We start from the raw sequence: 55,041 nt of genomic DNA on the forward strand, positions 1-55,041 counted from the left end.
AGATGTGGAACGAGACCCACAAGATGATCGATCCCGAGATCGCCCTCACCGTCACCTGCGTGCGGGTGCCGGTCATGGTCGGCCATTCGGAGTCGGTGAACATCGAGTTCCACGAGCCCCTCGACGAGGACGAGGCCCGCGACCTGTTGCGCAACAGCCCGGGTCTGATCGTCATCGATCAGCGGAACGACAAGGGCTACATCACGCCCAAGGAGGCCCAGGGCGAGTTCCCGGTCTTCGTCAGCCGCATCCGCCGGGACCCCACCGTCGAGAACGGCCTCAACATGTGGGTCGTGGCCGACAACCTTCGGAAGGGCGCCGCCCTCAACGCCGTGCAGATCGCCCAGCTCCTCGATGAGCGGGGCCTGATCGGCGCCCGCTGACGGGTGGTCGGGGAGGGCTCGCCTTCGACTGAAAGCGCCTCCCGGGCCGCCTTGGGCGCGGGGGTTCTGTGTTATCTCTTCTGGGGCTTTTCACCCCTTTTCTTCCAGGCCATGGGCCGGCTGGGCGCAGACTCCTGGGAGATCCTCGCCCACCGGGCGGTCTGGGGAACCCTGGCCGCCTGGGTCTTCGTCGTCCTCGCCCGCCAGGGCGCCCAGGTGGCGGCGGTCCTGCGCTCTCCCCGGCTTCTGGGGATGCTCGCCCTGTCGGCCCTCCTGATCGGCGGCAACTGGGCCCTCTATGTCTGGGGCGTCAACGCCGGTCGGGTCCTGGAGAGCAGCCTCGGCTACTATCTCACCCCCCTCCTGAACATGGCCGCCGGGGCGCTGATCTTCCGCGAGCGCTTCGACGCCCTGGGGCTCGGCGCCATCGTCCTGGCCGGGATCGGTGTGGCCCTTCAGGGTGTGGCCCTGGGGCACTTTCCCTGGATGGCGGTGGTCCTGGCCCTGAGCTTCGGCGCCTACGGCATCGTGCGCAAGCAGGTCCAGGCCGACGCCCAGACCGGCCTCTTCGTCGAGTGTCTCTTTCTGGCGGTCCCCGGCGGGCTCTGGATGGCGTACCTGGCCCTGACCGGGCAGGGTCATGTGGATGATTCCCCCGCGGCGGCGGCCTGGCTGCTGGCGGCGGGGCCGATCACCGCCATTCCCCTGGTCCTCTTCGCCTGGGCGGCCCGGCGCATGCCCCTGTCGGCCATGGGCTTCCTGCAGTTCATCGGCCCGACCCTCGGCTTCGGCATCGGCCTGGCCCAGGGCGAACCTTTCACCGCCCTCAGGGGCGTATCCTTCGCCTTCATCTGGGCCGGGGCGGCGACCTACATCTTTGGCCTCTGGCGGCGGACCCGAACCCTCGGCGCCTGACGGGCGCTTGCGTATTCCGCCCCCGCGTCTATCGATGTCCCGCAATGAACGGTCGTCCTCGGGACTTCGGCGACGTCTGTGCATTTCCGGAGGAATTCCATGGCCCGCACCCAGTTCGGCGCCTTCCTGGCGCCCCACCATCCCATCGGCGAGCATCCCCGGCTCCAGTTCCGGAACGACATCAAGTTCGCCGTGCGGCTCGAGGAGCTGGGCTTCGACGAGTTCTGGGTGGGCGAGCACCATTCCACCGGCTGGGAGATGATCGCCTCCCCCGAGCTCTTCCTCGCCGCCGTCGGCGAGCATACCGGCCGGATCCGGCTGGGGACGGGGGTGATCTCCCTGCCCTACCACCACCCCTTCAACGTCGCCCAGCGCATGGTGCAGCTGGACTACATGACCGGCGGGCGGGTGATCCTCGGCACCGGCCCCGGCGCCCTGCCCTCCGACGCCCACACCCTGGGCATCGATCCCATGACCCAGCGCGACCGGCAGGACGAGGCCATCGGCGTGATCAAGCGCCTGCTGGCCGGCGAGCGGGTCACCCACGAGAGCGAGTGGTTCACCCTGCGCGATGCGCGCCTCCAGCTCCTGCCCCTGCAGGAGGAGATGGAGATGGTGGCGGCCTCCTCCGTCAGCCCCTCGGGCATGACCCTGGCCGGCAAGCATGGCATGGGCGTCCTGTCCATCGGCTCCAACTCCGAGGCGGGCCTCGCCGCCCTGCCCACCCAGTGGGGCTTCGCCGAGGAGGCCGCCGCCAAGTCGGGCAAGGTCATCGACCGCAAGAACTGGCGGGTCCTGATGTCATGGCACATCGCCGAGACCCGCGAGGAGGCCCGGGCCCAGGCGGCCAAGGGCCTGATGCACTGGCACAACGAGTACCAGGTCGGCACCCTGATGCGGCCCGGCGCGGCGCCGTTTATCTCGCCGGAACAAGCGCTTGAGCAGACCGTCGATGTCGAGGGCGCGGCCGCCGTCATCGGCACGCCGGATGACCTGGTGGCCGCCATCCGCAAGCTCCAGGCCAGCTCCGGCGGCTTCGGCGTGGTGCTCGGCTTCGTCCACGACTGGGCCAACCGCGAGAACACCCTGCGCAGCTGGGACCTGGTCGGCCGCTACGTCATCCCCGAGATCAACGGCTTCCTCGACGGCTATCGCGACTCCCGAGCCTTCGTGATCGAGAACCGCGAATGGTTCGACCGGGCCGGCCAGGCGGTGATGAGCAAGATCATGTCGCACGAGGGCGCCGCCGCGGCGCTGAAGGCGGGGATGGAAGCCGGCGTGGCCATGCGCTCGCCCAACGCCCCCGACCTGAACAAGGCGGCCAAGGGCCTGAAGTAGGGGGTCTCAGGGTCGCTTCAGGGTTCCCTCCGGGCGACTGGGGCCAGGAAACGCCCCGGCGCCGTCAGTAGCGGTAGTGCTCGGGCTTGAAGGGCCCGGCCACCGGCACGTTGATGTAGGCGGCCTGGTCATCGGTCAGCCGGGTCAGCTTGGCCCCCAGCTTCTCCAGGTGCAGGAGGGCCACCTTCTCATCGAGGTGCTTGGGCAGGGTGTAGACCTTCTTCTCGTAGGCCTTCCCATTGGTCCACAGCTCGATCTGGGCCAGGGTCTGGTTGGTGAAGGAGGCGCTCATCACGAAGCTGGGGTGGCCCGTGGCGTTGCCCAGGTTCACCAGCCGGCCCTCGGACAGGACGATGATCTTCTTGCCGTCCGGGAACTCCACATGGTGGACCTGGTCCTTGATCTTGTCCCAGCGGTAGTTGCGCAGGCCCGCGATCTGGATCTCGGAATCGAAGTGGCCGATGTTGGCGACGATGGCGTTGTTCTTCATCCGCCGCATGTGGTCGACGGTCAGGACGTCCTTGTTGCCCGTGGCGGTGACGAAGATGTCGGCCTTGTCCGCCACGTCCTCCATGGTCTGGACTTCATAGCCCTCCATGGCCGCCTGCAGGGCGCAGATCGGGTCGATCTCGGTGACGATGACCCGGGCGCCGCCGTTGCGCAGGCTGGCCGCAGAGCCCTTGCCCACGTCGCCATAGCCGAGGACCACGGCGACCTTGCCCGAGAGCATGACGTCCGTGCCCCGGCGGATGGCGTCCACCAGGCTCTCGCGGCAGCCGTAGAGGTTGTCGAACTTGGACTTGGTGACGCTGTCGTTGACGTTGATGGCCGGGAAGGGCAGCTCGCCCCGCTCGGCCATCTGGTAGAGGCGGTGGACCCCCGTGGTGGTCTCCTCGGAGACGCCGCCGATGGCGTTGCGGATGGCCGTGTAGAAGCCGGGCTTCTCCTTCAGGTACCGCTTCATCACGGTGTAGAGGGCTTCTTCCTCCTCGTTCTGCGGGTTGGCGAGGACCGAGGGGTCCTTCTCGGCCTTGGGGCCCAGCACGCAGAGCAGGGTGGCGTCGCCGCCATCGTCGAGGATCAGGTTGGGATAGCCGCCGTCGGCCCACTCGAAGATGCGGTGGGCGTAGTCCCAGTACTCCAGCAGGGTCTCGCCCTTCGTGGCGAAGACCGGCGTGCCGGCGTCGGCGATGGCCGCCGCGGCGTGGTCCTGGGTGGAGAAGATGTTGCACGAGGCCCAGCGCACCTCGGCCCCCAGGGCCTCCAGGGTCTGGATCAGGACCGCCGTCTGGATGGTCATGTGCAGGGAGCCGGCGATGCGGGCGCCCTTCAGGGGCTGGGAGGGGCCGAACTCGGCGCGCACGGCCATCAGGCCGGGCATCTCGGTCTCGGCGATCGCGATTTCCTTGCGGCCGAACTCAGCCAGGGAAATGTCCTTCACCACATAGTCGGTCATGTCGGGATTCCTTTCGCGCGCGGCGTCGCAGCTCGGGGAAACCTATAGACCTCAGGCCAGAGTCCTGCAACTGGACATAAAGATTGCTTTATGTGAGGGGTCCGGTCGAAGTCTCCAGAAGCTGGCGGACCGCCCGTCCCGCCCGGGCGCGGGCGCCCCGGCGGCGGCCCTGCGACGTCAGGCGTTCGGCCTCGCGCCTTGCGGGCCGGGTCAGGTCCAGGCCCGCAAGGCGCGCCCGGGCGGCTTCGGCGTCATTGTCGGCCCCGAGGGCGTCCTGGGCCTTGCGGAGGGCGGGGACGAGGTCGCTCCGCAGGCCTCCCCACTGCGGAAGGTCCAGGCTCTCCAGGGCGTAGCGCAGGGCCTTGATGCGCAGCCGAAGGTCGTGACGGCCAGCGGAGTCGAGATCGTCGAACCGCCGTCCCAGGCGGCGGATCCGCCGCCAGCGCCGCGCCAGGTCCCCGGCCAGGGCGGCGGCCGGCGCGGCGGCGCCCTCGGCCTCCCGCCAGGCCCCCGCCTCGCCCAGGGCGAGGACGTCCAGAAGCACCCTCCGGGCGGGGGCGGCCTCCAGCCTCCGGACCAGAACGGCAGCGGCCGCCTGACGCGCGGCCCCGAGCTCTGCGAAGAGGACCCCGGCCGGATCGGCGGCGGCGCGCAGGACGTCCAGCTCCCGGGTGGCGGCGCAGGCGCGGGCCAGGTCGCGCAGTCCCCGCCGGACCGCCGTCGTCTCCGAAGGCCGAAGCCGCCGGCGGAAGACGGCCAGCAGACTCCGGAGGCGCCGGAGCGCCACCCTCAGGCCATGAACCGCCTCGGGGGCGGGATCCGCCCCGGCCGCCTGAATCCGGGCGCATGCGTCCGACAGGGCCGATAGCAGGGCGCGCCGGAGCGCCTCGCCGGAGGCGAGGCCGGCGGGCGGAGGGACCGAGACTTCGCCGCCGGCCAGCCGGTAACCGCGGTCGGACTTGGACCGGAGGGAGAGGGTCAGGGGAAGGTCGGCGGCGAGGTCGACGGCGAGGGCGAAGAGGTCGCGCACATCGCCGGAGATCAGCTCAAGCTCGGCCTCGCAGACGATGTCCCGCGCCCCGTCCGCGAGAATCTCGCCCTGGTCGAGCGCCAGTTCGATCCGCGACCCGCCCCGGAGCACCTCGCAGGCGCGCCGTCGCACCTGGACGGTGAAGCGGGGGATGAGGCTTCCGGTCTCCCCGTCCGAAAGCAGGGCCCGCAGATCGTCGCCGTCCAGGTTCAGCCGGCCCGGCGAGGTCTCCACCTCCGCTTCGCGGCGGGCCAGCCCCGTCCCGCTCTTCAGGGTCTGGACGGTGCGCCCCGAGTCGTCGGTCCGAAGCCTCAGGGCGGCCCCCCGGGCGGCGAGGGCGTCCCCGGGGGTGTCGTAATAGACCGACACCAGGCGGCGGTCCCGGCCGGGCCCGGTGAAGACGCGGGCGGCAAGGGCCTCCAGGGTCCCGGCCGTACAGGCGAACTTGATCTCCACCTCGGGCGTCATGACCCCTCCGGGGCTATTCGTCTTCTCCGAAACGCGCAGCGACCAGGGCGACCAGGGCGGCGATCGCCGCCTCGGCGTCAGCGCCCCTGGCGCTGATGTCGATGCAGCAGCCGGGCCCGGCCGCCAGCATCATGAGGCCCATGATGGATCTTGCGTCCACCTCGGCGCCGTCCTTGGCGACACGGATGTCGGCCTTGAAGGCCGAGGCGGTCTTGACGAACTTGGCGGAGGCGCGGGCGTGGAGGCCGCGCTTGTTGATGATCTCGACCCTCGCCTCGGCCGTCACTTGTCCCCCGCCAGGACGTAGGAGGCGACGGAGATGTATTTCCGCCCGGCCTCCTGGGCCTGGGCCACGCAGTCGGCCAGACACAGCCGCGACCGCACGCTGGCCAGCTTGATCAGCATGGGCAGGTTGAGCCCGGCGATCACCTCGGCCCGGGTCTCTTCCATCACGGAGATGGCGAGGTTGGAGGGCGTGCCGCCGAACATGTCCGTCAGGAGGATGACGCCCTGGCCCGCCTCCACCCTGCGGCAGGCGGCGAGAATGTCGCGCCGGCGCTGCTCCATGTCGTCCTCGGGCCCGATGCAGATGGCCGAAATCCCCGACTGGGGCCCGACCACATGTTCCATGGCCAGGAGAAACTCCTCGGCGAGACGGCCGTGGGTCACGATGACGAGGCCGATCATGAGAAGGCTTTCAAGGGGCTGTCTCACCCGTTGCAGGCGCCCGCGGCGCCGGAAGGCGATCTTGATACGACTCTTCCGGCCCGGCTCCAAGACGGCAAAGCGCTTCCTGCAGCCGGTGTGGCGCCGAGGCGTCTGTCAGGCGCAGGCGAAGGCGGGGAACCGCGACGCCGGCCAGGATCAGGACCTCCGGCTCGGGCATCCTCTCCGGCGTTCCCGCCTCCATGACGAGGTCGATCCGGCAGAAGTCGAGGGCCGGCGTGCGCAAGACGCCCTGGCCCCGGATCTCCAGCAGCTCGCGAAGGGGGTCGGCCGCCCGCCCGAAGAGATGTCCGCCGCTGGACCAGACCAGGGTCCTGTCGTCGGCGACCAGCCGGAACCCCATGCCAAGGGCGCGGAGGGCGAGGTCGCTCTTGCCTGACCCCGAGGGCCCGAGAACGAGAGCCCCGCGCCAGCGTCCCCCCGCCCGCAGCGCCAGCAGCCCCGCGTGAAGGACCGGGCTCAAGACCGGGACCTCAGGGGAAGACGCACGACGAAACGCGCGCCCAGCCTCTCGCCGTCGGGGCCGATCCGGTTTTCGGCCCAAAGAACCCCGCCCTGTGTCTCGACGATCTGGCGGGCGATGGACAGGCCGAGGCCGGAGTTCCCGCCGAACGCCGCGCCGGGGGGGCGGGAGGTGTAGAACCGCTGGAAGATGGTCTCCAGGTTCTCCGGCGGTATGCCCGGGCCGTCGTCATCCACCCGCACCTCGGCCCAGCCGCCCTCGCGGACCAGGGACAGGCGGACGGTCGCCTCCGGCGGGCTGAAGGACCGGGCGTTGTCGACCAGGTTGCGGAACACCTGGCCGGCGGGCCCCTCGCGCCCCAGGACGGGCGTGTCCCCTTCCGCACCCTCGAGCGTCACCTGCGGCTCACCCTCCCGGCGGGATGCGGCGTAGGTCTGGACGATGTCCTCGAGAAGCCGACCAAGGTCGAAGGGCCTCGGCGTCTCCCGGGACAGCTCTGCATCGAGCCGGGAGGCGTTGGAGATGTCGGTCACCAGCCTGTCCATCCGCTGGATGTCCTGGCGGATGATCCCGTTCAGACGCGCCCGGGCCTCCGGATCGGACACCAGGTCGAGGGTCTCCACCGCCGAGCGCAGGGAGGTCAGGGGGTTGCGGATCTCATGGGCGACATCGGCGGCGAAACGCTCGATGGCGCCCATCCTCTCGGACTGGGCGTCGGTCATGGCCTCCAGGGCCCGGGTCAGGTCGCCCAGCTCGTCCTTTCGCCGGGAGAGGTCGGGAAGGGAGATGGAGCGGACCCGGGACAGGCGGACCCGGTCGGCGGCGCGCGCCAGCCGCCGTACGGGCAGGGCGATGAGGCTCGCCAGAAGGGTCGAGGACAGGAGCGCCACCCCGACCGACAGAAGGATGAACGGGGCGAGGGCCGCCCTCTGCCGGGCGATGATGCTGTCGACATCATCGGCCTCGACGGTCAGGACGCCCAGGACGGCCTGGACATGCCGGACGGGAAAGGAGACCGAGACCACGCGCCCCTCCGGGTCGGCGCGCCGGACGCCCGAGACGCGTCGTCCCTCGAGGGCCTGGCGGACCTCGGACCGCAGGGCCTCCTGCCCCGGAGTGGCGGCGGACCGCTCTTCCGTCGTCTCCCGCGCGGCGCCCCTGGGACGGACCGGCGGCAGGGGTTTCTGTTCCACCCGGTCCGCGATCCAGTCGCTGTCCGCGATGAGCTGCCCCTCGGCGTCGAAGAGCCGCGCCCTCTGGACGCCGGGGTTGGCCAGAAGCCGCAGGATCTCGCTGGCCTGGGCGACGTCGAGGGCGGGAACGGGCTCGCCCACCGTGGCCGCCTGGTCGATCAGGGTGGCGATCAGCTCGCCCTGGGTGGTGAGGCTGTCGATCCTAGCCTCCACCAGCCCCCGTCGCAGTTCATTGAGGACCAGCGAGCCGACGATCAGGATCGCCAGGCCCAGCAGGTTGAGAGCCAGAATCAGCCGGACAAGCCGCGACGAGGGGGGCCCGCGCCAAAGGCGACGGGGCGGCTCAGGACTCGCGGTACCGGTATCCGACGCCATAGAGGGTTTCGATCGCGTCGAAATCGGGGTCGACCTCCCGGAACTTGCGCCGCATGCGCTTGATGTGACTGTCGATGGTGCGGTCATCGACATAGACCTGATCGTCGTAGGCCGCGTCCATCAGGTTGTCCCGGCTTTTCACGAAGCCCGGCCGCTGCGCCAGGGCCTGGATCAGCAGAAACTCCGTCACCGTCAGCTTCACCGGAAGCCCGTTCCAGAGACAGTCGTGGCGGCCGGGGTCCAGGGTCAGCCGGCCGCGCCGGAGGGCCCGCGAGGCGACCTCCGAGGCGTCCTCCTCCTCGGGGGCCCCGGCGCCGGCCCGGCGCAGCACCGCCTTGACCCTCTCGATCAGGAGCCTCTGGCTGAAAGGCTTGTGCATGTAGTCGTCGGCGCCGAGGTTGAAGCCGAGCAGCTCGTCGATCTCGTCGTCCTTGGAGGTCAGGATGATGACCGGAACATCCGAGGTGCGGCGCAGCCGGCGAAGCACCTCCATGCCATCCATCCGCGGCATCTTGACGTCGAGAATGACCAGGTCCGGCGGATCGTTCTCAAGGGCCGCGAGCCCCGACGCTCCGTCGTGATAGGCCTTTACGGCGTGCCCCTGGCTCTCAAGCGCAAGGCTCACCGAAGTCACGATGTTTTCGTCGTCATCCACCAGGGTGATCCGGGCCATGGCTCGCGTCTGTTCTGTTTCGTCGCCGACTCGACCCTAGTGCCTGATCGGTCCGGATGGAACCATCTCGACGCCCCGCGGGGGCGCCTTTCGCCCGGGCGGGCGGGCCCTCAGCCCGCCGCGCCGCCGGGTCCGGCCGGGGCCTCCCAGGGCGCCGCCGCCGGCTCCATCGCGCCGAAGACCGACCGGAAGGCCGTCCGCAGGGCGTCGTCGGCGTCGTCCATCGTGCAGGTGAGCCCGAGGTCCGCGAGGCTTGTCACCCCGAAATCGGCCTGGCCGCAGGGGATGATGCCGGAGAAGTGGCCGAGGTCCGGCTCCACATTGAGCGAGACGCCGTGATAGGAGACCCACCGCCGGACCTTCACCCCGATGGCGGCGATCTTGTCCTCGCGCGGGGGTGCGCCGGGTTCGCGGCGCTCGATCCAGACCCCGACCCGCCCCTGACGGATCGCGCCATCCACCGCGAATTGCGCGAGGGCCTCCAGAATCCAGGCCTCTAGGGCCGATACAAAGGCGCGCACGTCCCTGCCGCGGGCCGACAGGTCCAGCATGACATAGGCCACCCTCTGGCCGGGGCCGTGATAGGTGTACTGGCCACCCCTCCCGCTCGGGAAGACCGGGAAGCGCCCGGCGTCCAGAAGGTCGGAGTCCCGGGCGGACACGCCCGCCGTGTAGAGCGGCGGATGCTCGAGCAGCCAGACCAGCTCGCCCGCCTCGCCGCTGGCGATGGCCGCCACCCGGGCCTCCATGGCGGCCACCGCCTGAGGATAGGGGACCTGTCCCGGGGACACCGCCCAGCCACAAGCCGCCCCGTCCCGCCGCCCGAGGCGCGGGGCCGGAATCGCTGGGCTTAACCTCTGGTCAATCATGTTGGGTTCAGTGTGGGGGTCGCCGAAGCCGGGCGCAAGCCGGCGCCGGTGCGGCTCAGGGCCTGTTCCCCGCGGCCGCCGCCAGCTTTCTCCAGAGGTCGATCCTTGGGCCAGATCAACGCCGTCAACATCGAGCTTTCGGTGGTCATTGGCCGGTCGCACATGCCCATGGCGCAACTGCTGCGCATGGGTCGCGGCGCGGTGATTCCCCTGGACGCCGCCGTCAACGACGAGGTGTGGATCCTCGCCAACAACCACCCGGTGGCCCGCGGCGAAATCCAGATCAACGACGACAGGATCGCCGTGACGGTCACGCGGGCGGCCGACGTCTACGACTTCATGGCCGGTTCCGGCTTCTGATCGTGCTTCACAAAGCCGTCGGGCTTTGCTAGGCCCCCCGCTCACCACGAGCGGTCGTGGCGGAATTGGTAGACGCGCAGCGTTGAGGTCGCTGTGGGGCAACCCGTGGAAGTTCGAGTCTTCTCGACCGCACCAGTGAGCCAGAGAGTCCGGGGACAGGGTCCGATCAGTCACGCATAGCGCCGGGAGGGCAGGTCCGCATGAGCCGCGACGCTGAACATCCCCTGCGTGACGACCTTGTGGCGACCGAAGCCGCCGAGGACCTCGAGGACCTCGCCCTCGGCGATGACTACGCCCTCAATCCGGACTTCGTCGCCCTGGTGGTGGACGCCGCCGACCGTGGCGACGCCGAGCGCCTGCGCGAGCTTCTGGCCGCCCTGCATCCCGCCGATGTCGCCGACCTGATGGGCTTCCTGTCGGCCGCCGACCGGGAGGAGGTGATGGCCCACCTCGACCCCGAGGCCCTGGCCGAGATCCTGGCGGAGATCGAGCCGGAGATCCGCGAGGACCTGCTGGAGCGCATGCCCTCGGCCACCCTGGTCCGGGCCCTGGGCGAGATGGACTCCGACGACGCCGTCGACCTGATGGAGGACCTGGAGGCGGACAAGCGCGCCCAGGTGCTGGCGGCCCTGCCGGACATCGACCGCGCGGCCATCGAGACCTCCCTGGCCTATGAGGACGAAACCGCCGGCCGCCTGATGCAGCGCGAGGTCGCCTCCGCGCCCCAGTTCTGGACCGTCGGCCAGGCCCTCGACCACTTCCTGAAGGCCGGCGACGAGATGCCGGAGCTGTTCTTCGACGTCTATGTCGTCGACCCCTCGCACCGGCCGCTGGGCGGGGTGCCGGTCAGCCGCCTGCTCCGCCATGATCGCGACACCCCCCTGGCGCGGATCATGGAGCCCCTGACCGAGATCCCGGTGGGCATGGACCAGGAAGAGGCGGCCTACATCTTCAACAAGTACCACCTGATCTCCGCCCCGGTGGTGGAGCCCGGCGGGCGGCTGGTGGGCCAGCTGACGGTGGACGACATCGTCGGCGTCATCCGCGAGGAGGGCGAGGAGGACATCCTGGCCCTGGCCGGCGTGTCCGATTTCGGCCGCGACGCCAGCCTGGCGGGCGCTGTGCGCTCGCGCCTGCCCTGGCTGGTGCTCAACCTCGGGACGGCGGCCGTGGCCTCCAGCGTGATCGGCGCCTTCCAGGGGGTCATCGCCCAGGTCATCACCCTGGCCATCCTCATGCCCATCGTCTCGTCCCTCGGGGGCAATGCCGGCACCCAGACCCTGGCGGTGGCGGTGCGCGCCCTGTCGAGCCGCGAGCTGAACGCCGCCAACTCCGCCCGGATCATCCTGCGGGAGGTGATGGCCGGCCTCCTCAACGGATCGGTGCTGGCCGTCCTGATGGCGGTGGCCGTCCTGGCCCTCTTCCAGGACCCGAGGCTCGCGGTGACGGTGGGTCTGGCGATCGTGGCCAACTTCTTCGTCGCCGCCCTGGCGGGGATCCTCGCGCCGATCATCCTGGACCGGCTGGGCCGGGACCCGGCGGTCTCGTCCTCCGTGCTGGTGACCTTCGCCACCGATTTCATGGGGTTCCTGGCGCTTCTGGGCATTGCCAGTCTGATCCTGCTCTGACGGCCCGCCTCGCCCCCTGCGGGCCTGCGTGGTAATCCACGGACCATGAGCCAGCCGACCTTCGACTTCGCCCTGGGCGAGACCGCGGACGCCCTGCGCGCCTCGGTCGCCCGCTTCGCCGCCGAGCGCATCGCCCCGCGCGCCGCGTCCATCGACCGCGACAACGCCTTCCCCCGGGACCTCTGGCCGGAGATGGGCGCGCTCGGCCTCCTGGGAATCACGGTGGAGGCAGAGGACGGCGGGGCGGGCCTGGGCTATCTGGAGCACGTGGTGGCCATGGAGGAGATCTCCCGGGCCTCGGCCTCGGTGGGCCTGTCCTACGGCGCCCATTCCAACCTCTGCGTGAACCAGATCCGCCGCTGGGGGACGCCGGCCCAGAAGGCTCGCCACCTGCCCCGCCTGATCTCGGGCGAGCACGTCGGCGCCCTGGCCATGAGCGAGGCGGGGTCGGGTTCGGACGTCGTCTCCATGCGCCTGCGGGCCGAGCGGCGGGGCGACCGCTATGTGCTCAACGGGACCAAGTTCTGGATCACCAACGGCCCCCATGCCGACGTCCTGGTGGTCTATGCCCGCACCGAGCCGGACGCCGGCCCCCGGGGCATCACCGCCTTCCTGGTGGAGCGCGGCATGGCCGGGTTCTCCACCAGCCCCAAGCTCGACAAGATGGGCATGCGCGGCTCGGACACCGCCGAGCTGGTCTTCCAGGACTGCGAGGTCCCCGAGGAAAACGTCATGGGACCACTGAATGGCGGCGTCGGCGTGCTGATGAGCGGCCTGGACTATGAGCGGGCGGTGCTGGCCGCCGGGCCCCTGGGCATCATGCAGGCCTGCCTCGACCTCGTCCTGCCCTATGTCCGCGAGCGGAAACAGTTCGGACAGCCCATCGGCGCCTTCCAGCTCATGCAGGCCAAGGTGGCGGACATGTACGTCGCCCTGAACTCGGCCCGGGCCTATGTCTACGCCGTGGCGCGGGCCTGCGACGCGGGCCTGGCCACCCGCCATGACGCCGCCGGCGCCATCCTCCTGGCCTCGGAGAACGCCGTAAAGGTATCGCTGGAGGCCATCCAGGCCCTGGGCGGCGCCGGTTACACCCGGGACTTCCCCGCCGAGCGCCTCTTGCGCGACGCCAAGCTCTACGACATCGGCGCCGGCACCAACGAGATCCGGCGCTACCTGATCGGCCGCGAGCTGATCGGCGCCTGAGGCGATTGCCGCCGAGGGTCTATGGCTCGACGACGGATAGGGTCATGCCGTCCCAACCCTTCTCGCCCACCGTCTGCAGGACGGTGGAGAACAGGCGCGGCTCTCGCCCGAGGGTCTCGGTGAACGTCCGGACTCCGCGGACCCGGTCGTCGTCGGAGTTCACCTCCAAGACCGCGCCGCCGCGAACCACATTGTCGCCAATGATGAGGCCGCCGGGCCGGGTCAGCTTCAGCGCCCAGTCCAGGTAGGCCGGATTGTTCGGCTTGTCGGCGTCGATGAACACCAGGTCGAAGGCGGGGCCGCCTTCCCGGACCAGGCGGGCGAGGGTGTCGAGTGCGGGGCCGACGCAGATCTCCACCCGGTCGCCAAGCCCGGCCTGGTCCAGGTTCCGCCGCGCAAGTGCGGCGTAGTCCGGCGAGGCCTCCAGCGAAATCACCCGGCCTTCGGGCGGCAGGGCCTCAGCCATCCAGCTGGCCGAGACGCCGCCGAGGGTTCCGATCTCCAGAATTCGGCGTGCGCCTATGGCCTTGACCAGGAGGGAGAGAAATCGGCCCTGCAGGGGCGACACATCGTGGGGGGGAAGGCCTGCCGCGGTGTTCGCCTCCCGAATCCGGGCTCTCAGGGGATCTGCTCCAACGAGCGCCTTGACGAAGTAGGCGTCCACCGACACCCAATCCTGGCCTTCAGCCGTCATTTCCGGTCCTCCGCATCATCTCGGGGGCGCTGCCCACTCCGGGGCGCCTGAACGAAACGGGCGGCCTGGTTTCCCGAGCCGCCCTGCACCGATCGTGGAAGTCAAAGCTTCGCACAAAGGCGATGGGAGATTGCTACCGCGCAAGCGCGGAGGTCATCAATCCAGCAGCGACTTCCGAGTGATAACGGTGAGACACTGGATCACCTCCTTTCAATGGTTGGCCAAGGCGGCCAGCCTGCGCCTGCTTCGCCGGTCCTGACAAGACGGGCCGGGTCACGTCAGGGTGATCGCGGGGAGGTCGGGCGCCGCCTCAGGTCCTCCAGCGGGCCCTCGATCCGGTCCAGGGCGGCGACGGCGGCGGCATGGCCGGCGGCCACGGCGGGGTCGTAGGCGCTCCAGTCGCGAATCTCCACCCCGGTCAGTTCGGGCAGGATCAGGACGTCGGCCCCCTCCCGCGCGGCGGCCATGTCCCGGCCCGAGGAGACCGTGGCGGCGCGGATCAACAGGGAGACGATGGGCGGGCCCTTGCGCCACTGGCCCGACAGGACCCAGCGCAGCAGGGACCGCGGCCGGACGATGTCGGCGGCGGTGATGGACAGGCCCCGGCTGACATCGACCCCGATGATGGGACCGGAGAGGCCGCCGCGCATCACATCCACGGGCAGGTTCTTGAGCACCGCCCCGTCCACCAGGACGTTCTGGCCCTGCAGGGCGGGCGGCAGCAGGCCGGGGAGGGAAATGGAGGCGCGCAGGGCGGCGCGGACGCTCCCCCGGCGATGCACCTGGTGGGCCCCCGTGGTCAGGTTGGAGGAGACGCAGAAGCAGGGGCGCCAGAGGTCGGCGAACTGGACGTCCCCGAAGTGCTCCTCCAGCCGCCGGGCGACCTTCTCGCCCCGGGTCATGGCCAGCATGGGAAAGGCGATGTCGTCGAGGGGGCTGGAGGTGACGAAGGCCCTGCGGATTCGCTGGTCCAGCTCGTCCAGGTCCCAGCCGAGGGCCAGGCCCGCGGCGATCACCGCCCCCATGGAGGCGCCCCCCACATGGTCGATGGGCACGCCGCGCTCGGACAGGGCGCGGATCACGCCGATGTGGGCGTAGGCCCGGGCCCCGCCGCCGGAGAGGACAAGGCCTACCGCCCGGCCCGTCAGGCGACGCACCAGGCGCGCCAGGTCGCCGGGGTCGCCCCGGCGCAGGTGGGTCAGGCTCACTGCCCCCGTCGCCGTCATCCAGGCTTCGCCGCCGCGGGGCCGGCGCACGCCCGCCGGCTGGACCAGGATCAGCTCTGCGCCGGTTCCCAGGGCGGGCGGCGTGTGGGCGGCGGCGCCCGGCGGCGGCGGGTAGTCGCCGCGCCCGACCCGGAACAGCCCGTCCACCTGCCGCGCGATCTTGGCGGCCCAGGCCCCCTCGCCCTGGCCGGCGACATAGAGGGCGTAGTCGACGCCATGCTCCAGGTTGGAGAACCAGGAGGTCTCCTCGTCCTGGGCCTCCGATCCGGCGACGGCGGCGGAGAAGCCTGCGGCGCGGATGCCCCCGGCGAGGGACTCCACCAGCCCGCGGAGGTCTTCGACCGGCCCCTGGGCGATGAAGCCGAAGACGGTGGGCTCGACCAGCTCGGCGGTCCGCCCGGCGTTACGGGCCCGGCCGACCATCAGCCGGGCGAGGTCGGTCATGATGTCGGGGTCGGTCTCGCAGGCGGCGAAGAAGGCCTCGCGGTCGAGGGACAGGACCTCGGAGTCCCTCAGGGCGGTGAGCCGCCCGGTGTGGACGGCGCCCGCGATCACGCTCATCTCGCCGGCGGGCTCTCCGGGGCGGACCACGCCCAGGAACCGGGGTCCGTCGCTCCCGTCGATGCGGAAGGCGCCCAGGCGTCCGGCCCGGAGCAGGTGCAGGTCTGCGGCGGGGTCGCCGGGCTCGAACAGGTGCTGGCCGGCGGGCAGGCACCACCAGCGCGCCGTCCCGTCCAGGCGGGCGGTCTCGAAGAGCCGGGCGAGGGCTGTCAGGGGCGGGGTCTGCACAGGGGGCATGATACCCCCGGTTCGGCGACAAACGGAAACCCGGCGTCGGGGCGCCCCGGGTCTTCACGGACTAGTCGCCGGGCCGGCCCCCGGCTATGCCTTGTTCATGCCCGTCCTGAAGTCCGCCCTCGATCCGGCCTCGGCGGCCTTCCGCGCCAATGCGGAGGCCAACCGCGCGCTTGCGGCGCAGCTCTACGAGCGGACCGCCCGTGCGGCCCTCGGCGGATCGGAGGACAGCCGGCGACGGCACGAGGCCCGCGGCAAGCTGCTGCCCCGGGACCGGGTGGAGGGCCTGCTCGATCCCGGCGCGCCCTTCCTGGAGATCGGGGCCCTGGCGGCCTTCGGCCTCTACGAGGACGAGGCGCCGGCGGCCGGCCTGATCGCCGGGATCGGCCGGGTCAGCGGCCGTGAGGTCATGATCCTGGCCAACGACGCCACGGTGAAGGGCGGAGCCTATTTCCCCATCACGGTGAAGAAGCATCTGCGGGCCCAGGAGATCGCCGAGCAGAACCACCTGCCCTGCGTCTACCTGGTGGACTCCGGCGGCGCTAACCTGCCCCACCAGGCCGAGGTCTTTCCCGACCGCGACCATTTCGGCCGCATCTTCTTCAACCAGGCGCGGATGAGCGCCAGGGGCACCGCCCAGATCGCCTGCGTCATGGGCTCGTGCACGGCGGGGGGCGCCTATGTCCCGGCCATGTCCGACGAGACGGTGATCGTCCGGGGTGCGGGGCCCGAGAGCCAGGGCACCATCTTCCTGGGCGGCCCGCCCCTAGTGAAGGCGGCCACGGGCGAGGTCATCTCGGCCTCGGACCTCGGCGGCGCCGACGTACACGGACGACGATCGGGCGTGGTGGACCATGTGGCCGAGGACGACCTGCACGCCCTGGCCATCGTCCGCCGCATCGTGGCGGGCCTCAACACCCGGAAGCCCGAGGGACCCGTCCTGGCCGATCCCCGGCCGCCCCTCTTCGACCCCGAGGAGCTCTACGGGGTGATCCCGCAGGATGTGCGCGCCCCCTATGACGTGCGCGAGGTGATCGCCCGGATCGTCGACGGCTCGGCCTTCGATGAGTTCAAGGCCCTCTACGGCCAGACCCTGGTCTGCGGCTTCGCCCGGATCTGGGGCTATCCGGTGGCCATTCTGGCCAACAACGGCATCCTCTTCTCGGAGAGCGCGCTGAAGGGCGCCCACTTCATCGAGCTGGCCTGCCAGAGGGGCATCCCCCTTCTGTTCCTGCAGAACATCTCCGGCTTCATGGTCGGCGGCCGCTACGAGGCCGGCGGCATCGCCCGGGACGGGGCCAAGCTGGTCACCGCCGTGGCCTGCGCCGAGGTCCCCAAGCTGACGGTGCTGATCGGCGGCTCCTTCGGGGCCGGCAATTACGGCATGTGCGGCCGGGCCTATTCGCCGCGCTTCCTGTGGAGCTGGCCCAACAGCCGCATCTCGGTCATGGGCGGCGAGCAGGCGGCCAGCGTCCTGGCGACGATCCGCCGGGACGGGATCGAGGCCCGGGGCGGCGAGTGGCCCGCCGACGAGGAAGAGGCCTTCAAGGCGCCGGTCCGGGAGCGCTATGAGGCCGAGGGCGATCCCTACTTCGCCACCGCCCGGCTCTGGGACGACGGGATCATCGACCCGGCCCAGACCCGCGACGTCCTGGGCCTGTCCCTGTCCGCCGCCCTGAACGCCCCCGTCGCGCCGACGCGCTTCGGCGTCTTCCGAATGTGACCGATCCCCGAACCCGGAGCCCCTCCATGTCCAACCCCATCGCCGATCCCCTGGTTGAAGGCCTCGACAGCGACGCCACCTCCGACCTCGTGCGACTGGACACCACTCAGGAGGGGGTGGCCGTGGTCACCCTGAACCGGCCGGACGCCCGCAACAGCTTCAACGCTGAGCTGATCGGCGCCCTCCATGAGACCTTCGAGACCCTCCAGGCCGCCGAGGGCGTGCGGGTGGTCTTCCTGCGCGGCGCGGGCAAGGTCTTCTCGGCCGGGGCCGACCTGAACTGGATGCGCGACGCTGCGCACTGGACCGAGGCCGAGAACCGCGACGACGCCATGGGCCTGGCGCGGATGCTCAAGGCCCTCTGGGACCTTCCCGCCCTGACCGTGGCCCTGGTCCAGGGCGGCGCCTGGGGCGGGGGGTGCGGCCTGGCCGCGGCCTGCGACATCGCCGTGGCCGAGCGGGGGGCGAAGTTCGGCTTTTCCGAGGCCCGGCTGGGCCTGATCGCCGCCACCATCAGCCCCTACATCGTCTCCGCCATCGGCCCGCGGGCGTCCCGCGGCCTGTTCGCCTCGGCCCGGATCTTCGACGCCGACGAGGCCCTGCGCCTGGGCCTGGTGAGCGAGCTGGTGGAGGACGCCGCCGCCCTGGCCACGGCCGCCGATCGCATCGCCGGTGAGGCCATGGCCTGCGCCCCGGGCGCCATCGCCGCCTCCAAGGCCCTGGTGGACGCCGTCGCCTGGCGGGAGATCGACCACGCCCTCATGGAGGACACCGCCCGCCGCATCGCCCAGGCCCGGGTCAGCGACGAGGGCCGCGAGGGCGTGGCCGCCTTCCTCGACAGGCGCCGGCCCGGCTGGGCCGGATAGCGTTCAACCGACCTCCAGCGTCCCGACGAGGGATGCGCGGTGCGGACCGACCCTCCCGGGCCAGCAGGAGTTCGCGATAGCCGGTCGGCTCGCCCTTCGGGATCGGCTCGGCATAGGCGTTGATCTTCAGGACCGATCCGTTGGCGTCGTGGCGATGCTGATCCTGGCCGCGGCGGATTCGCAGCAGATGATCGAAGGGCGTTCCCGCCTCGCCCCGCCAGAAGGCCAGGACGTCTTGGAGAGTATTGGTCGACATGCCGATGTCGACTCGGGGCTTGGCCAGGTCCATGGGCGCCTCCCTGGGTTTGCCCCCCTCCGGGCTTGCCCGCGATCCTGGCCCGTGACAAGTCGGAACCTCAGGGAGACAACGAACAGGAGCCAGGCCCATGAAGGCGGCGGTCTATTACGAGAACGGCGGACCCGAGGTCCTGCGCTACGAGGACGTCCCCGACCCGACCTGCCATCCCAAGGGCGTGATCATCCGCGTCGAGGCCATCGCCATCGAGGGCGGCGACACCCTGAACCGCTTCGGCGGCCCCCTGGTCACGAAGCCGCACATCGTCGGCTACCAGGCTGCGGGCGAGATCATCGAGGTGGGCGCCGAGGTCACCCACCTGAAGGTCGGCCAGAGGGTCGCCACCGTGAACAATTTCGGCAGCCACGCCGCCCTGCGCAGCGTGCCGGCGCGTAACTGCTGGCCGGTGCCCGACGGCTACGACATCGCCAAGGCCTCGGCCATCCCGGTGACCTTCGGCACCGCCCACGACTGCCTGTTCGAGTACGGCCGGATGAAGGCGGGCGAGATCGTCCTGGTCCAGGCCGGGGCCTCGGGCGTCGGCGTCGCCGCCATCCAGCTGGCCCGCCGGGCTGGCGCGAAGATGATCCTGGCCACCGCCAGCTCCGACTCGCGCCTGGAGCGCCTGAAGTCCCTCGGCATGGACGCTGGCATCAACTACCGCGAGCATGAGGTGCCCCGGGAGGTCCGCCGCCTGACCGACAACCATGGCGCCGACGTGGTGGTGGACTCCGTCGGCGGCTCGACCCTGCAGGGCTCCATCAACAGCCTGGCCTACCGCGGCCGGGTCTCGATGGTGGGCGCCGCGGGCCGCGAGCCCATGGTGGTGGATGTCGGCTCCATGATGGGCGGCAACCGCAGCCTCTCCGGCGTCTTCCTGGGGGCCGAGATCATGACCGACCGGGTCCACGACATGATCCAGGGCCTGATCGACGACGCCGCCCGGGGCGAGCTGGAGGTGGTGATCGACCGGACCTTCCCCCTGTCGGAGGCCGCCGCCGCCCATGCCTATATCGAGAGCCGCGCCGCCGTCGGCCGGGTCGTCCTGGTTCCCTGAGGCGCGGTCGGCCATGCCCTTTGCGACGAACGGCGAGGTGCGGATCTGCTGGGAGAGCTTCGGCGATCCCGCCGCCCCCGCCATCCTGCTGGTCAACGGCCTCGGCTCGCAGATGACCCGATGGCCGGAGGCCTTCTGCGAGGTCCTCACCGGCCGGGGATACCGGGCCCTGAGGTTCGACAACCGCGACACGGGCCTGTCGACCTGGTTCGGCGAGAACGACGCCTACACCCTGGAGGACATGGCGGCCGACGCCATGGCGGTGCTGGACGCCGCCGGAGTGGAGACCGCCCATGTGGCGGGGGTGTCCATGGGCGGGATGATCAGCCAGGTCATCGCCGCGGACCACGGGCGCCGCACCCTGTCCCTGACCTCCATCATGTCGACCTCCTCGGCGCCCGGCCTGCCCCAGGCGACCCCTCGGGCCATGGCCGTGCTGACCCAGCCGACGCCAGACTTCAGGACCGACCCCGAGGCCCATGTCGCCGCGGCGGTGCAGAACGCCCTGGTGATCGGCAGCCCCGCCTATCCCTGGCCCGAAGGCGCCCTGGCGGAGCGGGCCCGGGCCGAGGCCTCCCGGGCCTGGAACCCGACCGGGTCAGGGCGCCAGATGCGTGCCGTCGGCGCCACCGGCGACCGCTCGGCGCGCCTGGCCCGGATCACCGCCCCCACCGTCGTCCTGCATGGAGCGGACGATCCCCTCCTGCCCGCCGAGGGCGGCCGGGACACCGCCGCCAAGATTCCCGGGGCGGAGCTCCGGATCATCGAGGGCATGGGCCACGACCTGCCCCCCGCCCTGTTCGGCCTCGTCGCCGACGCCATCCTCGCCGCCGCCACGCGCGCCGGCTGACCCTTTCAAGGAGCCTCACCATGGGACGTCTTTCCGGAAAATCCGTCGTCATCACCGGCGCCGGCTCAGGCATCGGCCGGGCGGCCTCCCTGCTCTTCGCCGGCGAGGGGGCGAAGCTGGTCATCGCCGACAAGTTCGACACGGTGGAGGAGACCGCCCGCCAGGTGCGCGAGGCCGGCGGGACGGCCCTGGCCCTGACCGGCGACGCCGGCGAGGAAGACTTCGTCTCGGCCCTGGTCGACCGCGCCGTGGCGGAATACGGCGCCCTGGACGCCATCTGGGCCAACGCCGGCATCTCCGGCGGCGCCACGCCGCGGGAGGAGCAGGACGCCGCCCACTGGGCCGAGGTCCTGCGGGTCAACCTGATCGGCCCCTTCCTCGCCATCAAGCACGCCAGCCGGGTCATGGTTCCGCGCGGCCGGGGCTCCATCGTCATGACCGCTTCGGTGGCCGGCATCCGCTCCGGCGCCGGCGGCCTGCCGTACTCGGCCTCCAAGGCCGGGGTGATCAACCTGGCCCAGACGGCGGCCAACGACCTGTACGGGACGGGCGTGCGGGTCAACGCTATCTGCCCCGGCCTGATCGAGACCGGCATGACCAAGCCCATCTTCGACGGCGCCCGGGCGCGGGGGAACGAGGCCAAGATCGGCCAGCTCAACCCCCTGACCCGCTACGGCGTGCCCTCCGAGATCGCCCACGCCGGCCTCTTCCTGGCCTCGGACGACGCCTCCTACGTGAACGGCCAGGCCATTGCGGTGGACGGCGGCCTGTCCTCGTCGCACCCGGTGGTGCGGCGGCGGTAGGCGGTCCACGGCCCCTCAGCAGACCCCCTCACCCGGCTTCGCCGACAGCTCCCCCGCAGGGGAACAATTCGCTCCGTAATTCCTCCCCCTTCCAGGGGGAGGTGGACCGCGAAAGCGGGACGGAGGGGGGCTGCCGAGGGGCCGCAGCGCCCCCTCACCGGGCTTCGCCCGGAGCTCCCCCGCAGGGGAGCAATGGCTCCGTAATTCCTCCCCCTTCCAAGGGGGAGGTGGACCGCGAAAGCGGGACGGAGGGGGGCAACGGCGCCTTGGCAGACGCCCTTCGGCCTGCGCCCTGTCTGGTCAGCGGGCGCGCGGGCGGCTAGAAACCGCTCGGCAACGCCTATTGCGCTCAGGAACCCATGGCCGGACATTCCAAGTTCAAGAACATCATGCACCGCAAGGGCCGCGCCGACGCCCAGCGGTCAAAGCTGTTCTCCAAGCTCTCGCGCGAGATCACCGTCGCCGCCAAGTCGGGCATGCCCGACCCGGCCATGAATCCGCGCCTGCGCCTGGCCGTGGCCAACGCCCGGGCCGAGTCCATGCCCAAGGACAATATCGAGCGGGCCATCAAGAAGGCCTCGGGCGCCGACGCCGCCTCCTATGAGGAGATCCGCTATGAGGGCTTCGGACCCGGCGGGACCGGCGTGATTGTCGAGGTGCTGACCGACAACCGCAACCGGGCGGCGGCCAATGTCCGCTCGCTCTTCTCCAAGCACGGCGGCAACCTGGGCGAGACCGGCTCGGTCTCCTTCATGTTCGACCGGGTGGGACGCATCGTCTATCCGGCCTCAGCCGGGGGCGAGGACGCCATGATGGAAGCCGCCATCGAGGCCGGCGCCGACGACGTGGAATCCGATGAGGAGGAGCACGTGGTGTTTTCCGCCTTTGAATCCCTCAACGAGGTGGCGGCGGCCCTGGAGGCGGCCCTGGGCGCGGCCAAGTCCACGGGCCTGGCCTGGCGGCCCAAGAGCCTGACCCCCGTGGAGGGCGACGCCGTCGCCACCCTGCTCAAGCTGATCGACTCCCTGGAGGACGACGACGACGTCCAGACCGTCTGGGGCAACTACGACATCTCCGACGCCGACCTCGAGGCCTTCGGAGGCTGACCCCGCAGGAGGGGCCGTCATGGCCAGAACCGTCCAGTCCGCGACCGGGAATCCCGTCGGCCTGATCCTCCTGGCCTGCCTGGGCTCGGCCTATTTCATGACGGTCAGCGACTTCCCGCCCCTGACCTTCATCTTCGTCATGCTGGGCTGGATCCTGGCCGTGGCCGTCCACGAGTTCGGCCACGCCTGGGTCGCCTGGCTGGGCGGCGACCACACGATCGAGGACAAGGGCTACCTGACCTTCGACCCGCGCAAGTACGCGGACCTGCAGACCACCCTGATCTGGCCCCTGATCGCCCTGGCCCTGGGCGGCATCGGCTTTCCGGGCGGCGCCGTCTGGCTGCGAGAGGACCTGATGCGCGGTCCTCTCTGGCGCTCGGCGGCCTCCCTGGCGGGCCCGGCGGGGTCCTTCCTTGTCCTCGTCGTGCTGGCGGTCCCCCTGACCCTCTGGTCGCCGGAACCGGGTCAGGAGACCCTGGCCGCGGCCCTCGCCTTCCTGGCCTTCCTTCAGGCGACGGCGGTGGTCCTGAACCTCCTGCCCGTGCCCGGCTTCGACGGCTTCGGCGTGCTGCGGCCCTTCCTGCCTGTCCGGGTGCGCATCGCCGCAGCGAAGGTCGAGCCCGTCGCGCCCCTGATCGTGCTCGCCGCCCTCCTGCTGCTGCCGGGCGCCTCGACCCTCTTGTTCGGCCTGGCGGTCGGACTGGCGCGGGCGGTGGGCCTGCCGACCGACCTGGTCTTCCAGGGCCTGTCCGACTTCCGCTTCTGGACGCAGCTGGGCGGATGAGGCCCGATCCGGCCATCGATGTCCTGGCCGAGAGGCTGGTCGCAGCCCGCCCCGACGGCCGGACCCTGGTCACCGGCCTGACCGGCGCCGTCTCGGCGGGCAAGAGCACCCTGGCCCAGCGCCTCGCCGACCGCCTGACGGCCCGGGGCCTGTCCGTCGAGGTGATCTCCACCGACGGCTTCCTCAAGCCCAACGCCGTCCTCGGCGCCGAGGGCGCCCTGGACCTCAAGGGCTGGCCGCACACCTTCGACACCCCGGCCCTGCTCTCCACCTTGGCGCAGGTCCCGTCAGGTCCGGTGGAGATTCCGGTCCACAGCCATGTGACCTATGACATCGACCCGGCCCTGGCCCGCCGCATCGACCGGCCCGACATCCTGATCGCCGAGGGGCTGAACCTGCATTTCCGGGCCGAGACCCAGGCCGGGGCCGATCCCCTTGACCTCCTGGTCTACCTGGACGCCGACGAGGCCGACCTGGAAGCCTGGTACGTGGCCCGGTTCCTGGGTTTCTGGGAGGCGGCCGAGCACGACCCGGCCTCCTTCTACGCCCGCTTCCGGGGAATGGACCGTGAGGCCGTCACGGGCCTCGCCCGCCGGGTCTGGGAGGGGGTCAACCTGCCCAACCTGCGCCAGCACATCCTCCGCGCCCGGCCAACGGCGGACCTGGTGGTGCGCAAGGGGGCGGACCACGCGATCATGGGGATCGGACGGCCCAGCGTCTGAGTTACAGTCGTCCTCGACGCCCCCTTCCCGCCGCCCGCGAACCGGCCTAGGAACACATCACGAACAGTCGCCGGTGGAACCGCATGAGCCCCGCACCCCTCCGAATCCTGGGCCTTGACCCCGGCTTGCGAAAGACGGGCTGGGGCGTGATCCGGGTCGAGGGCAACCGGCTCTCCCACCTCGGGCACGGGGTGATCGCGCCGGACGAGAAGGCGCCCTTCTCCGAGCGGCTCCTGGCCCTGTTCGACGGGATCAGCGCGGTGGTCGCCGACTGGACGCCCGATGAGGCGGCCATCGAGGAGACCTTCATGAACAACAACGCCGCCTCAGCCCTGAAGCTCGGTCACGCACGGGCGGCGGCGCTCCTGGCGCCGGCCAAGGCCGGCCTGCCGGTGGCGGAGTACGCGGCCCGGTTGGTCAAGAAGTCGGTGGTCGGCACCGGCGCGGCGGACAAGGACCAGGTGGCCTTCATGATCGCCCGCATCCTGCCCGGCTCGGCCGGCGCCTCGGCCGACGCCGCCGACGCCCTGGCCGTGGCCATCGCCCACGCCCACGCCCGCACCCGGGGGCGGTTGGCGGCATGATCGGTAGGCTGGCGGGCAGGGTCCTGGAGACCACGGAGGAAGAGGCCCTGATCGACGTGGGCGGGGTCGGCTGGGTCGTGCGCTGCGGCGCCCGGACCCTGTCGCGCCTGCCCGCCGCGGGCGAGGCCGTGGTCCTGCGGGTCGAGACCCAGTGGTCGGAAAGCGCCGGCCCCCGCCTCTACGGCTTCCTCGACGCCGACGAGCGCGCCGCCTTCGTCCTGCTCCAGTCCGTCCAGGGGGTCGGACCCAAGGCCGCCCTGGCCGTGCTGGACGTCCTGACCCCCGCCGCCCTCGCCGAGGCCGTGGCCCGCGACGACAAGGCCCAGGTGGGGCGGGCCAGCGGCGTGGGCCCCAAGCTGGCCCAGCGCATCCTGGTGGAGCTGAAGGGCAAGCCCATCGGCGCCGCCAGCTTCAGCGCTTCCGGCGTCGCCGCCGCCCCTTCGTCCGGCCCCGCCCCGGTCTCCGCCGCCGGCGAGGCCGTCGTGGCCCTCATGGGCCTGGGTGTCGCCGAGATGCAGGCCCGCCGCCTGGTGGAGCAGGCCGCCGCCGCCCTCGGTCCTGACGCCGCCGTCTCCGACCTCGTCCGGGCCGGCCTGAAGGAGATGGGCCGGTGACCCGGCTGGTTTCCGGCGAACCCGGGCCGCCCGAGCCCGGCGACCGGGCCCTGCGCCCCCAGACCCTGTCCGAGTTCGTCGGCCAGGCGGCGGCCAAGTCGAACCTGTCCATCTTCATCGACGCCGCCCGGGGCCGGGGCGAGGCCATGGACCATGTCCTGCTGTTCGGTCCGCCGGGTCTGGGCAAGACCACCCTGGCGCAGATCATCGCCCGGGAGCTGGGGGTGAACTTTCGCGCCACCTCCGGGCCGGTGCTGGCCAAGGCGGGCGACCTGGCGGCCATCCTCACGAATCTCGAGCCCCGGGACGTCCTGTTCATCGACGAGATCCACCGCCTGGCCGCGCCGGTGGAGGAGATCCTCTACCCGGCCATGGAGGATCACGTCCTCGACCTGATGATCGGCGAGGGGCCCGCGGCCCGCTCGATCCGCATCGACCTCGCCCCCTTCACCCTGGTGGCGGCCACCACCCGGGCCGGCATGCTGGCCACCCCCCTGCGGGACCGCTTCGGCATCCCGATCCGGCTGGAGTTCTATTCGGCGGAAGAGCTGCGGAAGGTGCTGGCCCATGCGGCGGGGCGGCTGGGCCTGAACCTCACCGAGGACGGCGCCGGCGAGATCGCCGCCCGCGCCCGGGGTACGCCGCGCGTCGCCGGTCGCCTCCTGCGCCGGGTGCGCGACTTCGCCGAGGCCGAGGGCGCCGCCGCCATCGACAGGCCCGCCGCCGCCCGGGCCCTGGCCCGGCTGGAGGTGGACCCCGCCGGCCTGGACAGCCTGGACCGCCGCTATCTCCAGGCCCTGATCTCCAACTACGCCGGCGGGCCGGCGGGGCTGGAGACCCTGGCCTACGCCATCGCCGAGGCCCGCGACGCGGTCGAGGACGTCATCGAGCCCTACCTGCTCCAGCAGGGCTTCATCCAGCGGACCCCCCGGGGCCGGGTGGCCTGCGCCCGGGCCTATGAGCACCTGGGCCTGACGCCGCCGCCTTCGCCACCCGTCGCCGGCCAGGGGGGACTTTTTGACGGAGACGAGGATGCCGTCTGACCCCCGCGATGCGCCGTCCAGCGGCCGGTTCGAGGGCCGCGAGCACATCCTGCCCGTGCGCATCTACTACGAGGACACCGACTTCACCGGCGTCGTCTATCACGCCAACTACCTGCGCTTTTTCGAGCGGGGGCGCAGCGACGCCCTGCGGGCGGCGGGCGTGTCCCACTCCGATCTCCTGGAAGGCGAGCGGCCGTCGGCCTTCACCATTGTTCACATGGAGATCGACTTCCGCCGCCCGGCGCGTATAGACGACGCCCTGGAGGTGCGCACCCTCTATGAGCGGATCCGCGGGCCGCGCCTGTTCATCCGCCAGCGCATCCTGCGGGGTGCGGAACTGTTGTGCGAAGCGCAGGTGGAGGCCGCCTGCATCGACCTGTCCGGCCGACCGACCCGGCCCTCTCCGCGCCTGGTGGCGCAGCTGACTCCCATACTGGGCGACGCGGGCTAAGGGTCTTTCCAGGCGCCGCCCGGCGGGCGTCCCGGCTCCCGTTAACCAAAAAGTCGGGGCTGTGCGGCTAGGGTCCGCCCTATCTTCGCCATCCTGACCTGTAGTCTGCGCGGGGCCCTGAACGGGCCTGGCCGATCAGCCCCGGAGAGACCATGGAGCCCGCTGCCATCACGCCGGAATCCTTCACATTCGTCGCCCTGTTCGCCCGCGCGGACTGGGTTGTGAAGTCCGTCATGATCCTTCTGGGGCTCGCCTCGCTGGCGTCCTGGGGCGTCATCCTGGACAAGGCGATCCGCCTCCGGAACCTGAACCGGGCGGCGGACGCCTTCGAGGCCGAGGCGGCTTCGGGCCGCAGCCTCGAGGATATCGCCCTCGAGGCGGGGGAGAACCCGCCGCACGCCCTGCACCGGATGCTCAAGGCCGCCCTGTTCGAGTGGCGAGAGGCCCGGTCCCGGGGTCCTGTGTCCGAGGCGCAGGCGGCCTTCCTGGTGCAGAGGATCGATCGCGTTCTGGACGCCTCGATCGCGCGGGAGTCCCTGAGAGTGGAGACCGGACTCTCGGCCCTGGCCATTGTCGCCACCGCCTCGCCCTTCGTCGGTCTCTTCGGGACGGTCTGGGGGATCATGCACAGCTTCCAGGCCATCGCGGTGCAGAAGAACACCAGCCTGGCGGTGGTCGCCCCGAGCATAGCCGAGGCCCTCTTCGCCACGGCCATCGGGCTCATCGCCGCCATTCCGGCCTACATCGCCTTCAACCACTTTTCCTCCGAGGTCAGCCGCTACGCCGCCCGCCTCGAGGGATTTGCGGATGACCTGTCCACCGCCGTCCAGCGGCGCCTGGCCTCGAAGGTCTGAGCCATGGCCCTGTCCGCCCACGACGCCTTCTCGGGATCCGGCGGCGGCGGCCGGCGGCGGCGCTATGGCCGCGGCCGCCGTTCCGCCCTGTCGGAGATCAATGTCACGCCCTTCGTGGACGTGATGCTCGTGCTGCTGATTGTCTTCATGGTCTCTGCGCCCCTGCTGTCGGCCGGGGTGCCCCTGGAGCTTCCGAAGACGGAGGCCGGGGCCATCCGCGAGAGCGAGGCCCCCCTCACCGTCTCGGTCCGGGCCGACGGGTCCATCTTCGTCCAGGAGCAACGGACGCCCTTCGAGGCCCTTGGACCAGCCCTTGCGGCGGCGGCCCGGGACCCCGAGCGGGAGGTCTTTGTCCGCGCCGATGGCCGGGTCTCCTACGAGGAGGTCGCCCGGGTCATGGCCGCGCTCTCCGTGCGGGGCTTCACGCGGATCAACCTGATCACGGATACCGGCGGACCCCTCGCGGGACCCCCGGCGGACGCCGCGCCCCCCGCCGGGGAGGTCGCCACGCCGTGACGCTGACGGGCAAGGTCAACCCGGCCTACCTGGCGTCAACCCTCCTCCACCTGGGGGTGCTGGCGGCGCTCGTCCTTGTCCGGCCGGTCGTGGGCGATCCCGCCGGCGAGGGTCCGCCCGTCGCCGTGCGGCTCGCGGACTCCGGCGACCTCGCCGCAGCGCTGGCGGCCGCCGGCGCGCCGCAGACGGCGGCCGAGCCCGCCCCGGATCCGCCGGCCCCGGAGGAGAGCGCGCCGGAGGTCCGCCCGCCCGAGCCCGCCGCGCCGGCCCCGGCGCCGCCCCCGCCCTTGCGAAAGCCCGTCCCCGCGCCGACTCCCAAGCCCGTCCCCGCGCCGGCCAGGCAGGAGGTCGCCGCACCCAGGCCTGCGCAGGCCGCCCCGAAGCCCCCCGCGACCCGGCCGCCGAACCCCAGGCCGGCCGCCGCCGCCCCCGCCCAGCCGCGCCCTCCGGGAGGACTGGATCTCGACGCCCTGGCCAGTCAGGTGGCGCGTCTCGGCGGAGCGCGCCCCGGCGCCCCGGCGTCGGGGGGTGCGGCGTCCGGCCCCAGCGCCGCGGCGCTCGCCGGCCTCCAGGACCAGCTCCAGAGGCGCTGGACTCCGAACTGCGAGGTGGAGGGGGGGCGCGACGTCCGGGTGCGGGTCAGCTTCCGGCTCGGTCCGGGCGGCGACCTTGACGGGCCCGTCGAGGCCGGCGGACTCGAGCAGTCGGGCAACGCCGTCGTCCGCGCCGCCGCGGAACGGGCGATCCGCGCCGTCCATCAAGCCGCTCCATTTCCGGCGCTTTCCGGCGCCTCAGGTCAGCGAATCGCCGTCAACTTCAACGCCCGGGAGGCCTGTTCATGAGGATGTCCGCTGCAGCCCTGATCTTCGCAGGTCTCGTCATGACCGGCGCCCTTCTGGGCCCGGCGCAGGCCCGGGCGGAGATCGAGGTGGACGTCAACCGGGGGGACCTCAGGCCGCTTCCCGTCTCCATCCCCGCCTTCTCCGGCGACCGCGGCGCCGACATCGCGGGGGTGATCGCCGACAATCTCGGTCGATCGGGGCTCTTCGCCCCTGTCGACCCCGCGGGGAACCAGGCGGAGGTTTCGACCGAGCCGGATTTCCCGGTCTGGACGGCCCTGGGCGCCCAGGCCCTGGTGAATGGCGCCGCCACCCTGGTCGACGGTCGGCTTCAGGTTGATTTCCGGCTCTGGGACACCTTCGCCGGCCAGCAGCTCCTGGGCCTGCAGTTCACCTCCACCCCCGAGAACTGGCGCCGCGTCGCCCATAAGATCTCCGACGCGGTCTATGAGCGCCTGACCGGCGAGAAGGGCTATTTCGATACCCGAGTGGTCTTTGTCTCCGAGACCGGCGGGCGGCTCAACCGCACCCTGCGCCTCGCCGTCATGGACCAGGACGGCGCCAACCCCAGCTATCTCACCGACGGCTCGGAGATCGTGCTGTCTCCGAGATTTTCCGCCTCCAGCCAGCAGATCACCTACATGTCCCTCCGCCAGGATGGCTCGGCGGTCTTCCTCCTGAACCTGGAGACCGGGCGGCGCGAGAGCCTGGGCCAGTTCTCCGGCATGGTCTTCGCCCCCAGGTTCTCGCCCGACGGATCGCAGGTGGCCTTCGCGCTTGAGCGGAACGGGAACTCGGACATCTGGGTGATGAACCTGGTCAATCGCCAGAGCCGGCGCCTGACGTCCGACCCCGCGATCGACACCTCTCCCGCCTTCTCTCCCGACGGAAGCCGGATCGCCTTCAACTCCGACCGCGGGGGATCGCCGCAGCTCTATGTCATGGACGCCAATGGCGGCGGCGCCCGGCGGATCTCGTTCGGGGAGGGACGCTACACCTCTCCGGTCTGGAGCCCGGCCGGCGACTTCATCGCCTTCACCCGGCAGGGAGGGGGCCAGTTCCACATCGGCATCATGCGTCCTGACGGTTCGGACGAAAGGACCCTGACCTCCAGCTATATGGACGAAGGCCCGACCTGGGCCCCGAACGGCCGGGTCCTTCTCTTCAGCCGGCAGGAGGCGGGCGGCGAACCTCGCCTCTGGACCGTTGATGTCACAGGCCGCATTCTGAAACCTGCACCCTATGCCGGCGGGGCGTCCGACCCGGCCTGGTCGCCCCTGTTCAACTGACGTCCATCGACTAGAGACCCGAGGAGATCCCGATGACCCGAAACAACGCCCTCAGATGGACCGTGCTGCTGGCGGCCGCCTCGGTCCTGGCCGCCTGCCAGTCGGCGCCCAAGCCCCAGCCGGAGACGTCACCCCCCCCTGCGGCCCCCGCCGCCGATGCGGCCGGGGCGTCCTCCGACGTCCAGACCGTGCGCCGGCCCCCGCCGGTCTCCGGGACGCCGCTTCCCGGCACGGTGCAGGACTTCGTGATCAACGCCTCCGACCGGGTCTTCTTCGACGTCGACCAGTATGAGGTCCGCCCGGACGCGGCGGTTGTCCTGGAGAGGCAGGCGGCCTGGCTCAGACGTTACCCGGCGGTCCAGGTGCGGATCGAGGGCAACGCCGATGAGCGGGGCACCCGGGAGTACAACCTCGCCCTGGGTTCGCGCCGGGCCAATGCGGTGCGGGAGCACCTCATCGGCCTGGGGATTTCCCCCGCCCGGATCTCGACCATCTCCTTTGGAAAGGAGCGTCCGCTTGATCCGGGTGCGGATGAGGAGGCGTTCAAGCGGAACCGCAACGCGCGGACCGCGATCGCCAGCGGGGCGCGCTGATCGCCATGCGAGCGAGGTCCGCCCGCCCCTGGACAGCCGCCGTCGCCCTGGGTCTTGCGATTGCGCTGGCCGGCGCGGCCTACGCCCAGAGGGTCGCGCCGGAAGATCCCAGGGATGTCAGAATCCGTGAGCTTTCGGACCGGCTTTCCGACCTCGAGCGGGCCCTCCAGGGCCTGAACGCCCAGCTGGAGGCGACCACCCGGGCGGCGGACCTGGCCCGGGGCGACCTGACGCGACTGACGGACAGGGTGTCCGGCCTGGAGGCTGGCCGACCGGGCGGCGCGGTCCCGGCCCCGCCGCAATCCAGCCCTGGCGCCGCCCCGCCCGTCGCGGCGGGGGCGCCCCCGGGAGTCCCGCCTTCTGGCCCGCCTTCTGGCGCGACTCCTGCCCCGGCTCCTGGCCCGGCTCCCGCCGCCCAGGCCAACCCGACTCCGGCGCCGGCCCAGACCGCCGGCTCTCCGCCGGCCGCCGTCGAGGACGGCCTCACCGCGGGGCGCCGACAGCTGCAGGGCGGGGACCCCGCGACCGCGGAAGCGACACTCACCGCCTGGCTGGCCGCCAACGGGGCCGACCCCAGGGCCGGCGAGGCGACCTACCTGCGGGGCCGGGCGCGGGCCCTTCGGTCGGCCTGGGCGGACGCCGCCTCGGACTATATCGCCGCACTGAGGGGGTGGCCCCAGACCTGGTGGGCCCCTGACGCCGTCGTGGAACTCGCCCGGAGCCTTGGGAGGCTGGGCAAGCCGGCGGAGGCCTGCCAGGCGCTGGCGGAGCTCGGGGCCCGCTATCCTGCAGCGACGGAAGGCGCCCGCCGGCGCGCCGCGGCGCTGGCGGTCCAGACCGGGTGCGGCGCCTGAACCCGGACCTGGACGGCCGGGTCCACGCTCGCCTGGACGCCCGGCTGGCCCGGGACTCCCGTGCGCCCCTGGCCGTGGCCCTTTCCGGGGGCGGCGATTCCCTGGCCCTTGTGCTGATGGCCTCGGACTGGGCGCGTGCCCGCGGTCGCCCCCTGCGGGTCCTCACGGTGGATCATGGTCTTCAGCCCGACGGCCGGGCCTGGACCGAGACCTGCGCCGGGATCGCTCGGCGTCTGGGGGCCGGCTTCGAGGCGCTGGCCTGGCGCGGTCCCTACCCGGAGACGGGGTTACCCGCAGCCGCCCGGCAGGCCCGGCACCGGCTTCTGGCCGAGGCCGCGCGTCGCACCGGGGCGCGGGTTCTCCTGATGGGGCACACCGCCGACGATGTGGCGGAGACTCAGGTGATGCGGTCCGAGGGCGCCCTCACCCCCTTTCCGCGGGAGTGGTCGCCCTCTCCGGTCTGGCCGGAGGGCCGCGGCGTATTCATCCTCCGGCCGCTGCTGGGCGTCAGGCGTGAGAGCCTGCGACGCTGGCTTCTGGACCGGGGCGAAGTCTGGGTCGAGGACCCGGCCAACAGCGACCTTCGCTTCGCCAGAAGCCGGGCGCGCAGGGTGCTGGCGGGGCCCGGAGCGGGCGCCTCCGAGGTCTTCGCGGCTGCGGAGACCGAGGGGCTTTCCGAGGCTGCGGAGGCGGCGCTCCAGGTGGAGGGCGGCCGCCAGGGGCTGGTCCTGCCCAGGGAGAGCCTCAGGACGATGAAGTCTGCGGCGGCGCGACGACTGGTGGCCGCGGCCTGCCTGTCGGCAGGCGGAGGCGGACGCCCGCCGAGGGGTGAGGCCCTCGATCGATTGGTGGGTCGACTGGTTTCGGAGGCCGGGGTTCGCGCCACCCTCGCCGGCGCCCTCGTCCTGGCGGATGACGACCGGGTGATGTGGGGGCGGACGGCGGGAGAGATGCAGAGGCAGAGCGCCGGGGGACTGGATCTGCCGGAAGGGGGCGAGGGCGTCTTTGACGGCCGCTTCGAGGTCAGGGCCAGCCGCAACATCCGCCTCTTCCCCCTTGCGGGGCGGCTCGCCCGGCTGCCCCAAACGGACCGGGCCGCACTCGCCGGGGTTCCGGTCCCCTTCCGGGGGAGCCTCCCGGGGGTGCTCGCGGAGGACGGCGTTCGGCTGGCCGGCGCGCCCGGTTCGGGCGCCGAGGTGCGCTTTCTGGGGCGGGCCCGACTGGTCTCGGCGTGTGGCGGGGCGCCGGACGAAGGGTCCGCTGCGGCTCTGGAGCTCAGCGGGCGCTGCTGATTTCCAGGATGTGCTGCACCCCGCGGATCACCCTGCCGGCGTGCCTCGGGCCCAGGAGATTGGCGTGGTCAGCGCCCTCGACGCGATCGGAGAACCCTGCGCGTGAGGCCCGGGCGGGGGAATCCTGGAGCGCCCTGAGGTCTGGCGGGAGACGGCTCTCCCCGGCGGTGATCACCGCGACCGGGAGGTCCGGGTCGAAGGGTCCCTCCCGGCGGCCTTGCTCGGCTGATTCCAGCCATTGCTGAACCTCCCGGGCGGAAGCTCGGGCGTGGGAGGCCGAGGCGTAGATCCGTCGCTTCTCCCGGGACACCGGGGGAGGCAGGCCGATCCTGTCTCCGGCGACGAGGGACCAGGGGCCCATGACCCCGAGGTCCGCCACCCGGTCGAGGAGGAACATGGCCTGCCGGAAGCCTCCGATCCAACGGGCGGCCAGCGGATGGTCCACAACCTCGGGCAGGACCGCGTCCACCAGGACCACCCCCTTCAGCCGGGGCCTGACCCTGGGCGCGAGGACCCGCAGGAAGAGCCCGGCCATGGAGTGACCGGCCAGGATCAGCGGCGAGGGATCCGCAATGCGATCGAGGAGTCCCTCAAGGTCGTCGGCGATCGCCCGGGCGTCCCGGGGTTCCGGGCCGGGATCGGAGAAACCCAGCCCCGCGCGGTCGTAGGCCAGGCTGCGGACGCCAAGCCGGGCCAGGCCCTGCTGGACCTCATGCCAGTCGGCGGAACATCCGAAGGCGCCGCATTCGAGGACCACCAGCGGCCCCTCGCCGGGCCTCTCGGCCCAGGGACCGGCGCGGACCCCCCGCAGGCGCCGGCCGCCGATATCGATCCATTCGCCTCGCGAGAGCTGCTCCACCGTCTGTCCTTTCAGAGGTCAACCCTCGGTACATGGGCCCATCTACCGCCAGATGTAGGGCACCGGCCTGTCTTTCGGTCCGAAGGCGATCTCGATGGACGTCACCGCCTTGGCCCCTTCCGGAGGCTGGAACACCGCCCGGGTCGCTTCCGGCCGCACAGCGACCGGCGGGCCGCCATCGAAAGAGACCCTGACTTCGCGAACACCCTCCTCGGGCGCGCGCAGGACCGCCGGCGGGGTGACGTCGCCCGGCGACCCGCCGGTGATCTGGAAGTAGCGCTTGGTCTGGCTCTTGCCGGCGAACCAGACGACCTTGAAGCCCTCTCCCGTCACCCACCAGGCCGGCGTCATCGCCACCTGAGCTGCGTAGGTTTTCTCCCCCGTGCCGACGAGCACCTGGGCCGAACGGGCCTCCAGCACGCCGTTGGTGTTAGGCTCGAGGGGAATCGAGAATGCGACGGGCGCCTCAGACTCGGCGGGCGTTTCAGGACCGGAACAGGCGGAAATCAGAAGAACCGACGCGAGCAACAGCCCGCTAGCAAGATTGCGCATGGCTTTCCTCCCTGGTTATGGGAGGAGCATGGCCCCTGAAGGCGGTTGCGGCAAGCCGCAGCTCAGACGGCCGGTCATGGCGGAGACCGGGTCTCCGGGTCAGAGACCCTTGAGTATCCCCTCGACCATCTTCTTGGCGTCGCCGAAGAGCATCATGGTGTTGTCCCGGAAGAAGAGTTCATTCTCCACGCCGGCGTAACCTGAGCTCATGCCCCGTTTCACGAACAGGACGGTCCGCGCCTTTTCCACATCGAGGATCGGCATGCCGTAGATGGCGCTGGACGGATCGGTCTTGGCGGCCGGGTTGGTCACGTCGTTGGCCCCGATGACAAAGGCCACGTCCGCAGTCGGGAACTCGGCGTTGATGTCCTCGAGCTCGAAGACCTCGTCGTAGGGTACGTTGGCCTCGGCCAGAAGGACGTTCATGTGCCCCGGCATGCGTCCGGCGACGGGGTGGATGGCGTACTTCACGTCGACGCCCTCCTCCTTCAGCTTGTCGGCCATCTCGCGCAGGGCGTGCTGGGCCTGGCTGACGGCCATGCCGTAGCCCGGGACGATGATCACCTTGGAGGCGTTCTTCATGATGAAGGCCGCATCATCGGCGGAGCCCTGCTTCACAGGCCGGGTCTCGACCCGCCCGCCGGCCGCCGCTGCGCTATCGTCGGCCCCGAAGCCGCCGAGGATGACCGAGACGAAGCTGCGGTTCATCGCCTTGCACATGATGTAGGACAGGATCGCGCCGGACGAGCCCACCAGGGCGCCCGTGATGATCAGGGTCACGTTCTCGAGGGTGAAGCCCAGGGCCGCGGCCGCCCAGCCGGAATAGCTGTTCAGCATGGATACGACCACGGGCATGTCCGCGCCGCCGATCGGGATGATCAGGGTGATCCCGAGGATCAGAGCCAGGGCGAAGATCGCCCAGAACGCCCACAGGGCGGACCCGCCGCTGGCCACCAGCACTCCGATCAGGCCGATGAGGGCGAGGCCGATCAGGATGTTCAGGACATGGCGGGCGGGCAGCAGGATGGGCGCCCCCGACATGTTGCCGTTCAGCTTGGCGAAGGCGATGACCGAGCCGGTGAAGGTGACGGCGCCGATGGCGAGGCCGAGGGAGAGCTCCACGAGGGAGATGGCGTAGATGGCCCCGGGGGCGCCGATTCCGTAGGCGCCGGGCGTGTAGATGGCCGCGACGGCCACCAGGCAGGCGGCCATCCCGACGAGGCTGTGGAAGGCCGCCACCAGCTGGGGCATGGAGGTCATGGCCACGCGCCGGGCGATCACGGCGCCGATCACGCCGCCGACGCCGACGCCGCCCAGGATGAGCCCGACGGTGAGGAGGTCGAGCTTGCCCTCTGCGAACAGGGTGGCCAGGGTCACGCCCACGGCCAGCGCCATGCCGATCATGCCATTGCGGTTGCCCGCCTGGCTGGTCACCGGGCTGGACAGGCCCCGCAGGGCGAGGATGAACAGGACGCCGGAGGCGAGGTAGAGGATGGCGGCGAGGTTGGCGCTCACTTGGAGGCGTCCTTCTTCGCCGGGTCCTTCTTCTTGTACATGGCGAGCATCCTCTGGGTGACCAGGAAGCCGCCGAAGATGTTCACGGCGGCGAGGGCCGCGGCGAGCGCGCCCGCGCCCTTGGAGATCATGACGGCCCCGGCGCCTGCGCCCGGCGCCGCCTGGGCCGCAGCGGCGAGAAGGGCGCCCACGATGATCACGGAGGAGACGGCGTTGGTCACCGCCATCAGCGGCGTGTGCAGGGCCGGCGTCACGCTCCAGACGACGTAGTAGCCGACGAAGATGGCCAGGACGAAGATGGCCAGCCGGAAGACTGTGGGATCGACGTCCATGAGCGCCTCCGTCAGGACCCGGTGAGGGCCGGGTGCACGATCTTTCCGCCGCTGACGACCAGGGCGGCCTTGAGAATCTCGTCCTCGCGGTCGGGGGCCAGGGCCCCCTCCTTATCGAGCAGCAGGCCCGAGAAGGCGAGGAGGTTGCGCGCGAACAGGGCCGAGGCGTCCGCGGCGATCCGTCCCGGCAGGTTGGGGATGCCGAGAATCTTCACGCCATTCGCCGTCTCGATGGTCTCGCCCGCCCGGGCGCCCTCGACATTGCCGCCCTGCTCGACGGCCAGGTCGACGATGACGGACCCCGGCTTCATCGCGGCGACCTGGGCGGCCGTCACGAGTCGCGGCGCAGGCCGACCGGGGATCAGGGCCGTGGTGATGACGATGTCCTGCTTGCCGATATGGCCGGAGATGAGTTCGGCCTGCTTGGCCTGGTACTCCGGGCTCATTTCCTTGGCGTACCCGCCGGCGGTCTGGGCGTTGCGGAACTCGTCGTCCTCGACGGCGATGAATTTCGCACCGAGGGACTCCACCTGCTCCTTGGTGGCCGGGCGGACGTCGGTGGCGGTCACGACGGCGCCCAGGCGGCGGGCCGTGGCGATGGCCTGGAGGCCGGCGACCCCGACCCCCATCACGAAGATCTTGGCGGCGGCGATCGTGCCGGCGGCGGTCATCATCATCGGCAGGGCGCGGCCATAGGCGGCGCTGGCTTCGATCACGGCCCGGTAGCCGGCGAGGTTGGCCTGGGAGGACAGGACGTCCATGACCTGCGCCCGGGTGATGCGGGGAATGAACTCGAGGGCATAGGCCTCTGCGCCCCGGGCTGCGAGGGCTTCGAGCCCGGCGCGGTCCTGGTGCGGATTCAGGGAGGCGGCCACAATGACGCCGGGCTTCAACGCCCCAAGGGCCTCGGAGGACGGTGTGCGGACGCCGAAGAGGATGTCGGCGCCTGAGACGGTCTCTTCGACGGAGGCGCTGATCCGCGCGCCGGCGGCGGCGTAGTCGGCGTCGGGGCAGGATGCGGAAACGCCGGCCCCCGCCTGGACCGAAACCTCGAAGCCGGCAGCGATGAGCTTGCGCACGGTCTCTGGAGTCGCGGCGACGCGGGTCTCCCCGGGGTGGGACTCACGGATGACGGCGATCACGGCCATGGCTTGGACCGGTCCTCCCAATGTGCGCCCGAGCGACAGGCGCCTGTTCGTCGGGGCCTAGTGGTCCGACCCGGGCTTGTCGCGCAGCAGGAACACGCCGGCCACCGTCGTGACGAGGGCCGACACAAAGCCCGGTATGAAGCCGGCGGGCGTGCAGAACCAGACCGTGAAAAGGACCAGGAGGGCCGCGATGGCCAGGGAGCCCCACTTCGTGAGCGCCATGAAGGCGGCGTAGGTCGCCTTCTGCTCGCTGATCTCCATCTCGCCGCGGTGGTATTCGGAAGCCATTCGGGACTCTCTCGTTCGGACCCAACGTCTGGAAGTGGGGTTACACGCTCAGGGCGCGCCGCTCAAGCCCGGCTCGCGTCCACAGGCGGCCAGACCGACAGCAGGCCGCGGAGGGCGGAAATGAGGGCGAGGGGCTGGTCGATCATGATGTGATGCGCTGAATCCGGGATGGCGATCTCGAGTGTATGCGCCGGCAGGGGCGAGGGCCCGCCCTCCTTGCGCCGGCTGATGATCGCCGACCGGTCGCCGTAGATGTGAACCAGCGGGATCTCCACCCTGGGCGGGCCCCCGTCCATGAGGCCGCTCATCACGCTGCGGTCGAGCTTGGCCCACATGTTCGGATCGAAGCGCCAGCTCCATCCTTCCCGGCCGTCAGGCCCGACGCCTTTCTTGAGGGATCGCCTCGCGATGAAGTCCGCCACGAACAGGTTCCCCGCCGCCTGGGGCGGCATCAGCCGGAACCTTGCAAGGGCTTCCTCCAGGGTTGGGTAGACCTTCTGGGCCCTGTCTCCGGAAGGGATGTTGCGGACCTGTTCGGCCATCCGCTTGCCCTCCGGGGAGTCCGGCGGCGGACCGCCGAAGCCGGTGTCCACCAGGACGGCGGCGCGCATCCGCTCGGGATGACTGGCCGCGGCGAAGAAGACCTGGGAGCCGCCAAAGGAGTGGCCGATATAGATCGGCTTGCCGGCGTCGTAGAGCCCCGCCGCCCGGGCCACCGCCTCGGCGTCGGCGGCGAAGTCCTGAAAGGCGTAGGAGTCGCGCCAGTCCGAGTCGCCCATGCCGGCGAGGGACATCGAGGCGACCCGGAAGTCCTGGGCCAGGAAGGGGGCGATGAAGCTCCACCAGTCCGCATGCGCGGAGTTGCCGTGAACGAGCAGCAGACCCGGCTTTCCGCGCTGACCCCAGACAAGCATTTCGATGCGGGCCCCGAGGGACTCCACGTGGCTTCGTTCCGGGGCCTGGGCGATGGCGTTGCGGAACCACTCCGGAGAGTCCGGCTCCCGACCGCGGAAGGGCGCGAGGGGGGCCTGGACCTCGGGCGGCAGTGCGCCGGGCTCGGAATGGATGGGCCGGTCGTCATAATAGCCGACGGGCGCGCCTTCCTTGATCGCCGGGTCGATGGCCATGTTCTACTCCTGCGCCTCCCGGTAACCCGCCTTGCGGCGGATCGACCGGATCCCCTTGTAAACCCCCGTACCGGTCATCAGCGTCCGGTCGCCGCACCAGATGCGACCCGCGACGGTAAAGATATCGCCATCCTCGGCGATGATCTCGCTGGTTCCCTCGACCCAGTCGCCCATGAGGCCGGGCGCCATGAAGTCCGTCACCAGGCGTACGGTGACCCAGCCGACCTCCCGCTGGTTCGAGATCACCCGACCCCAGGCCATGTCGGCGAAACTCATCAGCATGCCGCCGTGGCAGTTGTTCATGCCGTTGGCGTGGTGCTCCTCAACCCGGAAGGCCATGACCTCCGCGTTGGTCGCCGGATCCCGCGACGAGTAGAAGGGCCCCACTGTGCGGCCAAAACCCCGCTGCCAGAGGTTGATCACGAAACCCTCGGGCACGACGGCCGTCTGGCCTTCTGTCAGGTCGTCAGACATAGCCGGGGGTGACTAACGGACCGACCGAAAATGGCAAGCGCCTTCAGGCTTGGCTTACGGACCGATGCGGTTGAAGATCATCCCTGCTGATCCTGGAGGGGGAGCCGAATGCCGAGACCTGCAGCGTGGACAGTGGCGCTGGCCGCCCTGGTGCTTTCCTCGTGCGCGACCGCCTCCGGCGCGCCCCCCAAGGCCCGCCCCGGGGCCGCCGCGACCAAGGCCCTGCCTGCGGGGCTTGATCCGGTCGCCCGGCAGGACGCCTTTCCCTCCACCTACAGGCCGCTTCCCTCTGCACCCTTCGCGATTACCGGCGCGCGCGCCTACACCGGGACCGGCGCGGCGCTGGAGAACGCCACGCTCATCGTCCGGAACGGACGGATCGCCGCCATCGGGGAGGGGCTGCCGGTTCCCGCCGGCCTGGAGACCCTCGACGCCCGCGGCAGGTGGATCACCCCCGGCCTGATCGACGCCCACTCCCATCTCGGCGTCTACGCCGCCCCGGCCGTGCCCGCGCACTCGGACGGCAATGAGCTGACCGACCCGACCACGCCCGAAGTCTGGGCCGAACACTCGATCTGGCCGCAGGATCCCGGCTTCAACACCGCCCGGATCGGCGGGGTCACCACGGTCCAGATCTTGCCGGGATCGGGCAACCTGATCGGCGGGCGGGGAGTCACCCTCAGGAACGTGCCCGCCCGGACCATGCAGGAGATGAAGTTCCCCGGGGCGCCCTACACCCTGAAGATGGCCTGCGGCGAGAACCCCAAGCGGGTCTACGGCTCGCGCGGACGGGCGCCGTCCACCCGGATGGGCAATGTCGCGGGATACCGCGCCGCCTGGATCGAGGCGGCGGACTATGTGCGCAAGTGGGATGACTACCGCGACAAGGTCTCCCGGGGTGAAAAGGCCGATCCGCCCCGCCGGGACCTCGGGCTCGACACGATGGCCGGGGTCCTGCGCGGCGAGATCCTGGTGCAGAACCACTGCTACCGGGCCGACGAGATGGCGATCATGATCGATATCGCCAAGGAGTTCGGATACCGGATCTCGAGCTTCCACCACGCCCTGGAAGCCTACAAGATCGCCGACCTGCTGGCGCAGAACGGCATCTGCACCGCCACCTGGGCGGGGTGGTGGGGCGGCAAGATCGAAATGTACGACTCGATCGAGGCCAATGTTCCCCTGCTTGAGGCCGCCGGGGCCTGCGGGGTCATCAAGTCGGACGACCCGGACCTGATCCAGCGCCTGAACCAGGAGGCGGCGATGGCGCTGGCGGCCGGCCGGGCCGCAGGCCTGGAGATCTCCGAGGCCGAGGCGATGCGGTGGATCACCTCCAATCCCGCCAGGGCGCTCGGGATCGCGGATCAGACCGGGTCCCTTGAGGTGGGGAAGCGTGCGGACATCGTGCTGTGGGACCGCAATCCCTTTTCCATCTATGCGCGGACCGAGACGGTCTTCATCGACGGGGCCATAGCCTGGGACCGTCGTGACGCGCGATACCAGCCGCGGTCCGACTTCGACCTTGGCCAGCCTGGCGAAGGAGCCCGCTGATGCGCCGTCTGACTCCCCTGGCGGCCGTCCTGGCCCTGTTCACGACCCCGCCGGCTTTGGCGGAGACCCTCGCCATCACGGGCGGACGGCTGATCACCGCAGGGCCTCAAGGAACCCTCGAGACCGGCGTCATCGTGATCCGTGACGGGAAGATCGTCTCCGTGGGGCGCGCCGCCCCGCCGCCCGGAGCGCGGGTTCTCGACGCCAGCGGGGCCGTGATCACGCCCGGTCTCTTCGCCACGGGCAGCCTCCTGGGCGCCGTAGAGATCAGTGCGCTCGGCGACGACCTTTCGGTGGACAACCCGCAGATCGGCGCCGCCTTCGATCTGCGCGAAGGCCTTGATCCGGCCTCGACCCTGATTCCCGTGGCGAGGACCGGAGGCCTAACGAGCGCCGTTGTCCTGCCCCAGCCGGCCGGCGGCGGCTTTGCGGCCCATGAGCATGACGGCGAGGTGTCCGGCCGGCGCCTGACCGCTGGGGGCGGGCACGAGCCCCGGCCCAACACCCTGTTCGCGGGCCAGGGCGCCGTGGTCCGGCTCAACGGGGCCCCGGACATGGTCGTGAGGGGGGGAGTCGGAATCTCCGTCGCCTTCGGCGCCACAGGCGCGCAGGCGGGCGGCGGCGCGCGAGGCGCCCAGATCGCGGCCCTCAGGGCGGTGTTCGCGGACGTCCGGGCCTTCGCCGCCAACCGCAGCGCCTGGGAGACGGGCGCTTACCGGGAACTGGGACTGTCGAAGGCGGACCTGGAGGCTCTTGTCCCCCTGGTCCAGGGGCGCACCCCCCTGGTCGCCCGGGTACACAGGGCGGCGGACATCCGGGCGGTCCTCAGGCTCGCCCGCGACGAGAAGCTCAGGCTGATCCTGGAGGGGGCCGAGGAGGGCTGGATGCTGGCCCGCGAGATCGCGGCGGCGGGTGTTCCGGTGATCCTCAACCCGATCACGAACCGGCCGGACACCTTCGAGATCCTCGGGGCGACCCTGGAAAACGCCGCCCGGCTGCACGCGGCGGGCGTCACCCTGGCCTTCACCGCCCCCGAGGGTGCGGCCCACCGGGCTCGGGAGACCCGTTACGGAGCCGGAACCGCCGTGGCCTGGGGCCTGCCCTGGGATGCGGCGCTCGCCGCGGTGACGATCAACCCGGCGCGGATGTTCGGGGTCGGCGACCGCACGGGCAGCCTGGAGCCCGGCAAGGACGCCGACCTGGTGATCTGGTCCGGAGATCCCTTCGAACCGCTCTCGACCCCGAGGGCGGTCTATATCCGCGGCCAGGCCCAGGACCTGACGACCCGGCAGACACAGCTGCGCGACCGCTACAAGGACCTCGGCGGCCCCCTGCCCCCGGCCTATCGCCACCGCTGAGCTGAACGGCCGCGGGTCGCGGCCGGGCAGCCGTCGCCCGACCCTCAGCGCCTCAGCCTACAAGCGCCTCGAAGGCGTCGACCCGGCGCTCCAGCTGGCGGACGCCCGCGGCCCAGAACTCGGTCTCGCGAGGGTCGAGGCCGAACCTCGCGAGGGCCTCGACGCAGGTCCGTACGCCCCCCGAGGCGAGCAGGTCCTCGTAGAGAGGCGTGAAGCCTTCGGGGTCCTCGCGCCGCTTTTCCATGAGGGCGCGGACGAGGAGGTCGCCGAAGGCGTAGGCGTAGACGTAGAAGGGCGAGTGCACGAAGTGGCTGATATAGCCCCAGTAGTGCTCGTAGCCCGGGTTGAGACGGATCGCGGGGCCGAGACTCTCGCCCATCACCTCCAGCCAGAGCCCGCCGATCGCTCCGGACGACAGCTCCCCGTCCCGGCGGGCGGCGTGGAACCGGGTCTCGAAGCGATGGAAGGCCATCTGGCGGATCACCGTATTGAGGCCATCCTCGATCTGCCCGGCCAGCAGCCCAAGCTTCTCCCGGGGCCCCGCCTCGGCGAGGAGGCGTTCGAAGACCAGTCCCTCGCCGAAGATGGAGGCGGTCTCGGCCAGGGTCAGGGGAGTGTCGGCCAGCAGGGTCCCCAGGGGCGCGCAGAGGCGCTGGTGAACGGCGTGCCCGAGCTCGTGGGCCAGGGTCAGGACGTCCCGCCGCTCTCCCATGTAGTTCAGGAAGACATAGGGGTGATGCGGGGCGATCACCGGATGGGAATAGGCGCCGGACTGCTTGCCAGGCCGCGGTCGGGCGTCGATCCAGGGTTGTTCGAAAAGGTCCCGGGCGCTGTCGGCGAACCTCGGGGCGAGGTCGCGGAAGCTGGACTCCACCACCTCCCGGGCTTCGGCCCAGGACCATAACCGGGGCGCGGAGGTCTCCAGAGGCGCGTTCCGGTCCCAGTGGTCCAGGGCCGGGCGACCCATGACCCTGGCCTTGAGCCTGTAGTAACGATGGCTGACACGCTCGTAACCTGCGGTGACGGCGGCCTCGAGCGCCTGCACGGCCTCCCGGTCCACTTCGTTGGCCAGGTGCCGGGACGCCGCCGGATCGGGATACCGGCGCCAGCGGTCCTCGACCTGCTTCTCGAAGGCCAGGGTGTTCAGGACCAGGGCGAGGGTGGGGGCCGCCTCGCCAAGGGCCGTGGAAAGACCGCCGGCGACCTTCCGTCGACGGTCCGGATCCGGATCAGACAGGGCGTTCAGGGCCTCGGGAAGGGTCAGGCGGCTGCGACCCGCCTTGACCGTCATCCGGGCCAGGGTCTCGTCGTGGAGCCGGGTCCAGTTGGCGACCGCCGGGCCTCGGTCCACGAGCAGGCGCTCAAGGTCGGCGGCCAGCTCATGCGGGCGGAAGGCCCGGACCCGGCGCAGCCAGGGCCGCCAGCGCGCCGCAGCCGGGACCGCAAGGAGGGCGGCCTCGATCTCGGCGTCCTCCAGCTCGTTGATCTCCAGGGTGAAGAACAGGCTCTCGGCGCCAATGGCCGCAGTGCGCGCGCGGATGTCCGCTTCGAACCGGGCCCAGTCCGGATCGCTCCTCGCGGTCGAAGCAGCGAGGCCGGCGTAGGCGCCCACCCGCCAGAGCGCATTGGTCGCAGCCTCGTAAAGGCGGACCCCGCGGTCGATGCGGTCCCCCAGGGTTGGGGGATCGGCGCGGGCGGCGACAAGCTGCCCCTTGAGCGCCAGGAGTTCAGCGTTGGCGGCGGCGGCGGCGTCCAGGTCGGCGTCAAGACGAGGGTCTTCGCGACCGGCGTAGAGATCGTCGAGTCGCCAGACGGGAAGGCTTTCAGGTGGAACATGAGCAGTCATGCCCAAGTCCTAACCCGAGCCCTCCAGCCGCCGCCAGTCCTTCCGGCCCCCGGACCGGTCAACGCCGTCTCTTGACGAGGCGTGGGGCGCCGCGCGATTTTGAGCCGGGGGCTGGGGTGGCCGTCCACGCCGCAGGAGTATGACCTGAAATGATGATCCGAGCCGCCGCCGTCGCCGCGGTCCTTCTCGCCGGCGCTGTCGTGACCCCTTCCGCCAAGGCGGAACAGCCGCGCGCCGCAGACCCGCCCTGCTTCCGCCTCAGCGACCTCGGAGGGCACAAGGTCGCAAGCCCCGACACCCTCTACTACTCGGTGCGCCGCAAGGAAGTTTACAAGTTCACCTTCAGCGGGTCCTGCCTCGCCGGCGTGACAGCCTCCGACCCCCTGATCCTGGAGCCTCTTGGCGCGTCCAGCCGGATCTGTCGTCCCCTGGACCTGAACCTGAGCGTGGGCGGAACGATTCCCCGCCGCTGCATCATCAAGTCGATCGAGCGCCTGACCCCCGAGCAGGTCGCGGCCCTGCCGAAGAAGCTCAAGCCCTGAGGTCTGGGCCTCACCGGGCCTGAGGGAGCGGCTCCAGGCCCAGGCAGACCGAGACGCATCGACGGGCCAGTTCTTCTCCCGCGTCGATGAAGGGGACCTCAGAGTCCGCCGGCTGCAGCACCAGCGGGACCTCTGTGCAGCCGGCGATCACGGCCTCGGCGCCCTCCCGGACCAGGGTTTGCGCGAGGCCGGCCATGCCCTCGCGTACGGCGGGGCCGACGTCTCCGGCCTTGATGCGCGCCAGCAGGTCCATGAAGCGCGCCTGATCCTCCCGGGAGAGGGTGACGAGACCCATCCCCTGCGCGGCGATGTACTCGTGATAGAGACGTACGGCGTCCCGCGTTCCCAGGACGCCGGCCCGCCGGGCGCCGGTGTCACGGGCCGCCCGGGCGGCGGTCTCGATCATGTCGACAAGGGGCAGGTCCGAGGCCCGGCTGATCAGGTCGGCGTGGAGGTGGGCGGTGTTGCAGGCGATGGCCAGCACCTCGGCCCCGGCGCCGCGCAGTCCGCCCGCCATTTCGGCGAGGACGGGCCCGGGGCGGGCGAAGGGATCATTCCGGTCGGGGACCTGCGGATTGATGTCGACGATCACCCGGATATGGTCTGCGTCCTTCTGGGCCGGAGTCATGGCCTGCAGCTTGGCCAGGAAGTCGAGGGTGGCGGCGGGGCCCATGCCCCCGAGGACGCCGAGAACGCGGCTCATTCGAGATGTCCCTCCAGAACGGACGTGTATCCAGCCAGACCCTGAGCCCCGCCGGTGTGAAGGAAGACGACGGTCTCGCCCGCCCAGCGGCCCTTCCGGGCGTAATCGACAAGCCCCTTCATGGCCTTGCCCGAATAGACCGGATCGAGGAGCAGACCCTCCGTCCGGGCTGCGAGGCGCAGGGCCTCGAAGACCCCTTCGTCGGCGATCCCGTAGCCCGCGCCGACACAATCACAGTCGGCGACGATCATCTCGCGCCGCACCCGGTCGCCGTGGCCGAGCCGGGCGGCGGTCTTGACGGCGAGGGCGTGGACGTTGGCCTCCTGCCTCTCCTTCGGCGCGCGGACGCCAAAGCCGTGGACCGGGATCTCGGCCCCGATCACGGCGAGTCCTGCGACGAGGCCCGCGTGGGTGCCTGCGCTTCCCGTGGCGGTGACGATCCTGTCGATCCTGAGACCCTGCGCATCCGCCTGGGCGACCAGCTCGCGGGCGCAATCTGCATAGCCCAGGGCCCCGACGGCGTTCGATCCGCCCCCCGGGATCACATAGGGCCGACGACCCTGCGCCCGGACCTCCTCCGCGACCCGTTCGAGGGCCGCGTCCATGTCGGTCCCTGCCGGGACCCGCCGTAACCGCCCGCCCAGAAGCCGGTCGAGCAGGACGTTGCCGGACAGATTGTAGTCCTCGGCGTCCGTGTTGAGCCGCTCTTCCAGGACGATCTCGCAGGCCAGGCCGAACCGGGCGGCCGCAGCGGCGGTCTGGCGCGCATGGTTGGACTGCACCGCGCCGTGGGTCACCAGGGTGTCGGCGCCTTCCCGGAGGGCCTCGCCAAGCAGGAATTCCAGCTTGCGGGTCTTGTTGCCCCCGCCGGCCAGGCCTGTGCAGTCGTCCCGCTTCACCCAGAGCGAAGGCCCCCCGAGGGCTTCGCTCAGCCGGGACATGGGTTCCAGCGGCGTCGGAAGATGGGCGAAGCGGACACGGGGAAAGCGGGCCAGATGCATGCGCGACTCCTGAACTTCGCCCCTTACACCGGCCCGGCCGGACGCGCATCCCGCCGACGCACCCCGGCGGCGGGATATTCCCCCGGGACGGCTGCAGCCCTAGATAGGGTCATGTCCACGCCCCCGCCCCTGAGGATCCGAGGCCTCGCCAAGTCCTTTCCCGGCGGAAGACTCCTCTTCGAGGGTCTCGACCTTGATCTCGCGGCGGGCGAGGTGGTCGCCGTCATGGGCGAATCCGGGGCGGGGAAGTCGACCCTCCTGAACCTGATCGCCGGGCTGGATACGGCGGATGCCGGAGCGATCGACATCGCCGGGACGCCGCTCTCCAGCCTGGACGAGCCGGGGCGCACCCGCCTGAGGCGCGAGCATCTCGGCTTCGTGTTCCAGGCGTTCCACATCCTGCCCTACCTCACCGTGGCCCAGAATACGGCCCTGCCCCTGGTGCTGGCCAATGTGGATCCGTCCCAGGCCCTGTCCCGCGCTGCGGAGATGCTCGCCGCCGTCGGCCTGGCCGGGCGGGAGGCCGACCTGCCTTCGCGCCTGTCGGGCGGCGAGCTCCAGAGGACCGCCATCGCCCGCGCCCTGGTTCATCACCCGGCGCTGATCCTGGCCGACGAGCCGACCGGCAACCTGGATCCGGAGACCGCCGAGCGCAGTCTGGGCCTTCTGCTGGAGGCGGCGCGGACGCGCCGTGCGGCCGTTCTCCTGGTCACCCACTCCGCACGGGCGGCGGAGTCGGCGGACAGAACCCTTTTCCTCGGCCGTCGCGGGCTTGGCGCGCGCCATGCCGTCTGACCCTGCGCTTCCGCGGACCCTCTTGTCCTGGATGGTCCGCGGCGAGTGGCGGGCCCACCCGATACGGACCCTCGTGGCGGTCCTGGCCATTGCGGTGGGCGTGGCCCTTGGTTTCGCCGTCCACCTGGTCAACCGCTCGGCCCTTGCAGAGTTCGACGCCGCCGTTCGCACTGTGACGGGCTCTGCTGACCTCCGCGTGGAGGCGGTGTCGGCGGAAGGCTTCGATGAGTCGCTCTATCCCAGGGTCGCGCGGCTTGGGGTGCTGTCGGCGACCAGCCCCGTCGTGGTGGTCAACGCCCGGGCGAAGGACGGACGCAGCCTCACGGTCCTGGGCCTTGACCCCCTGAGGGCTGCGCGGGTCACCCCGGCCCTGGCGGTCGGCGCCGGCCCGGCCTTTGGTGCGGGCGGCGCGGCGTCGGGGGAGGATTCGGTCTGGCTCTCGCCGGCCCTCGACGCCGGCGCCGGGGAGCGACTGGAGGTCCGCGAGGGCGGACGGCGGGTCTCCCTGCCGGTCGCCGGCGGACTTCCGTCCGTCGAGACGGGCCAGAGGCTCGTCGTCGGAGACATCGCCGCCATCCAGATGAAGTTCGACCGGATCGGTCGCCTCGACCGACTCGATCTCCTGATCGCCCCGGGCGTCAGTCCGGCCGCAGCGGCAAAGGCCGTCGCCGCTGTCCTGCCCCCGGACGCCCGGGTGGTCACGCCCGAGGCGGAGAGCCGGCGGAGCGGCGACCTCTCCCGGGCCTACCGGGTCAATCTCGGCATGCTGGCCATGGTCGCCCTCCTGACCGGCGGCTTCCTCGTCTTTTCCGCCCAGTCCCTTTCCATCGCTCGCCGACGGTCCGCCTTCGCCCTCCTCCAGGTGCTGGGCCAGCGCCGCGAGGGCCTGTTCCTGCAGGTTCTGGCGGAAGGGGCGGTCCTCGGGCTTATCGGGTCTGTCGCGGGCCTTCTCGCCGGCGCCGCCCTGGCCTGGTCGGTGCTTGGCCTGCTGGGCGGCGACCTGGGCGGCGGCTACTTCAGCGGCAGCCGTCCGCCCCTTGAAATCTCTCCGGCCTGGACCGTCCTGCACGGCGCCCTCGGCCTTATCGTCGCCCTGGCCGGAAGTCTCATTCCCGCCCTCGACGCCGCGCGCATCCCTGCCGCCCAGGCGTTGAAGTCCGCCGGCCAGGCCGGGGATCCGGGCCGCCGGCCGCCCCTGGCGCCGGCCCTTTTCCTGGGCGCGACGGGACTCGCCGCCGCCTTCGCTCCGCCGGTCGGGGGGCTTCCCCTGTTCGGCTATGCGTCCATCGCCCTGATCCTTGCCGCGGGCGTGGCCGCCATGCCCTGGCTGGCCCGGCTGATGATCGCCCCGCTGGCCCGCCTTCCCGCCCCGGTCCCGGTGCGCCTCGCCGCCGCCCGTCTTGCAGGTGCGCCGGACCAGGCCGCGGTCGCTCTGTGCGGCCTCGTGGCCAGCGCCGGGCTGATGGCCGCCATGGGGCTCATGGTGTCCAGCTTCCGGGGTTCGGTGGACGAGTGGCTGGGGGCCATCCTGCCCGCCGACGTCTATCTCCGGGTGGCCAATGCCGAAACATCGGGCCTTGATCCCGCCCTGCAGGCGGCGCTCGCCGCCCTGCCCGGGGTCGACGCCATGGAGTCGCGCCGGTCCCTGACCCTGACCCTGGCCGCCGAGCGGCCCGCAGTGACGCTTCTGGCGATACCTCCGGGGGAGGGAGGCGCGCCGGACCTGCCCTGGCGAGCCCCGCCGCGCGCCTGGGGCGAGGGCGAAGTCCCGGCCTGGATCTCCGAGCCCCTGTCCCGCCTCTACGGCCTCTCTCCGGGCGACCGCATGGACCTTCCGCTGGCCGGCCGGACAATCACGGTGCGCGTCTCCGGGGTCTGGAGGGATTATGGCAGACAGTTCGGCGCAGTCGTGCTCCGCCGGTCCGATTACCTGCAGATCACAGGCGACGCCGGGGCCAACGAGGCGGGCTTCACCCTCGCGCCCGGCGCCGACCGGACGGAGACCCTTCGCCGGATCCGCCAGGCCCTGCCGCCGGACCTCGCCGCCCAGACCGAGGTCGCGCCCTCGGCGGAGATCCGCGCCGTGGCCCTGCGGATCTTTGACCGAAGCTTCGCCGTGACCTACGCCCTGGAGGCGGTGGCGGTGCTCGTGGGCGTCGCCGGAGTGGCCGCCACGGTGTCGGCGCAGACCCTGGCCCGGAGACGGGAATTCGGCATGCTGCGGCATGTCGGGGCCGGTCGCGGCCAGATCCAGGCCATGCTGGTCCTCGAAGGCGCCTTCCTCGGGGCCGTGGGCGCGGTCGCCGGCCTCGCCCTGGGCGCGGTGATGGGTCAGATCCTGATCCACGTGGTGAATCCCCAGTCCTTCAACTGGACCATGGACACCCGATGGCCCTGGGGCCTCCTTGGCGGCCTTGCCCTCGCCCTGACTCTGGCCTCGTCCCTCACCGCCCTGCTGGCCGGGCGAAACGCGCTTTCTTCGGACGCGGTCCGCGCCGTCCGGGAGGACTGGTGACATGGACAGGCTGACACGCAGAGGCCTGCTGACCGCCGCGGCCGTCGCCGGGATCCTTCCACCAAGCGGCGCGACCGCCTCGACCGCCTTCGCCCAGGTCATCCCTGGCCGTCACCTGGTCTTTCCGAGGGACCATGGGGCCCACCCGGACTTCAGGACCGAGTGGTGGTATGTGACCGGCTGGCTGGAGGGGCCGACGGGTCCCCTCGGTTTCCAGATCACCTTTTTCCGGACCCGCACGGGTCTTGGTGAAACCAACCCGAGCCGATTCGCGCCCCGCCAGGTTCTCTTCGCCCACGCCGCCCTCTCGGATCCCCGGATCGGCAAGCTCCTGCATGGCCAGCGGATCGCGCGACAGGGCTTTGGCCTCGCGGAGGCGTCGGAGCGCGACATGGACGTCGTCCTCGACGACTGGCGTCTGGTGCGAGGGCGCTCCGGGGCGATGCGCGCCCGCGCCGGAGGAGAGGGCTTCGACCTGGACCTGGTCCTCACGCCGACCCAGCCCATCCTGCTCCAGGGCGAACAGGGCTTCAGCCGCAAGGGACCCAAGCCGGAACAGGCCAGCTGGTACTATACACTTCCCCACCTCGAGGTCTCCGGACGCCTGGCGAGGGATGGCCGCTGGGCCCCTGTGAGGGGCAGGGCCTGGCTGGACCGGGAGTGGTCCTCCACCCTGCTGGACCCGTCCGCGGTCGGCTGGGACTGGACCGGGATCAATCTCGACGACGGAGGCGCCCTGACCGCCTTCAGCGTGCGCGACGCCAGGGGCCGGGCCGTCTGGACCGGGGGCTCCCTGCGGACGGCGGACGGTCGACTGTGGACCGCACCCAACGGCGCCGTGGCCTTCGAACCCGGGCGGACCTGGCGCTCGCCCCGGACGGGAGCCGTCTATCCGGTGGCCCCGACGGTGCGCCTGAAGACTGTGCGAGGGGAAAGGCGCTGGACCCTGAAGCCGCTCTTCGACGACCAGGAGCTGGACAGCCGGCCCTCCGGCGGCCCGGTCTACTGGGAAGGCGCGGTGCGGGTCCCGGGCGGCTCCGGCTACCTGGAGCTGACGGGCTATGCCGAGCCGCTGCGGCTCTGAAGGACGTGGACCGGCCGGAGGCGGTCGCCCCGCAAGCCGCCTGCCGGCGCCATCCCGCGAAGGGGGGCGCCGCCGGCCTGATCTCCGCACCACGTGCAACAGGCATTCAGCATGTCCCGAGAGTGGGCTAGGGTTCCCCGCCCGCTGGGAGCTGACCTGAAGATGCGTATGCTCCCGCCGGGCGCCCATGTGATTCTGTTCGGTCTCCCGCCAGGAGTTTTCGCCTTGACCTTCGTCCAGCCCTAGGCGCGCCCGTGTTCCGCTCCGTCCTTGTCGCCAACCGGGGCGAGATCGCCCGCCGGATCTTCCGCACCGCCCGCCGCATGGGGATCGAGACGGTGGCCGTCTGTTCTGACGCCGACCTGGAGGCGGCCCATGTGCGCGAGGCGGACCGTGCGGTCCGGATCGGACCGGCGCCGGCCGCGGAGAGCTACCTGTCCATCCCCGACCTCATCGCCGCCGCCGTCGAGGGCGGCGCAGAGGCCGTGCATCCGGGCTACGGTTTTCTGTCCGAAAACGCCGCCTTCGCCGAGGCCGTGCAGGCGGCGGGCCTGATCTGGATCGGGCCCTCGCCGGACGCCATCCGCGTCATGGGGCTGAAGGACTCCGCCCGCGAGCGGATGATCGCCGCCGGCGTGCCGGTGACGCCCGGCTGGCAGGGGGACGACGGCGCCGAGACGACCCTGCTTGCCGCGGCCCGTGAGCTTGGCTGGCCTGTCCTGATCAAGGCGGCGGCCGGCGGCGGCGGGCGCGGCATCCGGCGGGTGGATGACGCCGCCGATTTCGCCGCCGCCCTGGCGGCCTGCCGGCGCGAGGCCCTGGGCGCCTTTGGCGACGACCGCGTCCTGCTGGAGCGCTGCATCGAGGCGCCCCGGCACATCGAGGTCCAGGTGTTCGGCGATTCCCAGGGCGGCCTCGTCCACCTGTTCGAGCGTGACTGCACCCTGCAGCGCCGCCGCCAGAAGGTGATCGAGGAGGCGCCCGCCCCGGGCATGACGGCGGAGGTTCGCGAGGCGGTCTGCGCCGCCGCCCTCGCCGCCGCACGGGCCGTGGACTATGTGGGCGCAGGCACGGTGGAGTTCATCGCCGACGCCCGGGACGGCCTGCGCGCCGACCGCATCTGGTTCATGGAGATGAACACCCGGCTGCAGGTCGAGCACCCTGTCACCGAGGCCGTGACCGGGGTGGACCTGGTGGAGTGGCAGTTCCGGGTCGCCGCCGGAGAGCCCCTGCCCCTATCCCAGGACCGGATCGCCCTGAACGGCTGGGCCTTGGAGGCCCGGCTCTGCGCCGAGGTCCCCGAGCGCGGCTTCCTGCCCTCGACGGGCAGGCTGGAGCACCTGTTTCTGCCGGAGGGCCTGCGCGTGGATTCGGGCGTCGAGGCCGGGGACGAGGTCGGTCCCCACTACGACTCCCTGATCGCCAAGCTCATCGCCTGGGCGCCCACCCGGGAGGGGGCCACCGAGGCCCTGGCGGAGGCCTGCGGGGCGGTGGAGACCTGGCCGATCCGCACCAACGCCGCCTTCCTCGCCCGCTGCCTGGACGACCCCGATTTCCTCGCCGGGCGCATCGACACCGGCTTCATCGGCGACCGGCTGGACCGCCTGGCCGCCGCCCCGGAGCCCTCAGCAGATCTCGCCGCAGCCGCCGCAGCGGCGCTCTCCGCCCTTTCTTCCGATGGTGCAAGCGCCCCCTCCCACGATCTCGCCGGCTTCCGCCTCAACGCCCCGCCCCGGGAGCAGGTGCGGATCTGGTGCGACGGCCAGCCCCTCCTCGCGGCACTCGACGGCGGGCCGGAGGAGGCCGACCTCCTGGACGCCGGCGAGACCCTGATCCTCTTCGAGGGCGGCTCCGCCTTCGCCTTCTCGGCCACGCCGCCTGACCCAGAGGGCGGGGCGGCGGCGGGTGGCGACGGCGCGGTCAGCGCGCCCCTTCCCGGCAAGGTCGCCGCCGTCTCCGTGTCGGAGGGGGCCCGTGTCCTGCGGGGCGATATCCTGCTGGTGGTCGAGGCCATGAAGATGGAGCACGGCCTGGCCGCGCCCTTCGACGGGGTGGTGGAGGTCCTTTCGGCCTCGGTCGGCGACCAGGTCCGCGAGGGCGAGGTCCTGGCGCGGGTGCGGAGCGAGGCCTCGTGACCCTGCACATGATCCGCCTCTGCGTGGGCTGCGACACCATCGAGGATCTCGTCGCCTGGCACGAGGACAGCCCCGATCCGTGGCCCCTGTTCACCCGGATGGCGCCCAAGCGCGTCGACGAGCTGCTGGACGGCGGATCCCTCTACCGGATCTTTCGGGGCCTGATCCTCTGCCGCCAGCGCATCCTGTCGGTCTCCCGGGCGGAGGCGGGCGGCGAGAGCCATTGCCGGATCGATCTGGAGCCGCGCATCATCCGGGTGGCGCCGACCCCCCGGCGGGCCTTCCAGGGCTGGCGCTACCTTGACCCTGCCGACGCGCCGCCGGATCTGGACGAGGTCGGCGGGGAGGGGATTCCGGACGACCTCGCCCGCCGTCTGCGCGAGGCCGGCGCCTGGTAGGCGGCGTCAGGCGGCCATGTTGTCGATGAGTCTGGCGCGGCCCAGCCAGGCCGCGGCGAGGATGCGCGCGGAGCGTCCGGGGAGAAGGCGGCCGGGGCCCAGCCGCGACAGGTCCGCCGCGTCGCGGACCTCCACATAGTCCACCGGCCCGAAGCCCGCCGCCCGCAGGCGTCCGACCGCGCGGGCCTCGACCCCCGCCACCTCCGCCCCTGCCCGGAGGTTGCTGACAGCCTCCGTGAGGGCCGCCGCCAGTTCGGGCGCCCGGCGGCGCTCGTCGTCGGTCAGGTAGGCGTTGCGGGAGGACAGGGCCAGGCCGTCCTGCGCCCGGGCGGTCGGGGCGCCGAGGATCTCCACGCCAAGGTCGAGGTCGGCGGCCATGCGCCGGATGACCTGGAGCTGCTGGTAATCCTTTTCGCCAAACACGGCCACATCGGGCCGCGCCTGGTTGAGCAGCTTGGCCACTATGGTGGCCACGCCTGCAAAGTGCCCTGGCCTCGCCTGCCCGTCGAGGGGCTCCGAGACGCCGGAGACCGTGACCACCGTGGCCACCCCGGGCGGGTACATCTCGGCCACGGAGGGGGCGAAGAGAAGATGGCAGCCTGCGTCAGCCAGACGTGCGGCGTCGCCCGCCTCGTCGCGGGGATAGGCGGCCAGGTCCTCGTTCGGGCCGAACTGGGTCGGATTGATGAAGATCGACGCCACGACCCGGTCGGCGCGGGCCAGGGCCAGCCGGACCAGCGAGATGTGCCCTTCATGCAGGGCGCCCATGGTGGGGACGAAGCCCACGGTCAGGCCCTCCCGACGCCAGCCGGCGACAGTGCGGCGGAGGTCCGCCACGGTGCGGGCGGCGGGAAGGGGGAGCATGGCGGTCTCCGGCGGGGCAATGGGCGGCGCGCTTATGCCCTGCAGGCGGGCCAGTCGTCCATCCATCCACAGGCGATCCGGACGTGTCCGTTGACGCCCCGGCGCCGGACGACAAGGCTGTGCAGCGACGGGAATCGGTCCGGGCGCTCCGGCCGGTCGCTCCGGCGGAGGCAGCGGATGGCCGACATCATCGTCGTGGGTAATGAAAAGGGCGGTGCGGGGAAGTCGACCCTCGCCATTCACCTCCTGACCGCCCTGCTTCATGAGGGCGCCCGGGTCGGCGCCCTGGATCTGGACGTCCGCCAGCAGTCCCTCGCCCACTTTCTGGACAACCGCGCCACATGGCTGGCCGCCAACGGCGCCTCGGCGCCCATGCCGGAGAGCGTCCGGCTGGAGGCCGCCCTGGCCCGCGCGCCCGAGGACGAGGCCGGCGCCCGACTGGACGCCGCCTTCGAGACCCTGTCCACCTGCGACCTCATCGTCGTCGATACGCCCGGCGCGGACACCTTCCTGAGCCGCGCCGCCCATGCCCGGGCGGACCTCATCGTCACCCCCATGAATGACAGTTTCGTCGACTTTGACACGCTCGGCGTGGTTGACCCGGTCACCCTGGAGCTCAAGCGTCCCAGCCTGTACTCCGAGACGGTCTGGAACAGTCGCAAGGTCCGGGCCGCCTCCTCGGGGCGGACCATCGACTGGGTGGTCCTGCGAAATCGACTGGCGCCGGCCGACGCCCGGAATCGCCGCCGGGTGGACGAACGCGTCCAGGCCCTGTCCAGACGCGCCGGATTCCGCGTGGGACCCGGCCTCCGCGACCGGGTCATCTACCGAGAGCTTTTCCCCTTCGGCCTGACCATCGCCGACCTCTCGCCCGCGATCCGACCGGTCTCCATGAGCCTGCAGCATGTGGCCGCCCGCCAGGAACTTCGGGACCTTATGGGATTCATCGGCCTGACCTCGGACGGCGCCCAACTGGCGGCCCAGTAGTGAGCTGGCTTCTTCTCGCCGCCGTCGCCGCCTTCGC

Annotated in this window: 57 protein-coding genes and 1 tRNA gene (1 of these 58 only partly in view); 36 read left to right on the plus strand and 22 right to left on the minus strand. The window is 71.4% G+C overall.

What is annotated here, in order from left to right:
- The 3 genes from INE98_RS04735 to INE98_RS04745 all read left to right on the plus strand — a co-directional run.
- Positions 1-383 (plus strand): Asd/ArgC dimerization domain-containing protein (locus tag INE98_RS04735; protein WP_293536998.1); only part of this gene is annotated, 383 nt, incomplete at its 5' end.
- A gap of 3 nt (positions 384-386) precedes the next feature.
- Entirely contained in the window at positions 387-1,298 is a 912-nt protein-coding gene (rarD, locus tag INE98_RS04740) for an EamA family transporter RarD (protein ID WP_293512090.1), read from the plus strand.
- A 99-nt stretch (positions 1,299-1,397) separates the two neighbouring features.
- Positions 1,398-2,636 (plus strand): LLM class flavin-dependent oxidoreductase, encoded by a 1,239-nt coding sequence (locus INE98_RS04745; protein ID WP_293537000.1) that lies wholly within the window; start codon positions 1,398-1,400, stop codon positions 2,634-2,636.
- Positions 2,637-2,700: 64 nt separating this feature from the next.
- Here INE98_RS04745 and ahcY read toward each other — a convergent pair whose 3' ends face one another.
- The 8 genes from ahcY to lipB all read right to left on the minus strand — a co-directional run bounded on the left by ahcY (position 2,701) and on the right by lipB (position 9,889).
- The gene (gene ahcY / locus INE98_RS04750; RefSeq protein WP_293537002.1) at positions 2,701-4,092 is read right to left on the minus strand and encodes an adenosylhomocysteinase; all 1,392 of its coding nucleotides are present in this window, start codon (positions 4,090-4,092) and stop codon (positions 2,701-2,703) included.
- A gap of 88 nt (positions 4,093-4,180) precedes the next feature.
- Positions 4,181-5,590, minus strand: a complete 1,410-nt coding sequence (locus INE98_RS04755) for a CHAD domain-containing protein (protein WP_293537004.1) — start codon at positions 5,588-5,590, stop codon at positions 4,181-4,183.
- Positions 5,591-5,603: 13 nt separating this feature from the next.
- Positions 5,604-5,876 (minus strand): HPr family phosphocarrier protein, encoded by a 273-nt coding sequence (locus INE98_RS04760; RefSeq protein ID WP_293537006.1) that lies wholly within the window; start codon positions 5,874-5,876, stop codon positions 5,604-5,606.
- A complete protein-coding gene (locus INE98_RS04765; protein WP_293537007.1) occupies positions 5,873-6,277 on the minus strand; it encodes a PTS sugar transporter subunit IIA in 405 nt (134 codons plus the stop codon). The genes INE98_RS04760 and INE98_RS04765 overlap by 4 nt, the downstream gene beginning before the upstream one ends.
- Before the next feature lie 10 nt (positions 6,278-6,287).
- Complete coding sequence (locus INE98_RS04770) at positions 6,288-6,779, minus strand: HPr kinase/phosphorylase (protein WP_293537008.1); 492 nt, start codon at positions 6,777-6,779, stop codon at positions 6,288-6,290.
- Entirely contained in the window at positions 6,776-8,347 is a 1,572-nt protein-coding gene (locus tag INE98_RS04775) for a stimulus-sensing domain-containing protein (protein WP_293537009.1), read from the minus strand. Before INE98_RS04775 ends, INE98_RS04770 begins: the two co-directional genes overlap by 4 nt.
- Positions 8,316-9,020, minus strand: a complete 705-nt coding sequence (locus INE98_RS04780; RefSeq protein WP_293537011.1) for a response regulator transcription factor — start codon at positions 9,018-9,020, stop codon at positions 8,316-8,318. The genes INE98_RS04775 and INE98_RS04780 overlap by 32 nt, the downstream gene beginning before the upstream one ends.
- A gap of 110 nt (positions 9,021-9,130) precedes the next feature.
- Positions 9,131-9,889, minus strand: a complete 759-nt coding sequence (gene lipB, locus INE98_RS04785; protein WP_293537013.1) for a lipoyl(octanoyl) transferase LipB — start codon at positions 9,887-9,889, stop codon at positions 9,131-9,133.
- Positions 9,890-9,994: 105 nt separating this feature from the next.
- On the opposite strand from lipB, the gene INE98_RS04790 reads away from it, so the two are divergent.
- The 4 genes from INE98_RS04790 to INE98_RS04805 all read left to right on the plus strand — a co-directional run bounded on the left by INE98_RS04790 (position 9,995) and on the right by INE98_RS04805 (position 13,080).
- A complete protein-coding gene (locus INE98_RS04790; RefSeq protein ID WP_293537015.1) occupies positions 9,995-10,249 on the plus strand; it encodes a FliM/FliN family flagellar motor switch protein in 255 nt (84 codons plus the stop codon).
- 50 nt (positions 10,250-10,299) lie between these two features.
- A tRNA-Leu gene (locus tag INE98_RS04795) sits at positions 10,300-10,384 on the plus strand.
- 65 nt (positions 10,385-10,449) lie between these two features.
- Positions 10,450-11,877, plus strand: a complete 1,428-nt coding sequence (gene mgtE / locus INE98_RS04800) for a magnesium transporter (RefSeq protein ID WP_293537017.1) — start codon at positions 10,450-10,452, stop codon at positions 11,875-11,877.
- A 45-nt stretch (positions 11,878-11,922) separates the two neighbouring features.
- Positions 11,923-13,080, plus strand: coding sequence for an isovaleryl-CoA dehydrogenase (locus INE98_RS04805; RefSeq protein ID WP_293537019.1), 1,158 nt, complete (start codon positions 11,923-11,925; stop codon positions 13,078-13,080).
- Positions 13,081-13,099: 19 nt separating this feature from the next.
- On the opposite strand, the gene INE98_RS04810 is transcribed toward INE98_RS04805, so the two are convergent.
- Together INE98_RS04810 and INE98_RS04815 are read right to left on the minus strand one after the other, a co-directional pair.
- The gene (locus tag INE98_RS04810; protein WP_293537021.1) at positions 13,100-13,774 is read right to left on the minus strand and encodes an O-methyltransferase; all 675 of its coding nucleotides are present in this window, start codon (positions 13,772-13,774) and stop codon (positions 13,100-13,102) included.
- Positions 13,775-14,052: 278 nt separating this feature from the next.
- Positions 14,053-15,798 (minus strand): patatin-like phospholipase family protein, encoded by a 1,746-nt coding sequence (locus INE98_RS04815; RefSeq protein ID WP_293537023.1) that lies wholly within the window; start codon positions 15,796-15,798, stop codon positions 14,053-14,055.
- A 97-nt stretch (positions 15,799-15,895) separates the two neighbouring features.
- On the opposite strand from INE98_RS04815, the gene INE98_RS04820 reads away from it, so the two are divergent.
- From INE98_RS04820 to tilS, 19 genes are all read left to right on the plus strand, one after another.
- Complete coding sequence (locus INE98_RS04820; protein ID WP_293537024.1) at positions 15,896-17,518, plus strand: carboxyl transferase domain-containing protein; 1,623 nt, start codon at positions 15,896-15,898, stop codon at positions 17,516-17,518.
- Positions 17,519-17,544: 26 nt separating this feature from the next.
- The gene (locus INE98_RS04825; RefSeq protein WP_293537026.1) at positions 17,545-18,384 is read left to right on the plus strand and encodes an enoyl-CoA hydratase-related protein; all 840 of its coding nucleotides are present in this window, start codon (positions 17,545-17,547) and stop codon (positions 18,382-18,384) included.
- A 386-nt stretch (positions 18,385-18,770) separates the two neighbouring features.
- Positions 18,771-19,736: a zinc-binding alcohol dehydrogenase family protein gene (locus INE98_RS04830; protein WP_293537028.1), complete on the plus strand. Its 966-nt coding sequence runs from the start codon at positions 18,771-18,773 to the stop codon at positions 19,734-19,736.
- A gap of 13 nt (positions 19,737-19,749) precedes the next feature.
- Positions 19,750-20,586 (plus strand): alpha/beta hydrolase, encoded by an 837-nt coding sequence (locus tag INE98_RS04835; protein ID WP_293537029.1) that lies wholly within the window; start codon positions 19,750-19,752, stop codon positions 20,584-20,586.
- Between the two features lie 20 nt (positions 20,587-20,606).
- Positions 20,607-21,389, plus strand: a complete 783-nt coding sequence (locus INE98_RS04840) for an SDR family NAD(P)-dependent oxidoreductase (protein WP_293513845.1) — start codon at positions 20,607-20,609, stop codon at positions 21,387-21,389.
- 359 nt (positions 21,390-21,748) lie between these two features.
- On the plus strand, positions 21,749-22,495 hold the full coding sequence (locus tag INE98_RS04845) for a YebC/PmpR family DNA-binding transcriptional regulator (protein WP_293537031.1): 747 nt from the start codon (positions 21,749-21,751) through the stop codon (positions 22,493-22,495).
- A 19-nt stretch (positions 22,496-22,514) separates the two neighbouring features.
- A complete protein-coding gene (locus INE98_RS04850) occupies positions 22,515-23,279 on the plus strand; it encodes a site-2 protease family protein (RefSeq protein ID WP_293537032.1) in 765 nt (254 codons plus the stop codon).
- A complete protein-coding gene (locus tag INE98_RS04855; protein WP_293537034.1) occupies positions 23,276-24,001 on the plus strand; it encodes a hypothetical protein in 726 nt (241 codons plus the stop codon). Before INE98_RS04850 ends, INE98_RS04855 begins: the two co-directional genes overlap by 4 nt.
- A gap of 83 nt (positions 24,002-24,084) precedes the next feature.
- Entirely contained in the window at positions 24,085-24,585 is a 501-nt protein-coding gene (gene ruvC, locus INE98_RS04860; protein WP_293537035.1) for a crossover junction endodeoxyribonuclease RuvC, read from the plus strand.
- Positions 24,582-25,199: a Holliday junction branch migration protein RuvA gene (gene ruvA / locus INE98_RS04865; protein ID WP_293537036.1), complete on the plus strand. Its 618-nt coding sequence runs from the start codon at positions 24,582-24,584 to the stop codon at positions 25,197-25,199. Before ruvC ends, ruvA begins: the two co-directional genes overlap by 4 nt.
- Positions 25,196-26,242 (plus strand): Holliday junction branch migration DNA helicase RuvB, encoded by a 1,047-nt coding sequence (gene ruvB, locus INE98_RS04870; RefSeq protein WP_293514205.1) that lies wholly within the window; start codon positions 25,196-25,198, stop codon positions 26,240-26,242. The genes ruvA and ruvB overlap by 4 nt, the downstream gene beginning before the upstream one ends.
- On the plus strand, positions 26,232-26,693 hold the full coding sequence (ybgC, locus tag INE98_RS04875) for a tol-pal system-associated acyl-CoA thioesterase (RefSeq protein WP_293537038.1): 462 nt from the start codon (positions 26,232-26,234) through the stop codon (positions 26,691-26,693). The genes ruvB and ybgC overlap by 11 nt, the downstream gene beginning before the upstream one ends.
- Before the next feature lie 152 nt (positions 26,694-26,845).
- Positions 26,846-27,547: a protein TolQ gene (gene tolQ, locus INE98_RS04880; RefSeq protein WP_293537040.1), complete on the plus strand. Its 702-nt coding sequence runs from the start codon at positions 26,846-26,848 to the stop codon at positions 27,545-27,547.
- Between the two features lie 3 nt (positions 27,548-27,550).
- Positions 27,551-28,063: an ExbD/TolR family protein gene (locus INE98_RS04885; RefSeq protein ID WP_293537042.1), complete on the plus strand. Its 513-nt coding sequence runs from the start codon at positions 27,551-27,553 to the stop codon at positions 28,061-28,063.
- On the plus strand, positions 28,060-28,905 hold the full coding sequence (locus tag INE98_RS04890) for an energy transducer TonB (protein WP_293537043.1): 846 nt from the start codon (positions 28,060-28,062) through the stop codon (positions 28,903-28,905). The genes INE98_RS04885 and INE98_RS04890 overlap by 4 nt, the downstream gene beginning before the upstream one ends.
- Entirely contained in the window at positions 28,902-30,191 is a 1,290-nt protein-coding gene (gene tolB / locus INE98_RS04895; protein ID WP_293537045.1) for a Tol-Pal system beta propeller repeat protein TolB, read from the plus strand. Before INE98_RS04890 ends, tolB begins: the two co-directional genes overlap by 4 nt.
- 32 nt (positions 30,192-30,223) lie before the next feature.
- Complete coding sequence (gene pal / locus INE98_RS04900; RefSeq protein ID WP_293537047.1) at positions 30,224-30,784, plus strand: peptidoglycan-associated lipoprotein Pal; 561 nt, start codon at positions 30,224-30,226, stop codon at positions 30,782-30,784.
- Between the two features lie 5 nt (positions 30,785-30,789).
- The gene (locus INE98_RS04905) at positions 30,790-31,638 is read left to right on the plus strand and encodes a hypothetical protein (protein ID WP_293537048.1); all 849 of its coding nucleotides are present in this window, start codon (positions 30,790-30,792) and stop codon (positions 31,636-31,638) included.
- The gene (gene tilS / locus INE98_RS04910; protein ID WP_293537050.1) at positions 31,626-32,930 is read left to right on the plus strand and encodes a tRNA lysidine(34) synthetase TilS; all 1,305 of its coding nucleotides are present in this window, start codon (positions 31,626-31,628) and stop codon (positions 32,928-32,930) included. The genes INE98_RS04905 and tilS overlap by 13 nt, the downstream gene beginning before the upstream one ends.
- Here the strand turns inward: tilS and INE98_RS04915 are convergent.
- From INE98_RS04915 to INE98_RS04950, 8 genes are all read right to left on the minus strand, one after another.
- Complete coding sequence (locus INE98_RS04915) at positions 32,914-33,789, minus strand: alpha/beta hydrolase (protein WP_293537052.1); 876 nt, start codon at positions 33,787-33,789, stop codon at positions 32,914-32,916. The genes tilS and INE98_RS04915 overlap by 17 nt on opposite strands.
- 42 nt (positions 33,790-33,831) lie before the next feature.
- Positions 33,832-34,341: a hypothetical protein gene (locus INE98_RS04920; RefSeq protein WP_293537054.1), complete on the minus strand. Its 510-nt coding sequence runs from the start codon at positions 34,339-34,341 to the stop codon at positions 33,832-33,834.
- A gap of 99 nt (positions 34,342-34,440) precedes the next feature.
- Positions 34,441-35,856: an NAD(P)(+) transhydrogenase (Re/Si-specific) subunit beta gene (locus tag INE98_RS04925; RefSeq protein WP_293537055.1), complete on the minus strand. Its 1,416-nt coding sequence runs from the start codon at positions 35,854-35,856 to the stop codon at positions 34,441-34,443.
- The gene (locus INE98_RS04930) at positions 35,853-36,188 is read right to left on the minus strand and encodes a proton-translocating transhydrogenase family protein (protein WP_293537057.1); all 336 of its coding nucleotides are present in this window, start codon (positions 36,186-36,188) and stop codon (positions 35,853-35,855) included. Before INE98_RS04930 ends, INE98_RS04925 begins: the two co-directional genes overlap by 4 nt.
- Before the next feature lie 11 nt (positions 36,189-36,199).
- Positions 36,200-37,336 carry a Re/Si-specific NAD(P)(+) transhydrogenase subunit alpha gene (locus INE98_RS04935; RefSeq protein WP_293537059.1) on the minus strand — a complete coding sequence of 379 codons (1,137 nt, stop codon included), beginning with the start codon at positions 37,334-37,336 and terminating at the stop codon, positions 36,200-36,202.
- A gap of 57 nt (positions 37,337-37,393) precedes the next feature.
- On the minus strand, positions 37,394-37,624 hold the full coding sequence (locus INE98_RS04940; protein ID WP_293537060.1) for an aa3-type cytochrome c oxidase subunit IV: 231 nt from the start codon (positions 37,622-37,624) through the stop codon (positions 37,394-37,396).
- A gap of 62 nt (positions 37,625-37,686) precedes the next feature.
- Positions 37,687-38,751 (minus strand): alpha/beta hydrolase, encoded by a 1,065-nt coding sequence (locus INE98_RS04945; protein ID WP_293537062.1) that lies wholly within the window; start codon positions 38,749-38,751, stop codon positions 37,687-37,689.
- A 3-nt stretch (positions 38,752-38,754) separates the two neighbouring features.
- The gene (locus tag INE98_RS04950) at positions 38,755-39,189 is read right to left on the minus strand and encodes a PaaI family thioesterase (protein WP_293537063.1); all 435 of its coding nucleotides are present in this window, start codon (positions 39,187-39,189) and stop codon (positions 38,755-38,757) included.
- A gap of 144 nt (positions 39,190-39,333) precedes the next feature.
- Here INE98_RS04950 and INE98_RS04955 point away from each other — a divergent pair, with 144 nt between their 5' ends.
- Together INE98_RS04955 and INE98_RS04960 are read left to right on the plus strand one after the other, a co-directional pair.
- Entirely contained in the window at positions 39,334-40,776 is a 1,443-nt protein-coding gene (locus INE98_RS04955) for an amidohydrolase (protein WP_293537065.1), read from the plus strand.
- Positions 40,776-42,134, plus strand: coding sequence for an amidohydrolase family protein (locus tag INE98_RS04960; RefSeq protein WP_293537067.1), 1,359 nt, complete (start codon positions 40,776-40,778; stop codon positions 42,132-42,134). Before INE98_RS04955 ends, INE98_RS04960 begins: the two co-directional genes overlap by 1 nt.
- Positions 42,135-42,186: 52 nt before the next feature.
- Here INE98_RS04960 and INE98_RS04965 read toward each other — a convergent pair whose 3' ends face one another.
- Positions 42,187-43,980, minus strand: a complete 1,794-nt coding sequence (locus INE98_RS04965; RefSeq protein WP_293537069.1) for a M3 family oligoendopeptidase — start codon at positions 43,978-43,980, stop codon at positions 42,187-42,189.
- 149 nt (positions 43,981-44,129) lie between these two features.
- On the opposite strand from INE98_RS04965, the gene INE98_RS04970 reads away from it, so the two are divergent.
- Positions 44,130-44,522: a DUF6491 family protein gene (locus INE98_RS04970; protein WP_293537071.1), complete on the plus strand. Its 393-nt coding sequence runs from the start codon at positions 44,130-44,132 to the stop codon at positions 44,520-44,522.
- A 10-nt stretch (positions 44,523-44,532) separates the two neighbouring features.
- Here INE98_RS04970 and INE98_RS04975 read toward each other — a convergent pair whose 3' ends face one another.
- Both INE98_RS04975 and INE98_RS04980 read right to left on the minus strand, forming a co-directional pair.
- A complete protein-coding gene (locus INE98_RS04975) occupies positions 44,533-45,225 on the minus strand; it encodes an amino acid racemase (RefSeq protein ID WP_293537073.1) in 693 nt (230 codons plus the stop codon).
- Positions 45,222-46,226: a D-cysteine desulfhydrase gene (locus INE98_RS04980; protein ID WP_293537074.1), complete on the minus strand. Its 1,005-nt coding sequence runs from the start codon at positions 46,224-46,226 to the stop codon at positions 45,222-45,224. Before INE98_RS04980 ends, INE98_RS04975 begins: the two co-directional genes overlap by 4 nt.
- 111 nt (positions 46,227-46,337) lie before the next feature.
- Between INE98_RS04980 and INE98_RS04985 the strand changes: the two genes are divergently transcribed.
- The 5 genes from INE98_RS04985 to INE98_RS05005 all read left to right on the plus strand — a co-directional run bounded on the left by INE98_RS04985 (position 46,338) and on the right by INE98_RS05005 (position 53,153).
- Positions 46,338-47,021, plus strand: a complete 684-nt coding sequence (locus tag INE98_RS04985) for an ABC transporter ATP-binding protein (protein WP_293537076.1) — start codon at positions 46,338-46,340, stop codon at positions 47,019-47,021.
- A complete protein-coding gene (locus tag INE98_RS04990; protein ID WP_293537078.1) occupies positions 47,011-49,536 on the plus strand; it encodes an FtsX-like permease family protein in 2,526 nt (841 codons plus the stop codon). Before INE98_RS04985 ends, INE98_RS04990 begins: the two co-directional genes overlap by 11 nt.
- Before the next feature lies 1 nt (position 49,537).
- A complete protein-coding gene (locus INE98_RS04995; RefSeq protein ID WP_293537079.1) occupies positions 49,538-50,620 on the plus strand; it encodes a carotenoid 1,2-hydratase in 1,083 nt (360 codons plus the stop codon).
- A 254-nt stretch (positions 50,621-50,874) separates the two neighbouring features.
- A complete protein-coding gene (locus tag INE98_RS05000; RefSeq protein WP_293537081.1) occupies positions 50,875-52,755 on the plus strand; it encodes a biotin carboxylase N-terminal domain-containing protein in 1,881 nt (626 codons plus the stop codon).
- Positions 52,752-53,153 (plus strand): DUF1489 domain-containing protein, encoded by a 402-nt coding sequence (locus INE98_RS05005; protein ID WP_293537083.1) that lies wholly within the window; start codon positions 52,752-52,754, stop codon positions 53,151-53,153. The genes INE98_RS05000 and INE98_RS05005 overlap by 4 nt, the downstream gene beginning before the upstream one ends.
- A 6-nt stretch (positions 53,154-53,159) precedes the next feature.
- On the opposite strand, the gene panC is transcribed toward INE98_RS05005, so the two are convergent.
- Positions 53,160-54,017: a pantoate--beta-alanine ligase gene (gene panC / locus INE98_RS05010; RefSeq protein ID WP_293537085.1), complete on the minus strand. Its 858-nt coding sequence runs from the start codon at positions 54,015-54,017 to the stop codon at positions 53,160-53,162.
- 177 nt (positions 54,018-54,194) lie between these two features.
- Here panC and INE98_RS05015 point away from each other — a divergent pair, with 177 nt between their 5' ends.
- A complete protein-coding gene (locus INE98_RS05015; protein WP_293537087.1) occupies positions 54,195-55,004 on the plus strand; it encodes a division plane positioning ATPase MipZ in 810 nt (269 codons plus the stop codon).
- Positions 55,004-55,041: the 5' portion of a molecular chaperone DnaJ gene (locus tag INE98_RS05020; RefSeq protein ID WP_293537089.1), read on the plus strand. The gene runs 406 nt beyond the window's last position; 38 of the gene's 444 nt are visible here — the first part of the coding sequence; it begins with the start codon at positions 55,004-55,006; the stop codon falls past the right edge of the window. The genes INE98_RS05015 and INE98_RS05020 overlap by 1 nt, the downstream gene beginning before the upstream one ends.

This window comes from Phenylobacterium sp. (genome assembly GCF_020253645.1).
Taxonomy (GTDB): domain Bacteria; phylum Pseudomonadota; class Alphaproteobacteria; order Caulobacterales; family Caulobacteraceae; genus Phenylobacterium.

What these genes read in the sequence shown, in the direction of transcription:
- INE98_RS04855 (WP_293537034.1), top strand. Translation starts at nt 23,276, where the DNA reads ATGAGGCCCGATCCGGCCATCGATGTCCTGGCCGAGAGGCTGGTCGCA.
- ahcY (WP_293537002.1), bottom strand. Translation starts at nt 4,092, where the DNA reads ATGACCGACTATGTGGTGAAGGACATTTCCCTGGCTGAGTTCGGCCGC.
- ruvC (WP_293537035.1), top strand. Translation starts at nt 24,085, where the DNA reads ATGAGCCCCGCACCCCTCCGAATCCTGGGCCTTGACCCCGGCTTGCGA.
- INE98_RS04840 (WP_293513845.1), top strand. Translation starts at nt 20,607, where the DNA reads ATGGGACGTCTTTCCGGAAAATCCGTCGTCATCACCGGCGCCGGCTCA.
- INE98_RS04850 (WP_293537032.1), top strand. Translation starts at nt 22,515, where the DNA reads ATGGCCAGAACCGTCCAGTCCGCGACCGGGAATCCCGTCGGCCTGATC.
- INE98_RS04745 (WP_293537000.1), top strand. Translation starts at nt 1,398, where the DNA reads ATGGCCCGCACCCAGTTCGGCGCCTTCCTGGCGCCCCACCATCCCATC.
- INE98_RS05015 (WP_293537087.1), top strand. Translation starts at nt 54,195, where the DNA reads ATGGCCGACATCATCGTCGTGGGTAATGAAAAGGGCGGTGCGGGGAAG.
- INE98_RS04940 (WP_293537060.1), bottom strand. Translation starts at nt 37,624, where the DNA reads ATGGCTTCCGAATACCACCGCGGCGAGATGGAGATCAGCGAGCAGAAG.
- INE98_RS04835 (WP_293537029.1), top strand. Translation starts at nt 19,750, where the DNA reads ATGCCCTTTGCGACGAACGGCGAGGTGCGGATCTGCTGGGAGAGCTTC.
- INE98_RS04930 (WP_293537057.1), bottom strand. Translation starts at nt 36,188, where the DNA reads ATGGACGTCGATCCCACAGTCTTCCGGCTGGCCATCTTCGTCCTGGCC.
- INE98_RS04990 (WP_293537078.1), top strand. Translation starts at nt 47,011, where the DNA reads ATGCCGTCTGACCCTGCGCTTCCGCGGACCCTCTTGTCCTGGATGGTC.
- ruvA (WP_293537036.1), top strand. Translation starts at nt 24,582, where the DNA reads ATGATCGGTAGGCTGGCGGGCAGGGTCCTGGAGACCACGGAGGAAGAG.
- INE98_RS04810 (WP_293537021.1), bottom strand. Translation starts at nt 13,774, where the DNA reads ATGACGGCTGAAGGCCAGGATTGGGTGTCGGTGGACGCCTACTTCGTC.
- INE98_RS04815 (WP_293537023.1), bottom strand. Translation starts at nt 15,798, where the DNA reads ATGCCCCCTGTGCAGACCCCGCCCCTGACAGCCCTCGCCCGGCTCTTC.
- tolQ (WP_293537040.1), top strand. Translation starts at nt 26,846, where the DNA reads ATGGAGCCCGCTGCCATCACGCCGGAATCCTTCACATTCGTCGCCCTG.
- tolB (WP_293537045.1), top strand. Translation starts at nt 28,902, where the DNA reads ATGAGGATGTCCGCTGCAGCCCTGATCTTCGCAGGTCTCGTCATGACC.
- INE98_RS04775 (WP_293537009.1), bottom strand. Translation starts at nt 8,347, where the DNA reads ATGGCGTCGGATACCGGTACCGCGAGTCCTGAGCCGCCCCGTCGCCTT.
- mgtE (WP_293537017.1), top strand. Translation starts at nt 10,450, where the DNA reads ATGAGCCGCGACGCTGAACATCCCCTGCGTGACGACCTTGTGGCGACC.
- INE98_RS04945 (WP_293537062.1), bottom strand. Translation starts at nt 38,751, where the DNA reads ATGGCCATCGACCCGGCGATCAAGGAAGGCGCGCCCGTCGGCTATTAT.
- INE98_RS04920 (WP_293537054.1), bottom strand. Translation starts at nt 34,341, where the DNA reads ATGCGCAATCTTGCTAGCGGGCTGTTGCTCGCGTCGGTTCTTCTGATT.
- INE98_RS04935 (WP_293537059.1), bottom strand. Translation starts at nt 37,336, where the DNA reads ATGGCCGTGATCGCCGTCATCCGTGAGTCCCACCCCGGGGAGACCCGC.
- INE98_RS04965 (WP_293537069.1), bottom strand. Translation starts at nt 43,980, where the DNA reads ATGACTGCTCATGTTCCACCTGAAAGCCTTCCCGTCTGGCGACTCGAC.
- pal (WP_293537047.1), top strand. Translation starts at nt 30,224, where the DNA reads ATGACCCGAAACAACGCCCTCAGATGGACCGTGCTGCTGGCGGCCGCC.
- INE98_RS04765 (WP_293537007.1), bottom strand. Translation starts at nt 6,277, where the DNA reads ATGATCGGCCTCGTCATCGTGACCCACGGCCGTCTCGCCGAGGAGTTT.
- INE98_RS04955 (WP_293537065.1), top strand. Translation starts at nt 39,334, where the DNA reads ATGCCGAGACCTGCAGCGTGGACAGTGGCGCTGGCCGCCCTGGTGCTT.
- INE98_RS04825 (WP_293537026.1), top strand. Translation starts at nt 17,545, where the DNA reads ATGTCCAACCCCATCGCCGATCCCCTGGTTGAAGGCCTCGACAGCGAC.
- INE98_RS04960 (WP_293537067.1), top strand. Translation starts at nt 40,776, where the DNA reads ATGCGCCGTCTGACTCCCCTGGCGGCCGTCCTGGCCCTGTTCACGACC.
- INE98_RS04975 (WP_293537073.1), bottom strand. Translation starts at nt 45,225, where the DNA reads ATGAGCCGCGTTCTCGGCGTCCTCGGGGGCATGGGCCCCGCCGCCACC.
- INE98_RS04995 (WP_293537079.1), top strand. Translation starts at nt 49,538, where the DNA reads ATGGACAGGCTGACACGCAGAGGCCTGCTGACCGCCGCGGCCGTCGCC.
- INE98_RS04845 (WP_293537031.1), top strand. Translation starts at nt 21,749, where the DNA reads ATGGCCGGACATTCCAAGTTCAAGAACATCATGCACCGCAAGGGCCGC.
- INE98_RS04830 (WP_293537028.1), top strand. Translation starts at nt 18,771, where the DNA reads ATGAAGGCGGCGGTCTATTACGAGAACGGCGGACCCGAGGTCCTGCGC.
- INE98_RS04980 (WP_293537074.1), bottom strand. Translation starts at nt 46,226, where the DNA reads ATGCATCTGGCCCGCTTTCCCCGTGTCCGCTTCGCCCATCTTCCGACG.
- INE98_RS04885 (WP_293537042.1), top strand. Translation starts at nt 27,551, where the DNA reads ATGGCCCTGTCCGCCCACGACGCCTTCTCGGGATCCGGCGGCGGCGGC.
- INE98_RS04985 (WP_293537076.1), top strand. Translation starts at nt 46,338, where the DNA reads ATGTCCACGCCCCCGCCCCTGAGGATCCGAGGCCTCGCCAAGTCCTTT.
- INE98_RS04805 (WP_293537019.1), top strand. Translation starts at nt 11,923, where the DNA reads ATGAGCCAGCCGACCTTCGACTTCGCCCTGGGCGAGACCGCGGACGCC.
- INE98_RS04970 (WP_293537071.1), top strand. Translation starts at nt 44,130, where the DNA reads ATGATGATCCGAGCCGCCGCCGTCGCCGCGGTCCTTCTCGCCGGCGCT.
- INE98_RS04820 (WP_293537024.1), top strand. Translation starts at nt 15,896, where the DNA reads ATGCCCGTCCTGAAGTCCGCCCTCGATCCGGCCTCGGCGGCCTTCCGC.
- INE98_RS04780 (WP_293537011.1), bottom strand. Translation starts at nt 9,020, where the DNA reads ATGGCCCGGATCACCCTGGTGGATGACGACGAAAACATCGTGACTTCG.
- INE98_RS04905 (WP_293537048.1), top strand. Translation starts at nt 30,790, where the DNA reads ATGCGAGCGAGGTCCGCCCGCCCCTGGACAGCCGCCGTCGCCCTGGGT.
- panC (WP_293537085.1), bottom strand. Translation starts at nt 54,017, where the DNA reads ATGCTCCCCCTTCCCGCCGCCCGCACCGTGGCGGACCTCCGCCGCACT.
- lipB (WP_293537013.1), bottom strand. Translation starts at nt 9,889, where the DNA reads ATGATTGACCAGAGGTTAAGCCCAGCGATTCCGGCCCCGCGCCTCGGG.
- INE98_RS04755 (WP_293537004.1), bottom strand. Translation starts at nt 5,590, where the DNA reads ATGACGCCCGAGGTGGAGATCAAGTTCGCCTGTACGGCCGGGACCCTG.
- ybgC (WP_293537038.1), top strand. Translation starts at nt 26,232, where the DNA reads ATGCCGTCTGACCCCCGCGATGCGCCGTCCAGCGGCCGGTTCGAGGGC.